Source organism: Deinococcus humi (assembly GCF_014201875.1).
Lineage (GTDB): Bacteria > Deinococcota > Deinococci > Deinococcales > Deinococcaceae > Deinococcus > Deinococcus humi.
This window is the reverse complement of record NZ_JACHFL010000004.1, coordinates 57,672-115,342: the sequence shown is the minus strand read 5'-3', so window position 1 is coordinate 115,342 and position 57,671 is coordinate 57,672. Positions and strand designations below refer to the sequence as shown.

The following is a 57,671-nucleotide window of genomic DNA, read 5'->3' as shown; positions in this document are numbered from 1 at the left end:
AACCAGCTGCCAGGCATGCCGAGCCACTTCCTCGGCATACACGCGCTGTCGGCCCATGATGTTCATGACTGAAACTTCGGTCAGGAGTTCGCTGGTGTCACGCTCCAGGACCGCGTTGGACCACACGCCGATCAGGGCGATGGTGGCAAGCGCCCCCCACGCCACACGGCGCAGATTTGGCATACCAGCGGAGACCATACCGCATACTAGGCGGGCAAGTCTCACAAAACGCAGACAGCCGCCCTGTCCCGCGCCTCCCTTTGTAGATGAAGATGCCATTTTTCTGTTGTTGTCAAAACACTCTCAAGCGCGAGATGGTACATCATCTCTCATTGTGCTCATCTGAATATCGGCCTTCCCCAGTACTTTGAAGGTCACCATGCCATGACCAGCTTGGTTGCCTGCGGCAAGTGTCCACGGCATAGCGCAGAATGCTGCAAGACCAGGCGCTGTACCTTGAGACAAAATGATCATTTCTCTCTCCTTTCGCTGGATTGGGGTGGGCGTAGGGCCAGGGGCGGTCTGGCCTCCGCGCAGCCTATGACCGAGGCCCTCGCAACCGGATACGCCACATGGTTATACGTCACCGGGCTCGCGGCCCTGGGCACCGCCCGCTTCGTCTGGCGACGCCGGGGTGCGCCAGGCGCCGGCCCCCTCGCCTTGCTGCTGCTGGCCCTCGCGCAGTGGACCCCGACCTACGCGCTGCACTGGGACAGCCCTTCGCCCCGACTGCAACAGTTCTGGTTGGACGCCACTTTCTTCGGCGTGGTGAGTGCGCCGGTGTGCGTGTGGCTGCTCACCCGCGCCTTTACCCAACCGAACCGGCCCATGCATGCCGGGGCCTGGGCCGCTCTGCTCGCGGTACCCGCCGCGACCTGGGGTCTACTGCTGAGCGGCGATCCAGGCGGGGTCCTGTTCGGGCAGCTGGGAACGTTGGAGGCCCATACCAGGCTTCAGGGCGGCCCCGGGTTCCCGGTGGTGGTGGTACATGGTTACGGCTTGATGCTGCTCAGTGCGCTGCGGCTGGCGCTGTTCTTCCGGAGCGCACCGGACCTGTACCGCCGTCAGGCCGGGGTGCTGCTGGCGGGCCTGGGGCTGCCCTGGATCGTGAACCTGGTCAGCGTCATGGGCCTGAGGCCCTTTCCTGAACTGGACCTAACCCCCATGCTCTTTCTGAGCACCGCACTGGTGTTCCTGTGGGGCCTGCTGGGATTCCAGCTGTTCGATCTCGTGCCGGTCGCGAGGCATCAATTGATTGAGCAGATGGGGGAGGGCGTGGTAGTACTCGACCGGGCGGGTCGGCTGGTGGATCTCAACCCGGTGGCAAGGCAACTCGCCGACCCAGCGCTGCCTACCCCGCTTGGCCACTCAGCCGAACGGGTGTTTGCCCAGTGGGGTGTGGCAGCGTCGTCCCTGGGCGCCTTGACCCGAGGCCGGGAGGCGGCGTCTGCTGAATTGACGCTGGGCGAACGGCATCTGGAAGTGCGGATCACCCCCCTGCGTGACTCCCGGAAACAGGTTCAGGGGCGCATCGTGGTATGGCGAGACGTCACGGCTCAACGCGAGGCCGAGGCCAAACTGCGGCGCGCCCACGAGCAGCTTCAACTGCGGATGGCCGAGATTGAGCGCTTGCAGCACGCACTGCGCGAGCAGAGCATCCGTGACCCTCTGACTGGCCTGCACAACCGCCGGTACCTGCAAGAAGCCCTGCTGACCGCCCAGGACAGTCCGTTCAGCGTCGTGCTGTTCGACCTTGATCACTTCAAAGCCATCAACGACATGGCAGGGCATGCTGGGGGCGATGCTGTCCTGCGCCGGGTGGCCGCCTGTCTCCAGGCCTCACGGCATCCCGGCGAGACGATCTGCCGCTACGGCGGAGAGGAGTTCATCGTTGTATTGCCTGGTCTGGACAGCGATGCTGCCGCCTGCCGGGCAGAACAGTGGCGCAAGGAGATCGGGGCGCAGCAGGTGACGCATGGGGCCTATCACCTGCGCGTGTCCATATCGCTGGGGGTTGCCAGTTTTCCACAGCACGGCCCTGACCTCGACAGCGTGCTTCTGGCCGCCGATCAGGCGCTCTACCAGGCCAAGACCCAGGGGCGTGACCGCTGGGTCTTGGCCGCGCCCGTGGTTTGAACGAGACGCCCAGCACCGAGTCACCCTACCCCGGCAACTTGCCACGATTGTGTGGCCTGAACTGGCGTCACGGCAGGCTGAGGAGAGGGATAGCCTGAGGTTCAGGCCACCCCTGCTACGACGGTCAGCTACGTCTGGAACGCTTGATTTTGGTGGGATTTTCTGTTTACGGCAGTGACGCTGATGGGGAATGATGGTGATTCGTGCCCTGGACGTGGAAGCTCAGGCATTCTTGAACGCGTTTTCGTCGCTCGGTTGTCGAACACGGTGCCGTGGAGATCGGCGTTCCTGCAGGGTGATGTTGTTGCATTGGGCTATTGAGATCAACTGCTGATGGTTGACCTCTTCCAGACTTGCGATCTCGTGAACCGCCGCTCCGTCGCTGCGCAGCCCCTCGGTCTGCATCACCTCCGGGACCACGTCTTCCCCAAGCAGCCTCATTAGGAAGGTCTTCGCTGCCTCGGTATCGCGATGCCGTTGGAGGAGACGATCAGGGACGCATCCGTGCTCGTCCACGGCCCTTCAGAGCTAGTGGCGAACCCCATCAACGCTCGTCCAGAATTCATCCAGAGACTACCGGGCATCCTGGCATTCCCTCCCGATGGCGTAGGGCTTCAGCGAAGAGGGGGCCGAACGTGATCCAACATTGTCGGAGGGTCTCGTGGCTGACATTGTGGGCCATGCTGATGCAGCACTTGTTGGAGATCACGGGAGTTCAGCGGACATCGGTGGTGCAGCTTTTTGGCGTGCTGGATAAACGTCATGGGCTAACGGTGTCGGTAGGGCCTGGCATCCGTCACGGCGGGTCAGGCTACCCCAATCACGTTACGGCAACACAACCCCATGCACACCTCATCCTGGTAGCACCAGTGCCCCGGGATTTCTCCATGATGACGAAGCTCTTCAGTCAGCAGCGGCACCGCGTGGGAGAGTCGACGGCCGAACTGTGGGGAAGCTGATCGGAGAGCGTTGGCGGGAGGACTGCGGTCAATTGCGGGGGTCCGCCCCTATGGTCCCATTGCCAGGACCGCTGCGGGAGCGAGTCAGCCCCCGTCCAGACTCTCCGTGAAATTGTCCGCAGTCCTTCGCGCCGCCCAGCCTTGAATCACCCGCTCCACCTGATATTCCAGAGAATCACGGCAATCAATGTTAAGGTCGTAGGCGCTGAAGGTATGAACCGTCTGCGCGTCGCGGCGGGCCTCACCGATCTTCCGATCTCCACGGGCCGCCTCCCGCCGCTCAAGTTCTTCGACTGGGCAGTGCAGACCTACCCAATAAACGTCATATGGAACCAGCAACTCGTGCAGACGATCACGTTGCATAGTTGTCTCGATGATGAGGTCCGCCACCAGATTGTTTCCAGCGCTCAACAGCGCAGGTATGCAGCGATAGTAGCCGTCGAAGACCTGCGGGCGAATCCGGTTCCAGTTGCGGACTCGGCCCTCAAGTGTCCGCGGCAGGACATCAGCGTCGAACATAAAGAAATCAAGCGAGAAGTGCAGAAACGGTCCTGCGGCAGTGTCTGGCAACGCATCCCGCAGGGCGCGGCAGAGGGTGGTCTTTCCAGCGCTGGATGCACCATTGATCAGAATGAGCTGGCCAGGCGGGGGTGTCATGGCCCCAGTTTCTCAGATGCATCAACGAACGTCCCGGGAAATTATCGCAGGATGTGGGAAGAGGTCACGCGGTGCAGAGCGGTAAGAAGCACCTTGGTTGCCGGTTTCCTTCGCAATGATTAGAGACGTTGTCCAGCACCTCAGCGACACCCGAACCGCACGTGCATTCAGCGCAGGGGTCATATAGTTTGATTGGACATTGAATGTGATCTGGAATCTTCCCCTGGCTGATGACGATGGAAAGCGACTGGATGGGACGGGCGACCTTTCATGAGGTAAGGCCCTTTGGTTCGGAGCCAACTGGCCTATCAGCGGAATTTGAAAACTTCCTGGCCTTATCAAGCAAAATCAATAACTTGCTTATCTTCGGTTCCCCTGCGATCAAGCCGTAGGGGAGTTGCCAGTAAGCCGTCCTTGCGCCGTCTGTCTGTAACCCGTGGCCTGGGTCAGGGTGCCGGCGCGGCCCAGTCCGGTGGGCGGCATGTTCACGTACACGGTCTCGTATGCCCCTGCCGCCACCTGATACGTCTCGTGCCAGATGCCCACCGCACCATCTGCCGCCCGTGCACCCTGATTGAAAGCGCGCCAGGCCGGCAGGTGCGCCTGTTCCCTGGACGTCGCGTATTGGTGCAGATGCTCCATGCTGCGCCAGTACTGAATCTGTGTCAGTCCATAGAACTGAGAGCCAAGCAGGCCCAGTTCGGGGCGGGTCTGCAACTCCCGCAGCATCCTGGGCATCGCCTGAGCGACGGGCAGCCAGGCCTGGATTTTCCAGGGTTGATTCACCCGCATGCCAATGATGAAGACCACAAAGTCCCCCTCGATTTCTGCGGTCAGTCGCCGTAGTGCACTCGCCATGGATCCCCCTTTCACCATCTAATTTGAACGGTCCAGTATGGATGGTCTGAAACAATCGTACACTGCCCCTATGCCTGATGCAAGCCTGGGACCTTCCGCCTATATCGTGCTGGGCCTCCTCGCCCAGTGCGGGCCTCTGACCTCCTACGATCTCAAACGCCAGGTGGACGGTTCCGTCGGCTATTTCTGGAGCTTCCCCCGATCCCAGCTGTACGCCGAGCCGCAGCGTCTGGCGGCCCTGGGCCTGCTGGCCGAGCAGCAGGAAGACGGTGGAAGGCGCAGGCGCACGTATAGCCTCAATCATGCGGGGCGAGCGGCCCTCACCGCGTGGCTGCAACAGCCTGCAGGCGAAGTGGAACTGAGAGATCCGGGTCTGCTCAAACTGTTTTTCGTGTCGCAGGGGCCGCCGGGGACCCGTCAGGCCCTGGCCACCGAGCAACTCGCCGTGCATCGGGCCCGGCTTGAGGTGTATGAACACCTGACCACGCAGCTTAAAGGTGAGGCGGCCGCTGACCTCCGGACCGAACCTCTGGGAATGGGAGTGCTGTACGAACGCGCAAGCCTGGCTTTCTGGACCACAGTGTTGGAGGATGCTGGAACGGACTGACGCGAACCGCGTCATATGCGTGGGGTAATACGGACACGGTTCGGCCTGACACGGGGCAGCAGACCTTGCTTGTTTACTTGGATCCAGTGACCTTGGATCCCTTTGAGGTTCCGAAAGAGGAGGGGCCGCGTCCAGCTAGTGGCGTGACTCCACCACATCCGGCATTTTGAGGGGGATGGCATCCAGGACCGGGCTCTTGCGAAGTCTCAGGGCCAGTAGCGGGTCAGGGTAAAGGCGCTGTTGCTGTCACCGGCCAGCACGATGCGCGTCGCGGGAATCCGGTCATCGGGTTGTAGCAGCGCGGCGCGGGCAGTGGACCGCTTGCCGGTGGCACCCCTGGTGATGCTAGTCCCGCCGACCCCGAACTCCGGATCAACTTGACCGCTCCGGGTCAACCGGGTCACAGCGAAGTTGTCGTTGGAGCTGTTGCCCTCGTAGACCCAGCTGCCAACAACAACTTTCCCGTCGGTCTGCAAGGCGACAGCTGTCGCCACGTTCCAGTTGCTTGGGTTCAGTTTCAGCACGGTCCTGCCGGCGCTGCCGAACGTAGGGTCAGGTGCGCCGTCCGCGGTCAGGCGCACCACCGCCGTGTTCATCTGGTCGTGCCCGCCGACCACCAGGCGGTTCTGATCGTCCACCACGACTGACGTGGCCCCACTGTTGTTTCCGGGGAAGACCTTGTGCACCCTGCCAGCTGTGCCAAAGGTGCTGTCCAGCGCCCCGCCCACGGTGTACCGGGCGAGTTGGAAGGTGTCGCCGCCCGCCGCGACGATCCTGTCTCCCTGCAGCGCCAGCGCGGCGATCTTGTCTGAACCGCCGGAGGGACTGATGGACGTCGTGACCCGGCCGCCGTCGCCGAAGCCAGTGTCCAACGCGCCGCTCGGCAGATAGCGGGCCAGCGCGAAGTCCACGCCGCTGGTCGCGCTGGAGAAACTGGCCTGACCACCCACCACAATGTGACCGTCCGGCTGAATCAGCACCGCGTTCGCGCGGGCGTTGTCGCTGCCCGTGAAGGCGGTAGTGAGCTTGCCAGCCGTGCCAAAGCCGGCATCGAGTGTGCCGTTGGCGTTCAGACGAAGCAGGCCAAAGCGCTCCTCTTCGCCGGATTCAGTTGTGCCGCCGGCCACGACAATCTTGCCGTCCGGCTGGACAGCGACGGCGCGGGCAATATCGCGCCCCTGGGCAAAGTCGACGATGACCTTGCCGCCACTCCCGAATGAGGGGTCGAGCGCACCGTCGTGGGTAAACCGGGCAATGCCGAAATTTTCGAAATGGGGACCGTAGGTGCTGCCCACCACGATCAGTTTCCCGTCGGGTTGCAACGCAGCGGCGTAGCCGTAGTCCGCTGCCTCACCCAACGGATGTCTGGCGATTCCGCCCGTTCCAAAGGTGGTGTCCAGGCTGCCTGCCGTGCCGCGCACGGTCACGGTCACCGTCCTAGAGACCGCTGCCGACCCGACTGCTGCGCCGCTCAGGAGAACGGCGGTGGGCAGCGAGTGGGCGGCGTTCGCGGCGGCGCTCACGGTCACCGTAGCGCTGTCGTGTCCCTCGGGGATGGTCACGCTGCCGCCCGAGACTCCGGCGGGGAGGCCGGACAGGCCGACATTCACTGCGCCAGTAAAGCCCGACTTGCGGACGACGTTGACCGTCAAACTGGCACTCTTGCCCGTGATGACCGGGAGCTTGTCGTCGGAGAGCGTGAGGTCAAAGGTGCCGGCGGACTGGGTCTGGTTAACGGTGACTTCTGCGGCGCTGCTCGTGACGTCGTTTGCACTGGCGATAATCTGCGTGCTGCCCGCGGCAAGTCCCTTCACCACTCCACCGGCCACCGAGGCCACAGTCACATTGCTTGACTTCCAGGCGAAGTCGGTGTTCGGCACGCTTTCTCCCTGCGCGTCCCTGGCAATGGCTGTCAGGGTCGTGTCCTGACCGACCGTGAGGCTGGCCGATGCCGCACTGAGTTCAATGGTTTTGACAACGGCGGTTGGGGCCGGCCCCCCGGTGGTGCAGGCGGACAGGGCGGCGGTGAGCAGGAGGGCATTCAGACAGGGCAGTTTTTTCATGGGTGGACTCTCCTCGCCAGTTGGGCGAGGCCACCTTAGGGATCCCAGTGTGATTGACACGTGACATGGCGATGGGTGACGTTCCACACTGGGAATGCGCCGTTCGCCCAGGTACCCTGCGAGCGCCAACGACCACTGTGTCGAGACACCGTCTCCCGGATGCCCAGCTTCTGTTCTTAAACTCCACACGGAGCGTCGCCTGTGATGGCCTTGCCACTCACACAGGTTGGCACCCGCCCACCAGGACGTGGCTGCACGGGTTCGTGGTGCTGTCACAGCCGGGTCACACGCGTGGGCCTAACGTGCCGACGCGGTCAGTCAGAAATGGCCGCCTGTGACCTTGAGCCTGACCCCTGGAGGAAACATCATGAACAGTATTCGCGAGTCCGCGCTTCTGCTGACGGCCCTGCTGGGCTTGAGCTTGGCTATCACGGCCTGTGGGGATGCCGGCGCAAGCCCACCGCCGGGCAGGGAAGATCCGCCCCCGGCTCAGGCGGGCTACGTCACGGGGAAGGTGGTGGACGAACAGGGAAATCCTATCGTTCACGCCGAGGTGGTGGCCGACAACACCCTGTTTCACAACACCAACGTCATCGGTTACACGGACGCCTCGGGCACGTACAAGCTCGACATCCGTAAGCCTGTCGGCACCTGGCATGTGACGGCCACCATGAATCTCAAATACGAGGGACAGACCATTGCGGTCGATCTGGTGCCCGAGTCCGATGAGGTGTTGGCCAGCACCGTGGGTGGGGTCAGGAATTTCACCTTCAAGCCAGCGACAACGCAGTACGGCAGTCTGGGCCTGGTCAACATCCGCACAGGCATTGGCTTTTATGGTGATCCGGGTGAGATGACCGTGACGCTGAAATCTGTGGGGATGCTCGCTGACGGCTCCTCCAACAAGACCATCATCGCCAGGCCCTTGCCGTCCGGCGACGGCCACATCATCAAGAACGTGATGTATGGCACTTATCTCGTGACCGTCACTTATCAGGGACAGGATCTCTTTGTTCGCAAAGCGGTCAGCAGCGGCCCGGATGCCACGTACGGCAAAAGCTTCACTGGCGGCTTCTGGAAGGACTTCTATGCCCTCAAGCCCACGATGTTTCTGGAGGTGAGCGACGTGGAATGCCCGCCCATCTTGAGGCAATGTCAGGAGGACTGACCGTACGTCGGATGAGCGCGGAGATGGTGTTCGCCTGACCGGAGTGAACGACGTGGGCGTATGTGGCGGCCTGATGTCGGGGCCACCACTGCGCCACATCTGCCATGCTTTGATCATCCCAAGAGAAGAGACGAACGAGTAAGCCCTCTGCTGTTGGCTACGCCAATGGCGGGGTTTCATGTCCAATCCTTACAGGCGCTGCCTACACTGAGGGACCATGACGGGAGAAAGCCTCACCCCAGCCACAACAGGAACGGGCCAGACCTGGTTCCTGAAGCTGCTGGGGGGCGTGTATGTCCTGGACGGATCGGCCCACCGGCGCATCGAGCCGAGTCTGGCCGCCGTGCTAGCATATCTCGCGCTGCGGGGGCGCACCCACAAATACCGTCTGGCCGGGTGGCTGTGGCCGGACGCTGGTGAGATAGCGGCGCGGGCCAACATGCGCCAACTGCTGCGGCGGGTACGGCTGAGCCTGGGGCCGGATTTTATTCAGGGCACAGGTGAGATTGCACTCCATCCCCAGGTCAGGGTGGATCTGGTGGACTTTCAGCGACAGGTGCAGGCCGGAGCTTTGCACGACATCCTGACCCATCAGGGCGAGTTGCTCGAACACCTGACCTTCGACAACGCTCCGGATTTCGCCGAGTGGCTCGAAGGTGAGCGCGAGCGCCTGCTGCAACTGCGGCTGAGCGCGGCCCTGCGGGCGTCGGAAGCGTTGCGACAGGACGAAAAGAGCGCCGAGGCCCTGCTGTATGCCCAGCACGCCTTGAGTCTGGAGCCCCTGAGCGAGGAGGCCGCCCGGCAGGTCATGATGCTGTACCACGGGCGCGGAGATCGCAGCGCGGCCCTGCAGGCCTATGAGCGCTTCCGTCAGATGTTGAGAGACCGGCTCGGCGTGGAGCCGTCGCCCGAAACGCAGGCGCTGGGCGAGCGGATTCGCCTGGACGCGCTGCCGCGCCTTGCGCCGCGTACCGTCCCAGATCCACTGCCGCTGCCTGCACTGGTGGGCCGTGACCACGAACTGGGCGTGCTGGCGCAGGCGTGGGAGAGGGGACAGATGATCTTCGTCAGCGGTGAGGCAGGGATGGGTAAGACCCTGCTGACCATGACCTTTGCCGCCGGGCGCGGACGCGCGCTGCGGTTTGAGGCCCTGCCCGGCGACCGGCAGGTGCCCTACGTCACTGCTGCCCGGATGGTCCGCCGCCTGCTGGAACACTGGCCCACGGGCCGGGAGCCAGGGGGCCTGCCCGAATGGGTGGCGGGGGAAGTGGCTCGCCTGGTGCCGGACGTGTTCGGGCAGGTGGGTACGCCGCTGACCTCGGCGGCAGACCGGCTGCGCTTCTTCGACGCCCTGATAGAGCTCAACCGTCTGGCCTGCGCCGACATTGATGTGTGTGTGCTGGACGACGCCCACTTTGCCGACGAGGCCACAAGCGAGTTCGCCGAGTATTTTCTTGCGCACCTCGCCTCGCTCCCGCAGGCGCCTTTCCCGGTGTGGATAGACGTCTACCGCGACGACGAACTGCCCGAAGCGGCCCGCCGAACTGTGCAGACGTTGACCGACGCGGGCCTGGCGATCAACCTTCAGCTCACACCCCTGTCGGTGGAGGGCGTGGGCGAACTGCTGGGCATCCTGAATCTTCCAGAAGGCCTCCAGCAGCAGGCGGCCCGTTACCGTGCCTACACCGGCGGCAATCCGCTGTTCATTCTGGAGACCGTGCGCGATCTGAGCGAGGGCACTGGACTAGATGACCTCGCTCGCTTGCCGACCAAGGTGGCGGGGCTCATCGCCCGGCGGCTTTCGCGGCTGAGTCCAGCGGCGTTACAGATGGCGCGGGCGGCAGCCACCCTAGGCGGCGAATTTACCCTGGATCAGCTGGGCGAGGTGCTGGATCTCGGACCGCTCGCGGCGGTGCAGGGCTGGGACGAACTGGGCCACGCCGGAATCGTGCGCGGCGAGTCGCTGGCCCATGACCTGATGCGGGTGGCGATTCGCGCCGGAACGCCAGCGGCCACCCAGATCCTGCTGCACCGGAGTTCGGCCCGGGCCCTTGAACGGGCCCCCGGGCCCAGCAGCGCTCATGCCCAGCGCATTGCCCAGCACTACCAGGGGGGACGCCAGCCTCTGCAAGCGGCGGCGTGGTACCTGAAGGCCGCGCAGGGGCTGGTGGAGCTGATGCAGTACGGCCCGGCCCTGAAGCTGCGCGAACAGGCGGCGGCGCTGTACGAGGAGGCGCTGGAGTTTGATCTGGCCCTGGATGTACGGCTGGGCACCCTGAGCGCACCGTGGGCCGAGGAGCAGCCGGCAGCGCTGAGATCAGTCGTGGACGGGCTGCTTCGCCTCGCGTCAGACGATGTTCAGCGGGCGGCGGCCCGGCTGGGTCAGGCCACCCTGCGTCTGGCTGAATCCAACCTGCAACCGGTTTCTCTGGTGACTCCGGACAGGGCCGCCACTTCCCACCAGATCCGGCTGGAGGCCCTGGACCTGGCGCGAGAGGGTCAGGCGCTGCTGACCCGTGAAAGTGGGCTGCTCCACGACCGCCTGCAGGCGCTGCTGTTGCGCATTGAGGTAAAGGCGCTGGTTTCCGTTCATGATCAGGCGGGTCTAGAGGAGCGGCTGGGGGCTGCCGCAGCGCTACTGACCCACCTCCCGCAGTCGCAGGCGGCGATCCTGTTGCTGTATACGGTGGGAGAGGGCCTGATGCGGCAGGCGCAGCCCGAGGGCGCGCTGGACACCGTGCGGCGTGGTGTCGCCGTGGCCACGGCACTGGGAGACCGGTACGCGGCGCTGGAAGGTCAGTTGCGCGTGGCCACTCTGCTCGAGGACCAGGGGAGGCGGTTGGAGGCCGCCGCGTTGCGGCGGCAACTGGAATCACCGGACAGGGAGCCACAGCTCAGCCGCCTCCATTACTTCAACCAGTTGCGCCTGGCCGCCAATCTGGTGCAGCGCCATGCTTACGGAGAGGCCCTGACCCTACTGGAGCGGGTGGCACGGGCTGCCGACGGGCAATCGCCGGCTGGCGAAGCATTGCCAAGAGGGGTGCTGTGGCGGGCCCAGGTGGACCTGCTGTGGCTGCTGGGGGCGGTTACGGAGTGTCAGACGGCGGCGGAGTGCGCACTGGCCCACCCCATGCCGGGCGACGATGCTGCGGGCGTGCCGTGGATCCGGCTGGCCCAGATTCACGCCTTGCTGGGGCAGGATCAACAGGCGGAGCGAGCGCTGGCCCACGCCGACGCCTTCTTGAGTGCCGCTCCCCATTTGACGTACTCGCGGGGGCTGTGGCATCTGGCCCACGCTGAATTTCGCGCTTACACGCGCAGGGACCGCCGCGACTCACTGGAGACTGTGCTGACCGTGGCTCGGCAACACGGCCACCCGGAACTGCTGACCCACGCCTTGGCCCTGCGGGCGCAGTGGCACGCGGGGGAACAGGACTGGCCTGCCGCCCGGCGCGATGCCGAGGACGCCCTTGCACGCATGACCACCGCCGCGCCGCGCGACGATCACGCGCTGCCGTGGCGGGTCCTTCTGGAACTGCCAGGCGTTGATCCTGCCAAGCATCTGGCCGTCGCAAGCGCGGCCCGTGATTGGATCGGCAGCATTCTTGGACATCCATTGCCGCGGCCCTACCGAGATTCGTTCCTGGCTCGGCCCACCCAGCGGGCCCTCCTGGCGGTCGGGAGCGGCCTCGGCCAGTCACTCACAGGCAAAGAAGACTAAGGGTGATCGTTTCTGTTCTGCGCAACCTTCAAGGATCGAGGTCCGCCAGGCGGCTGCCGCTCACCGCGTTCGCTCCTCCACGCTGCGAAACCTGTGGCTGCGGTCCCCTCACACCTGTGAGGCGACGTATGCGGTGGGCTGGCTCGTCCCGGAGGTAGATCAGGAGATCGGTGGCGATCCTACTGTCCTGCAGGTGATGGGGTTGCTCGGCGCCCATTTCCTAAACGCGCTTGCCACAACAGACCGTGGATGGGGGTGGCGCTCAGCGCGTCGCCTTCGCCCACCGGGGGCACTGCAGACCGGGGCGGACCCAGCTTCCTGCCCAAAACTCGTCCACATGGTGATGGTCTTTGTTGTGCATCCGGAGCGAGGTCGGTTGTCGATTCTCGAAGCGCATCACGTAGGCTACGTGATGGTGCAGGGTGCGGCCCGGCCATGCGGCAGTCACCGTACACTGGGCCACCGCGTAACGTTTCTTGCCAGCACTTCAATCACGTCCACCTGCGCGAAAAAGCTCGGGATAAACGACAGCCCCTGCCTGTCGCCTGTCATCGGATTGCGCCCCGATCCATGCAAAACCGCGCTGGGCGCAATCAGTGCCTGAAGCGTCGGCAGATCCCTACTGTCAGAGGCCGTGAGCAGTCGGATGGCGACGGTCTGGGCACTGGCGGTCTGGATCCTGGGCTGACTCTTTGAGGTCCGAGGCTGCTGCACCTGCTGTGACTGACGTTTGATCGACCCCAGCACGCGAGGTTTCGGCCCGCGTCACAGCCCAGTCACGCCCGGAGCGGCAGTCTCGGACTTCCAGAGGATCGCCGGGCTCACCCACGCCCCAAAGACACGGCGGTCCAGCTCTGGAAGGAGAGTGATGTCCGAACCTGCCTTTGCCCTGCTGCTGCTCGTTCATGTCGCCAGCGCCCTGGCCCTCGTGTGTGTGGAGGCCGCCACGCTCCAGGGCATGTCGGCCCTGCGCTCTGCCCAGGACAGCCTCACCGCGCGGCACCTGCTCAGCTCGCTCCAACGCCTGACGGTTTTGTCGCGCACTGCGCCCCTGACCCTGATCGGCTCGGGGCTGTCGCTGGCATGGTTGGCCGGGGCCTTTGCTGCGCCGTGGCTGATCCTCTCCATGCTGGGTACCGCCCTGCTCGCCGCGCTGGTGCATGTCGTGGAACTGCCTCGGCTTCAGCGTTTCGGGCAAGCGCTCCAGCAGCATGGCGGTGCAGGGGCGCTGCACGGCTTGCAACGGGACTCGGCGCTGCGCTGGAGCGCCCGCATCCGCTTTGCCACGCTGATCTGGGTCTTTTTCCTAATGCTCGCCAAGCCCGCCCTGTCGGTTGCCGCGCTGCTGGGCCTTGTGGTTTGTGTTGTCTTGCTGCTGCCCCTCGCGCTGCGGCGTCCGGAAAATACGGCGCTGGCATAAGGCTCAGACACAGCGCACCAGCGCTCTGAATGCAACTGGCCGGGAGCGCCCCCGGTGAGAATAAGGCTGAGTCCCCTCAAGGCTTACTTTTTAGGAGCAAGCGCCTTATCGACGTGAGACTGCGGACCCCTATGAACGACCTTTGGGACGTCATCCCCACACAGGACCCGAGTCTGGATGGTCATCGCAGCTTAAGGGTTTCGATGGCGCTGAAGGAGCATGACAAGCACAAAGGCGTGCTCCAAGGCAGCCCGCCACCAATGCTTGACGCCGTCAACGCTCGTTCAGACCCCATTCAGAGATCAGCTGGAACAAGTGTGCACGACGTTCTTCCGCGAAGAGGAGATCTGAAGTTTGAACTCCACCCGCAGCGGGTCACGTGGCCGCCCTCAATGCTGCGCTGGTGGAGCCGTTCGTGCACACGGGAGCCGAGAGCAGATCCCTGAGAGAGCCAGAGAGTGTGCCGGATGCAGGTATAAAACGGTGGCGGGAGGGCTTCAGATTGGTCACGACGCGGTGGGGAAGACCAGTTCAGTTGAGGCAATCCACCCTCCCAGAGTCCCTCCCCAAACTGTCCGATTCGTTGTTGGCACTCTCCAGAACTCATGGCTGGATCCCACACGCCACCTTACGCTGGTACTCGAGGTTTCCTGAGCAAGATGCTCCTGACTTGCTTGTCGGGAGCTTCGGTTCCTTTGGTGTTGCCCAGTCCAGCCGGATGACCGTCTGTCGATCATCGGCTCATCATCGGCTTCCCTCTACGCTCAGGCGCATGGAGTTGGCCGCTGAGGCCGCTTCCCACCTGGAGGTCCACCATGAAGCTCAAGCTATCCCGCATCACGCTAATCTTCGCAACCCTCGCCAGCGCCTCTCTGACCGCCTGTGGCGCTCCCCCTCCGGTCAGCCCACCGACACAAAACCAGAATCCCAAGCCGTCCCCAGAGCCGAACCCGAATCCCGGCACCGCCCGGCCATTCCACATGATGGGTGTAGTCAAGAACTCCCAGGGCAAACCGCTGGCGAACGTGCAGGTGGGGGCCGACAATACCGTGATCGACGGTTCCGAGGTCTGGACCGTGACAGATGGGCAAGGGCACTATGATCTTGATTTTTCCAACTTCCCCATTCTCAATTCATGGACGGCAACCGCCAATTTTCCCGTCAATTACCATGGGCAACCCTACACCTTCTATCCCGAGGTTGACACCACTGCTCCTTTTCTAGGCCAGGATGGCGCTGTACGGAACTTTACGCTGAAACTGACGGGTCCTTCTTCTGGTGGCGGATATCACGGTGCCCTTTTATACGCCAATTACGGGCTTTCGGAAGCAGGGGAAATGCCAGAGTTTAATGATGTGGAATATCAGCTTATGCCGGATGGCCCACTCATCGACGGAACAACGGGCGATTCATTCACCTTAAAGTGGGCGCAATTGCCCTTCGAGGTGCCACAGGGGCGTTACACGATCACGGCACGCTCACTCTCGGGCAAAGGTCCTCTGTGGCTTAAGACGCGTGGTGGATCTTATGGTCCTAGCGCCACGCTGAACATGGAATATACAGCGGGTACAGGAATGACGCTCAGTGTGGATATTGTCCATCCACACCAATAAATCTCACCTCCATTACTATACGGTGTCTGCCGATCTCTAGAGACTGCCAGGAGCTGATCTGAAGTTTCAGTGTTGAGCCTGGTGTAAAGCAGGGTCAGTAGGTGATGCGACGAGATTCCCCGAGCGATGTCGATGACACGCTTCCCTGTTCATGCGGCCGCTTCATCCTCCTTCCCGAGGATGCCAGGTACCGGACAATCCCATCTGGGAACTCCTCCAAAACCTGCTACGCCCACGGTGAGGCGGCGTGGTTTTGGACTGGTCCTGATCCTGCCGGTATTCGAGGTGTTCCTCATTACCGCACGGTCGTCAGGGAGATGCTGGTAAACATGTTGGGCGCCGTCACCGTGGTGCCCGGAGCGTCCGCGCCGTAGATGCCGAACAGATCTCCGGCATTCACCTGTCCATCGCCGTTTACGTCTTTCCAGGCGGAGAGCTGGTATTTCGCACTCTCCTGAAGATCGTCCAGGCGGTACGCCGCGCTCATGCCTGGTGTGGTGACCGTCGTTGTTCGCCTCGTCGCCTGGTCGCACTGATCGCCCTTCATCACGCATACCGCGACCACAGTACCCTTCAGGTCCGCGTTCGCACGCACCTCACCGGACACGTACAGAGCGTCGCTCGCGCTCGTCGTGGGTTTCTCCCCCAGTCTTACGGTGAACTCCAGCACGTCACCCACGGTGTTCGAGCGCCGGAAGTCGCTCGTCATGGAGAGTTCATAGTTGCTGGGGTTGCGAGCCCCGATCAGCACGGTCTGTGGGGCGCTGTTCTCGGGCATGTACCGTGCCGAGACCTTGTAGCGGCCTATTGGAATGTCCCGCAGTTGCGAGCCCACGAGGAAGCCCTTGATCACCTTTCCAGGGCTGCCGTCAATGATCGGCCCGACCGGGGTCAACGTGACCTCTACGCGGCCCAGGTCGAAGCCGGGCGCATTCACTGCGCCGAACATCCACAGCGTTCCGCCGTAATATCCGCCGTCGGGCTTTTTTCCAGTGAGCTTCCAGGTGAAGTCGCGGATGGCTCCTGACCGTGTGGCGAACTCGGATCGGTCAGCGGGCACGAGCTGGAACTGGTAGACCGTCCCATGGTATTCGCGGCTCAGCCGGGCACCACCGCGCCAGGTACCGATCTCGTTTCTCGGAAGCGTGATGGTGTACCGCCCCTGCCGATTGGTCGTCCCGAGCGCGTTCATGTTGTAGTACAGCGTGTTCTCCGCGTAGACGTCCACGCCAGAGACAGGCTGCCCGGCGGAATTTCGAACGGTTCCGGTCATTATGTAGGGAGTGGGTTTGGTGGTGTCTGCCTGAGTCACGCCTCCGGCAAGGAGCGAGGCGAGGAGGAGTCCTGCTTTTACGCCGTTCAATTTCTTTGTGCTCATGGGCATTTCTCCTTTGGCCGCGCTATCGGCAAGAGGCTCTGTGGCCAGGATGAGGGGTTTGACTGGTTTGCCGCGACGTCCCGGGTAAGGGGCCGTCGGCGCGCGGCCCGCACTTCTCGGAGGGGATGACGCACCGGCAACGCTCCAGCGTCAGTTCAGCCGGACGGTTCTCAAGAAGGCGTCGAGCCGGGTCAGCCGGGGATTGTTTTGTAGAGCGTTCAACAACTGCGCCGTGCGCATCAGGGACGCTTTCCACTCGGCGCCCGCGTCCTTTCCCGCCAGCAGGGCGTCCATAACGCGCCGATTGGCCCCGGCGTAGGCATCGACAGGCAATTCGCGCAGCGCGACCGAGTACTGGAACGAGAGGTAGTACTTTCCATCGTTGGAGAGGCCCTGAAAGGTGTAGAAGACGTTCCGCCGCCCCAGGGGTGCGACCTCGCCGGGGCTGATGAAACCGGCCAGGAAGCGCACCCCCCGCACTCCCGGAAAGTCGAGATATTGAACCGCGGCGTGGAGGACCTGGCCCTCGTACAACCGTGGCAGGAAGGGCATCTGGTCAAGAGGGGTGAGGGGGCCGCGCCGCGTTTTAAGCAGGGCACGAAGCATCTCGATCTGGTCACGGACGCCGTCCTGCCCCCGCGGATCCCGGGCGAGAAGGTCCGCGACGGGATACACGTCCAGTCCGCCCACCGGGGGGTTAGCCGTCCCAAACAACGCCTCCAGGTGGTGGGGTGGAAAGAACCGTGTAAAGCCCGTGTTCTCACGCTTTTGCGCTTCCACGGCCTTGATGCTGCTCCCGAGGCCGAGGAGCCGCGCGTCAAAGGCCAGATGCGGCAGGGCCGGCGACGTGGCGAGGGCACCACTCAGGGTCAGGACGAGGGAGAGTGCGGCGATCCGTCTGAAAGTTCGCATGGGAGGGTCCTCCTTGTGGTGGAACGTGCCCGGAACCACCCGGGCAGCGTGAATGGCGCGGACTGCATGGAACCCTGGCAATTCACCTGCACTCGCCGCTCTCTTCTCTTCATGCCGGGCACGCAGGGTGTAGATCCTTGGTCGCTCCGCCCAGTGCCGAGTTCGTTCTTTGGAAGTGCAATGCGGTGGTGTCCCTGCGCGTCCGTCATGCCAGGCTGGCTCACGTTGTACTGGAGCGTGTTCTCGGCGTAGACCTCCGCGTCCGCGACGGGCTGACCATTCTCGCTTTTCACGATGCCCGTCATCGTGTATGGCTCCACCTGACCAGGGTTGCCCGGTCCGGTGTCGCCAGCGGGGGCTCGACCGGAGTGGAACCCACGCCAGTGCCCCCGCACGAACTGCGAACCGTGAGCAGCAGCGCCACGCCCACCACCTTCATGTTTCGCATCTTCAGCCCTCTCTTTGCGGCGAGCACCTCTTTGGGCCTGCCGGTTTGAAGTCAGGGCACCATAGAGGGAGCTGGATGTCATTCGGGTGTCACCCTGCCGAGCCGCCGCTCAGGCCGCGGTTTTCCAGGTTCCTTGCGTCAGTGTGACCTGGTCAGTTTCCGTGCCAAGCTGTCTTTCTTGTCCTCTTTTCCGCTTGACCCCATCACACAGGGGTTGCGGGGCTGCCATCCCTCTGCCATCTGCCCTTTCGTACCTTGCCATCCGAAAGGAAGGTATGAATATGCAGAAACGAGAAATGGTCGGATTTTTGATGCTCACAGGTGCGCTGGCAAGTTGTGGAGATGGCGGTGCGGCGCCGGGACAGATCCCCGCCAACCCCACGACTTTTACCGCGGCCGCCAAGGGCAGTACCCAGGTACAGCTCGACTGGAGCGGCGTGGAGGCGGGAGCACACGTGGTGCTGGAGCGCAAGTTCAACAACGGGGCCTACGCCACGCTGAAGGACAACCTGACCACGACGAGCTGGCTGGATGAGAACCTGACCCCCAACACCACGTACACCTACCGCCTTAAGGCCACGAACGCGGTCGGGTCGAGCAGCGGACTGGAAAAGAGTGCCACCACCGCCGATTCCGGCAACCCCGACTTCACCCTGGACGCCACGCCCAATACGCTCAGCATCGGGCCGGGCCAGAGTTCGGCGACCACTGTCAGTGTCACTCGCCCGCAGAACCCGGACGGGACCGTGGCGCTCACGCTGGAGGGGGAGGTGGTCGGGACGGGCCCCGACAAGATCGCGGGCACGTTTAGCGAAGGGAATAACACGCTGTCCCTGACGGTCGGTTCAAACGTTCCGGTCGGCTTATACGATCTGACGGTCAGGGGCACGAATGGCAGCGTCACCAAGGCCGCGAACGTGCGCGTCGTGGTGGAGAAGTGGCTGCTGGTGGACGATGACCGCAGCGGCAACAACTGGCCCACCAGCAATCCTGCCCCTGACTCAGACGGCGACAAGTTCATGCGCGCCGCGATGGCCGGCAAGGTCTTTGACGTGGCAGTCGTGCCCTACAGTGCCAGTGGGCAGGCGAAGGACGAACCCGACGGCCCCAGCACCGAAACTATGAAGAAGTACAGCGGCGTGATGTGGTACACCGGAAACACCATTGTTAACCCCGTGACATCCGGCGACGTGGCGAACCTCCAGGGCTACCTGAACACCGCGAACCGCAAGGTCGTGCTCTTCTCGCCTGGGTTTGTCCGGACCTCCGCCACAAACGGCTCGACCATGGCAGAACCCGGTGAGGCAGTTCAGACGTTCTTCAAGGCGTACGCAGGGGTAGATAAGCTGGCGTACGCGGGGCTCATCAACGGGAGCTACACCGTCACCGGCCAGGCGAACACGGTCATGCAGGGCCTGAGCCTCACCCTGAAACAGGGTGCCAACCGGGCCGACCTGGCGCCGGGGCAGGGCACGCAGACCTTGCTGAGCGCCGGGAGCGCCGTGGTGGCGACGGTCAGGTCAGGCGTGGGCACGGCGACCTCTTCGAGGCTGACTCTGCTCGGCCTGCCCACCAGTAATCTGACCCAGGACGACACGACGGCCCTGCTCGGGAAACTGATGCGGTAACGGTAAAGAACGAAAAGCCCGATGCGCCGAAGCGTCGGGCTTTCTCTCATTGCCTGTTGTTCGGGTGGGGTCACCCATGTCGTGCGAAGACGCCGTCCGCTTGATGGACGCGGGGTTTGCCGAAAAAGAGCTTCTGGGGGCGAAACTCAATTGGTCGGGGTGGCTCTTTGCTGACTGTCAGGGAGCAGCGGAGGGTTATGCAGGCAAGCGACTCAAATTCCAGGCCGCTCGCTGTAAGGCTTCTGACCACGTTTTCTTCAGAACGCTGTTGGTTTGCATTGGTTGCGCCTCCTCCGGGGTCAGTGGGGGAGGAGAGGAGCGACCGAGCGGAAAGCAGATTTGATGCAAAGCCACACGGTGATCAGGAACCGTGCGGCGTAGCCTTATTCAATGGCCCCGGAAGATCTCTAAAGAACAGTCAACCCTGCCCTAGTGCGAACATCGCCACCGACACTGCGCCGAGCACCAACCACGCGCCGATCATGATGGTCAGGGTAGTCAGGGCGTAGCGGCGGCCCTTGTGGGTTGAAACCGAATCCTCGGTGATGCCGCCCCCGGCGTTCACGTTGTAGGCTGACAACTCCTCGTGGGTGTCGATCACGTTCTGCTGCTTATCATGCCAGTGTTTGATGACTTCCAGTGACGCCTGGATACTGGGACGGATGTTCACGGCCAGCGCGATGCCCAGTGCCGCGAAGATCAGCGGTGCCACCAGGCGGAACCACGTGCCCCAGTCAGGGTTGCTGTTGTTCATGGCCGAGCCGTAGGTGATCAGCAAAAACGACTGTGCGGTTAGAAAGGCGCTGATGCGGTTGTTGAGCTGCGCGGCCTCAAATTGCACTTCGCTCCGAAAGAACTGGAGTCGGCTGAAGGCTTCGCTGGACTGGAGTTCGCTCATGGCAGATGCGAAGGTTAACATGACAGTCCACCGCACTGGCGCCAGTCTTATTGATCAGGACGTGGTTTTTTATCCTTCCCTTCAGGAGATTGTTGGGTTCATTTCGCATTCTTGTGAGGTCACATTTCGCCAGGCCTTCGCTCCCGGTGCAGGGTTTGCCCACCGGCCACGGTACTCAGGATGAGTAGAGGCGTGCCGTAAACCCTGTGGGACGAGAACAGCCGTCAAGGATAGGGAATTATTTGCCCACACAGAACGTCACTTTGCGGCGGCTGAATTCCTGATGCTCCGCCCACCCAACCGGTCTTGCGGACGACCAGGTTCAGTGAAGGGAATGGGCGGACGGGGGACGGACCGCAATCCTCCGCACCGCGTTCAGGTCTCCTACGTCCTCGAACGCCTCCGCAGCGCTCCGGTTACACTTCTCAGCCTCTTGGAGGCGCAGGGCCGCCTCCGCTGTCTGGGCAGCGCGCTTAAACCAGATAGCCGCCTCGCGGGTCTGAGCCCTTTCCCATCAGTGCTCGGCCACCTGCTGCGGAGACCGTCTCGGGCGTCCCCTGCCACATCGCCTCGTACAGCAGGTTATGGCTGAAGCGCTCGCCCGCCATGATCTGCGCGGCCTCTAAATCCTCCCAGGCGCTCGCGGTCGCCGCCCAGCTCCGCTTGGAAGTGGTGTCCGTGACCCTGAAGTCTGCCAAGCGGAACTGGGCAAGCAATGTCCAAGGCCTGCGTCGCATGCAACGTAGGCCCCAGAGTTTTCAATCTACCGCCAGGGGAGACGATTCCCTGCGATGACACCGCTGTTCATTCCAAAGCGGAGCGCAGCCAATGGATAGGGTCTCGCTTAGGCCAGGGCCGCCCGAACGCTTTCGGCCAGCGTGGTGGTTGGCCGACTGATCAGGCGGCTCAGATCGTGGCGGTCAGTGTACAGTTCGCCCTGTGCGAGGTGCGCGTCAGAATCGGCAAGGACGTCGGCCAGAGCAGCGGGCAGGCCCACTCCCCGCAACATTTCAGCGTAGGCCTGCTGCGGCATATCCTGATAGCTCACCGGGCGTCCTGTTTGGGCCTGCACCTCGGCCGCCAGCTCGGCGAGCGTGAAGGCCTGATCGCCGCCCAGCTCGTAGACCGCGTTCTCGTGGCCGGGCTGACTGAGGACCGTGGCCGCCGCTGCCGCATAGTCAGCCCGGGCCGCAGCGCTGACCCGGCCTTCTCCCGCACTCCCCGCGATGACCCCGAGTTGCGCGGCCTGGGCAGGGGTGTAATTCTCCAGATACCAGCCGTTCCGTAGAAAGACGAAGGGCAGGCCGGAGGCGCGAATCAGCTCCTCGGTGGCCTTGTGATCGCCCGCCAGAATCATCGCGGAGGTATCGGCCCGCAGCAGACTGGTATACGCCAGCAGCTTCACCCCTGCCCGTGCGGCGGCGTCCACCACATTGCGGTGCTGGCCCACGCGATCGTTGAAATCGCTGGACGAAATCAGAAGCAGGTGGCTTACGCCCTTCAGCGCCGCGTCCAGCGTCTGCGGCTGTGTGTAGTCGGCCTGCCGCACCTGCACGCCCTGGGCGGTCAGAGCTTCGGCCTTGGCAGGGTCGCGCACCAACGCCACGATCTCCTGGGGGGGCACCCCATGCTCCAGCATGGCCGAGATGGTGAGTTGACCGAGATGGCCGGTGGCTCCGGTGACGGCGATCAGACGGTTGGACATGGTGACTCCTGGGGTCCAGTACGCTGGACCAGCGACGAGAGGGCGAAACTGTACAGGGGGTGGTGTAATAAAAAAATCTACAGCTCAGGCCAAAAAAATCGAACTGACTCAGCTCACCTGAGCTATGGCTGTCGTGACGTCCGAGAGCCGGACCAGGGCCAAACGCGCCTCCATGGCTGCCTGAGCCTGTTCAAAGACCGCGTCCAGCACGCCCTGAATGCGTGCTCCTACCGGGCAGGCCGGGTTGGCTTTCTGATGCAGCTTCAGGACTGAATCCGGCGCTCCGACGGCCCGGTAGATGTCCAGCAGCGTGATTTGCGACGCTGACCGGGTCAATCTGGCTCCGGGCACTCCCCGCTGGGTGTCGAGCAGGCCCGCCCGCCTGAGGTGCCCCACCACATTCCTCACCACCACCGGATTGACGCCGACGCTTGCGGCCATCTCCTCGGAACTCATCGGCTCAGGAAAGGCGTTCAGGAGGGCCAGGACATGCACGGCAATAGAATAGTCACTGTTCATATCCTGATCCTCCTTCAGCATCCTGTTCCGACTTGTTATTATTTTACTTACAAGTAGGTCTATGTCAATAGGCACAGCCCTCACCTCATCGGATTGAGCCTCAGGTGGCCAGGGTTACGCGCTGCTCTGACCTGAAATCTCCTCTGAGCAGCGCCTGTCCCATACCTGTTGCCTGCCAGGGCTGGAGGTTCATGCCGAGGAACGCTCTCCTGAAGAAGGAATGTGCCCAGGAGAAAGCCGCCCATCTGCCTGCGACCGCCTGACACCTGTGGCTGATCCTGGGAGAATCATCGCCACCGAAATGACTTGAGGCGCGAGGACTGCCGGCCTGAGGCGGGTTAGGCGGGTCACATGGCTCTCGCCGGTCAGGAGCCCTGGTCCGTCGCCGTGCTGCTGTCCCCAGCGGCCCCGACGGGCCGCACCCGCACCCGCGTGTTGTGGAAGGTGCTGCCCCCGCCCAGGTCGGTGAGGGTCTGGGCGGTCAGGGTATTGATGCTCTGGCCGTCCGGCGCCGACAGGCCCCACCATGTCCCCTCCACGACCACCACGCCTGGCTGCGTTGCCCCGGTCACCCGCACGCGGCGCTGCACCTGGCCCACCTCAGATTCCAGCGCGGCGTAGGCCCCATCGCTCAGCCCGGCCGCCTGCGCGTCGTCAGGATGGATCAGGAGCTGGGGCTCGCCGCCCTCGGCGCGGTTGAGGTTGGGCAGGTTGCCGTAGGTGCTGTTCAGGAAGTGATGCGCTGGCGGGGTGAGCAGCCGCAGGGGATAGACGTCATTCAGCGCGGCCTGCGCCTCGCGGTGAACCGGCGCGGGCGCAAGCTGCACCCGGCCACTGGGGGTCTCCGCCCCGTGGGCATACGGCAAGAAGGGCGTGGGCAGATTCAGGCGCACGCTGCCCTCGGCTCTCACCCTCTCGGGGGTCACACCGGTTAGATACGGGTGGCCGCTGTCCAGTACGGCCTCCAGCAGGTCATCTACACTCCAGTACACGCTCGGCTCGGTCACGCCCAGGCGGCGGGCCAGCTGCTGAAAGACCCAGGAGTTGGGCCTCGCCTCGCCGGGGGCCTCCAATTCTGCCGGGTTGTAGCCCAGCCAGTGGTGGCCGTAACTCGTGTACACGTCGGCGTGTTCGGCAAACGTCGTGGCGGGCAGCACGTAATCGGCCAGCCGGGCCGTCTCGGTCATGGCCTGTTCCAGCACCACCACCAGCAGGTCGGCGCGCTGCAGGCCGGCGCGCACGCTGCCCGAATCTGGGGCAACCACCGCCGGGTTGCAGTTGTAGATCAACGTGGCGCCCAGCCCGGCCGCGGGCTTCAGGGCGTCCGAGAAGGCATTCATGTTGATGTGCGGTGTCTCCTTGCGGATCAGGTGGGCCGCGCCCAGCTGCGTGCGGTTGAGCTTGAACGCCCCGCTGCTGCTCAGGACGCAGCCGCCGCCTGGCACGCGCCAGTCGCCGGTCAGCGCGGAGATCAGGGTGACGGCGCGCAGGTTGGTTCCGCCGTATTCGTGGCGGGTCATGCCGTAGCCGACCCGAATGTAGGTGGGCCGGGTGGTCCCGATGGCGCGTGCGAGGTCCTGCACATCCTGCACGCTCAGACCGGTGGTGGCGGCCGTGCGCTGCGGCGTCCACCCAAGGGCAGCTTCACGCAGCTCCTCGATGCCCTCGGTCGCCTCGGCGATGTATGCATCGTCGGTCCAGCCGTGGGCGAACAGCTCGTGCATCACGCCCAGCGCCAACGCGGCGTCGCTGCCAGGACGGATCTTGAGGTGCGTGTCGGCGTAGGCGGCACTGCGATTGCGGTACGGATCGATGCAGATGATCCTGGCCCCGGCCTTGCGGGCCGCCGTGAGCTCGGGCGTCAGGTGGCTGTGGGTGCTCAAGCTGTTGATCCCCCACAACACGATCAGCCGGGCGCGGCGCACGTCTGCCGGATCAACCGCGTAGCGCGCGCCGTAGCCCATGGCCCAGGCCTCGGTGCCGGCGGTGGCGCAGATCGTTTCGTCCAGTTCCGGGGTGCCCAGGGCGCGGAACAGCGCGTGCACGTGCGCACCCTCCATCAGGCCCATGGTCCCGGCGTAATTGTAGCGCAGGATGCTCTGCGGGCCGCGGGTGTCCAGCAACGTCCTCAAGCGGGCGGCGATGTCGTCGAGCGCCGCGTCCCAGCTCACGCGCTCGAACACCGGCTCGGCATCAGTCTTCGGATTCACGCGCCGCAGCGGGTACAGGGGCCGGTCCGGATGGTTGGCCCGCGCGGGGTAATGCACCGTCTTGGCACAGGCAAAGCCGCGGGTGTAGGGGTGTCCGGCGTCTCCCGTGACCTTCAGCATGCGTTCCTGTCCGTCCTCACCCCGCCCGAGCGTGACCCGCAGGCGGCAGGCATCGGGGCAATCCAGCGGGCAGGTGAGCAGCACGTCGCGCGTGGGAACAGAGGCGGTCATGCCGGAAGTCTACGCGGCGCGGCTGCAAGCTGGGAGGGCGAGGGTTTATCCTCGGGGCGAAACGGTGGGTCGTCGAACGATCCTTCGTGTGGTCGTGAAGATTCCGTCGGCTGGGACAGGATCTGGAACGGCCGCCATTGACGCTGGGCAGATTCCATGTCCTGGCAGCGTGCATCTCTGCAACAACCTCAAGCCGCTTTTTACAGATTTGGTGCAAATCAACGAGTGCCTGAAACAACACGGTAGCGTCCCCGCGTTACGTCCGCCGTCACCCAGCTCTGTGCGGACACCTGTGTCTGAGCTTCAGGCCTGTCCTTGGCACCTTTTCAGGTTCTCAAGCTGTTTCAGGTCTGACCCAGCACCTCAAGTTCTGTCAGGTTGATCACCTGTGCCGGCCCCCCACTATCAGGGATCAAGACCGTTTTGATTTCGAACGCACCGAGCTCAGTCTCAAAACTACAGGTCAGAAGGGGCAGGTCCACCTGGGCGCGGATGGGACGGCCCTGGGTCTCCACCAGACGGAGCACGTAACCGTGATTGTTCTCGGCGCGTTTGAAGACCGTGATCTGCGCGTTGGCCGGCTCGACCTGCATGAAGGACGCGGCAGGGGCGAACGGACCATCATGGTAGGTCTCTGGAATCACCAGTGGCCGCTCGGTGAACACAGCCGCTTCGCGGGGTGTCCCAGCGTCTCTCCAGGTGCCGGCGTGCGGATAGAGCCAGTACGTGAACTGCTGCTCACCCTGATCCATGAAACGGTAGTCGCCGCCCTCGGAAGGGACGTAGGGGTCGTGATGGGCAATGACTGGAGAGCGCAGGACCGTCAGCCCGATGTCGGCGTCCAGCGCGTGGTAACTGTATTTGGCGTCATTGATCAAACTCAACCCGCGGATGACGCCGCTGGGCCGGTGGACCCCGCTCAGATCGATCCAGCGTTGCCCGGGTTGTTCATCGCCGGTGGTGGGACGGGTGGTGACGCCGTAGGGCGCTTCGAAGGTCGCTTCTGGGAAGTGAAGGTGTGTGGGAAAATTCAGCTTCAGCACCCGGTGCTGTTCGTGCCAGTCCACCCGGACGCGCACCTCGATGTGTGGCTGGGCGGCGTACAGGATGTAGTCCTGCGTGAGGGTACTGCGCCCGAAGCGGCTGACGGTGCGGATGGTGCTTCGGACCGGACCGTGCTCCAAGACGGCGCTTGTCGCGTCTGCGAACCGGCCGACAACAGCGTCGTAGCGCAGCAGCGCGTGACTCCAGGTGTCAGATGGATCGTCCATGACAGTCCCGAACGCAGCCGTGTCGCTGAAGACCTCCGCTCCGCTGCGTTTGTCGAGCAGACGCGCGATGCCGCCGGTCTGGGGATCGATCTCCAGCCGGAACGCGGCATTCTCCAGATGTAGGTCGCTCGCGTCGACCTGCAAGGTTTCAGGCCCGGCTTCGGGCCGGACCGTGTAGGTGCGGTACCCGAAGGGCGGCAATTCGGCCATCCACGTCAGGCGCTTACGCCAGCCGGTGACCGTCGCTTCCGAGCGCACGCGCTGTGCTGGCACCGGCTGGCCGCTGTCATCAGTCACCGTGAACTCTTCGGGGACACCGCCCGTTTCGTGTTCGATGGGAACGCGCGTCGCCCAGGGGTGCGGGTTAAAGACCACGTACGGTTTGCTCCCCTCCACGCGCGGCACCGTCACGCGCCAGCTGATTCGCTGCAGGGCCGCATTCGTGAGGTGCTGGGCGGTCGCCAGCGCCTCACCGTACTCATTGCGGGCGTCCTCGTAGGCACTCTCAATCGAGGTGCCTGCCAGAATGTCGTGAAACTGATTGAACAACACCCGTTTCCAGGCGCGCTCCAGATCGGCGTGGGGGTACGGGAGGCCGGTCAGGGCTGTGGACAGTGCGGCGATCTTCTCGGCGCGCACCAACGCGAGCTCAGCCGCGCGGTTCCAGCGTTTGACGCCTGAGTGCGCGGCGTAGCAGCCGACCGCGTGATGCTGCAGCTCGTTGATCCACACCGGCACGCTAGCGTCCTGCACGGCATCGAAATACTGCGACGGAGCGCTCAGGCGCAACTCTGGAAGGTCGGCCGCCCCATTCAGGCGCGCGATGGACGCGAGGTTCTCGGTGGTGGGGCCACCCCCGTGATTTCCGACGCCATAAAAACACATCAGCTCGGAGACGCTGCCGCTGAGCTCGGTGGTGCATTTGCGAATGTGCGCTTCAAGGTCTTTGCCCCAGGTACAATACTCGTAGGGAATCCGGAAGGTCAGGACCCGGGAGCCGTCAGGCCCCTCCCACCAGAACAGTCGGGCGGGCAGTGCCTGTTCGTGCGGTCCGGGCCGCATAAAGGTGTATCGCGTCAGTCCACTTTTGAGCAGGATCTGCGGCAGCGTTCCAGCGTGCCCAAACGAGTCAGGATTGTAACCGGTGTCGGCAGTCCGTCCGAACTGTGCGTGAAAGAAACGCTGTCCATACAGTCCCTGGCGCACAAAGCCTTCGCCACTCGGGAGATTGCAGTCGGCCTGGACCCACCAGCCGCCGACCAGGGCCCAACGTCCCTCCGCGACTCGCGTCCGGATCTCCTCGAACATTTCCGGCTCGTTGTCGGCGATCCAGGCGTGATGGGCCGCCGATGACGCCGTGAAGACAAACCCTGGATGTTCCGCGAGATGGTCGAGCGCAGAGCGGTAGGTGGCCTTGATCTCCTGGTACCCTTCCTGCCAGTTCCACAGCCACACCGGGTCTATATGGGCGTTGCCGATCATGTGAAAGACAGCGGCCTTCGGCGTGATCGTCATGCCTGAGCGTCCTCGACAAAAGCGTCATCGATGGTCTCACACAGCACGTGAATCAGCAGAATGTGGATTTCCTGGATCTGCGCGGTGTGCTCGCTTGGTGCCCGCAGACTCACGTCGGCGCACTGTGCCGCCGGGCCACCGCCCTCTCCGGTCAGGGCGACGGTAAAGGCTCCGCGCCTGCGGGCGGCTTCCAGCGCACGAATGACGTTGGCACTGCGCCCACTGGTGGTGATGCCCACCAGCACATCACCGGGTTGGGCGAGGGCCTGAACCTGCCGGGCAAACACCTCCTCGAACGCGTAGTCGTTGCCGATGCAGGTCAGCGCACTTGAGTCTGTGGTCAGGGCGATGGCCGGCAGGGGGCGGCGTTCCCGGCGGTAGCGTCCGGTCAGTTCCGCGGCAAAGTGTTGCGCGTCGGCCGCGCTGCCGCCATTGCCGCAGATCAGGAGTTTGTTGCCGCGCTGTAGCGCGTCCACGCAGGCCTGCGCCGTCAGGCGGACTTCCGGGGCGAGTCCAGCCAGGCGGTCGAGGGCCTGGCGGTGCCGGTCGATGTAGCTGTGAAGATGCTCGGTGGCCAGGGTCATAACGAAACCTCCATCGGCTCCCGCAGTGCGACGGCTGCCGCACCCAGGATGCCAACGTTCTCTGCGAACGCTGCGGGGCAGATATCCACGCTGTCGGCGAGCGCCGGCATGCTGCGCCGCGCCACCCGTTCGCGGAGAGGGGGAAAGAGCAGATCTGCGAAATTGCTGATGCCGCCGCCAATCACCACGCGCTCGGGATCAAAGGCGTGCACGATGCTGGCCACCCCCGCCGCCAGCATGTCCAGTGTTTCGTCCCACAGCGCGTGAGCGACCGGGTCGCCGGCCTGCAGGGCTGCCAGGACGGTCTGGGCCTGAATGTCTTCCAGACTGGGGACCAGGCGGGCCAGCAGCGATTCCGGATGGTGGGCCGCAAGTTCACGGGCGCGCCGGGCGATATTGGTGCCAGAGGCGTAGCCTTCGAGACAGCCGCGGCCTCCACAGTTGCAGGGCCGCCCGTCGTAGCGCACCTGGATGTGCCCGAGTTCACCCGCGTTGCCGTGCTTGCCGCGGTAGAGTTCACCGTCCAGGATCAGGCCCCCGCCGATGCCGGTCGAAATGGTCAGGTAGACCATGTGCCGGGTGCCCTGGCCGGCACCAAAGTGGTACTCGGCCAGGGCCGCAGCATTGGCGTCGTTCTCCAGGGACACTGGGAGCCCCAGGCCAGCCTGAATCCGGCGCACGAGGGGATACTCGATCCAGCCAGGCAGGTTCGGGGGATTCTGGATCAGTCCTCGCCGGGTATCCAGGGGACCACCGCACCCGATCCCGACCCGACTGACCGACGCGCGGCTGCGCTGCAGCAGGGTCCGGCTCAGGTCAAGCAGCCGTTCAACGATCCTGTCCGGGCCTTGCTCGACAAAGGTCGGCGTGCGGACCGTGTCCAGCAGTTCGCCGGTCGCGGTGACAATCCCGGCGGCGAGTTTGGTCCCACCAATGTCAATTGCCAGGACATGGCGTGGGTTGGCCTCCAGCGGAAGCGTGGTCATGGGGGGCTCCTCTGCAGTCAGGTGAAGATGGGTTGGGGCGCTGGCCTTGCCCATGAGCATATACCAAAAGCTTCAATTTTTTTATATATTTAAGCAACTCACCCGTGTACTGACGTCCCTGGCCGAGACAGAGCAAAGAAGGCCGCCGCTCCGCAGTTGCCGATGAGCCTGTCGTCACTGCATCCCTATCAGCCGTCCCCCTTCAGGAGGTTCACATGGCCCGCATGAGCCAGGTCCGGCGGAAAGAAGCGCTCACCGGTTATCTGTTTATCGCCCCCTGGTTTCTCGGTTTCCTACTGTTTGTGGCAGGCCCGATGCTGTGGTCGCTGTACGCCAGCTTTACCAACTACGACATCACTTCCAAAGCGACCTGGGTCGGCTGGGACAACTATCGACGGCTGTTTTTCGATGACGACCTGTTCTGGACGTCGCTGTACAACACCGGTTTCTATGTCCTGTTTGCCGTGCCGCTCAGTGTGTTCACCGGCGTCCTGATCGCGGTGCTGCTGAACCAGAAGATTCCCGGACAACGCATTTTCCGTACCATCTTCTTTCTTCCCAAAGTGTTGACGGGTGTGGCGGTGCTCCTGCTGTGGCTGTGGGTCTTCAATCCTGATTTCGGTCCCATCAACGTCTTTCTCAGGGCCATCGGCGTGGACAACCCTCCGCTGTGGTTCGCCGACCCCACCTGGGCCAAACCCGCCCTGGTCATCATGAGCATGTGGGGTGCAGCGGGCGGCTACATCATCTACCTGGCCGGTCTCCAGGGGATTCCCCGGCACCTGTATGAAGCGGCCATGCTCGACGGTGCTTCGCCGGTCAAGCAGTTCTGGGCCATCACCGTACCCATGATGTCGCCTACCATTTTCTTCAAACTGGTGACCGGCATTTCTGCCGCCTTTCAGTTCTGGGAGACCTCACTGATCGTTTCAGAGGGGGGTAAGGGTGGACCGTCGTACTCAACGTTGTTCTACGGCCTGTACATGTGGCAAAAAGCTTTCGGCGAGTACCAGATGGGCTACGCCAGCGCGATGGCCTGGGTGCTCCTGATCATTACCCTGATGCTGACGGGCTTGCAGTTCTGGGTCTCGCGCCGCTGGGTGTACTACGAGGGAGAGGCTCGCTGATGACTGTCCAACAGAATCTGCCCAGCTCGGCTGCTCCGGTCGCCAAGCGGCCCCGGTTTAACGGTCCGATCGCGAAGAATCTCTTCTGGAAACTGATGGCGTTCGCCCTGCTGTGTGCCATCAGCGCGGCGGTCCTGTTCCCGGCGCTATGGATGCTTTCCACTGCCCTGAAGGCCGACACCCAGGTCTACGCCAACCCACCCATCTGGATCCCCGATCCACTGCGCTTCGATAACTTCAGTAAAGCCTGGTCGCTGGCGCCATTTACCCGCTACGCCATCAACACGGCCCTGTATGCCGTGGCCGTGGTGGTCGGCACGGTGCTGTCCTCTTCGCTGGCCGCCTACGGCTTCGCGAAGCTGCGTTTTCCAGGCCGTGACCTGATGTTCGGCATTCTGCTGGCCACCATGATGATTCCAGGGATGGTGACCTTGATCCCCCAGTACATCCTGTTCTCCAGACTGCACTGGGTGGGGACGTACCTGCCGCTGATCGTGCCCAGCTTCTTTGCGGGGGCCTTTTTCACCTTCTTGCTGCGTCAGTTCTTCATGGGGATTCCCAACGAGTATTCTGAGGCCGCGCGGGTGGACGGCGCCAGTGATTTCTGGATCTGGAGCCGGGTGGTCATGCCGTTGTCCAAGCCAGCCCTGGCGACGGTCGCGATCTTTACTTTCGAAGGCGCCTGGGACAGCTACGTGGGCCCACTGCTGTACCTCAACGACGAGAGGCTTTACACCCTGCAGGTCGGGCTGCAGTTCTTCCGCACCGCCACGGCCGTGCAGTGGCAGTACCTGATGGCGGCGGCCCTGCTGGTGATGCTGCCAGTCATTATCCTGTTCTTTACCTTCCAGCGCTACTTCGTGGAAGGCGCTTCCGTGAGCGGCGGCGTGAAAGGATAAGACGGCACCTTGACAGGGCGCGCTGGCCAAGATTTGGCCAGCGCGCCCTGGTCACTGCTGATCGTGCCCGAACGTGTTGAATTCCTGCTGCGGGCAATCAAGGCGCCCGCAATTCAGGGCCATCGATGTGCAGTCCGGTCACCGGTGTGTCGGGCAGCGTCTGTCCCGGGTCACGCAGAATGTGGTGGATGGCTATGGCCACTGCCCCCAGTGCCGACGCGTCGGCGGCCAGCAGGCTCTCCACGACACGGACGTCCTGGGAGAGGTAGCCAAAAGACCGTCCCTTGACGTTGCGGGCCAGCGTCGCCGTGAGGTCAGGCCAGGACCGCACCAGCTGACCGCCCAGCACGATGACTGCAGGGTCGTAGTGGTTCACCGCATTGACCAGGGCCGCCAGCAGATACAGATACACGCGGTCTTTGATGTTCTGTGCCACCGTGTCCCCGGCGAGGGCCAGCCGGTGAAGATCTCCTGGTTCGGCGATGTCCAGCCCGAGCCGGCGCGCCTCTTGCATGATGGCCGGGATGCTGACCAGCGTCTCGAGGCAGCCGCGATTGCCGCACTCGCACAGCGGTCCGTCGACGTGAATGGTGGTGTGGCCGATCTCGCCAGCCAGCTCGTGCGCGCCGCGGTAGACCCGGTCGCCGACGATCAGGCCGGCGCCCACACCAGAGCGCAGTGAGATGTACAGCAGCGTCTCCTCATGGCGCCCGGCACCGTACCAGCGTTCCCCGTAAGCCGCCGCTTTGGCATCGTCATCCAGCCAGCAGGGGACGCCGAACCGTTCGCTCAGGGCGTCGGCCAGGGAGACATTGCGCCACTTGCCAAAATTTGGAGGCTCAATCACGATGCCCAGGGTGCTGTTGACGGGGCCGGGGATGCCCACGCCGATGCCCAGCAGGGGCAGCAGGGGATCAATCAGTTCTGCGATGACGTCGCCAATGGCCGTCAGCCCTTTCTTAACAGAAGCTGTGGGCCGGAATGGCCGCTCCAGGTGGGCCAGCGCTTGACCGCTGAAGTCCGAGCGGATCGCGTGGATCCGGGTGCGTGAGACCTCGATGCCGATCAACTGGCCACGCTGCCGGTTGAACGAGAGCAGGGTAGGCCGCCGGCCCACCTGACGCTCGTTCGAGGGCACTTCCACCAGCAGGTCAAAGGCTGTGAGTTCGTTCACCATGTGCGTGATGCTGGCCGCCGTGAGTCCAGTTGCGTCTGCCAGGGCGCTGCGGGAAATCGGCTGCAACTTCTGCAGGGCCTCCACCACCACGCTGAGGTTGTCGGCCCGCACTTCAGGCAGGTTGCGCCCCTGCCGGATACTCCTGGACCTGCCCTGATTCATCGTGTTCCCGGTCCCGGACAGCGCCTGGCTATACCCATCTTGCGCCATTGTACCCTGGCCGCGCGGCCGGACATCGGGCCGGTTCGGCCGGCCCTGGGTCACCCTGCGCTTCACGCCTGGACCTCCGGCCCGCCGAGCCAGGCAGGCAGCCAGGGCCGCTGCGCCTGAAACAACTCCTTCGCCATGACGCGAATGTCGCTGAGATCGAGCTGACTCGCGGTGAGGGGATCCAGAGCGAAGGCCGCCTGCAGACCGGTCGGGTCGCGGTGGGTGACGGCATCCACCACGGCGGTCTGCAGGGCAATCCCAGTGAGATTCAGGCCCGCGCAGGCCCCGGGCAGCCGCCCGATCCGCGCCGGACTGATGCCGCTGGCGTCCGCCGTAGCCGGCACCTCCACGCACGCCTCACCCGGCAGATTGGAGATCCAACCGTCATTGCGGACATTCACGTAGATGTGGGCCGGATCGCCGCCCACCAGTGCAGCGATCAGCGGCATGGCCCACTCGCCAGACGGCCGCAGGTCACGGCTGAGCCGCTCGACACTGGCGGCGGTCAGGGCACTTTCCTGACCTGCGCTTGCCTGAGCGGTCCGCAGATAATCCCAGCGGCGTGGCAGGTAGGCCTTGACGCTCTCGGGCGAGCGCCGGAAATACGGCACGTACTCCGAGGCATGGTGACTCGATTCACTCGTGAAATAACCGAAGGTCTCCATCAGTTCTGCGCGGACCCGCTCCTGGCCTCCAGCGTAGGTGGCGCCTCCTTCGGTCCAGGGGGTCGTTCCACCACAGCCGGGAAGGAAACGCTCTCGCAGCGCACGGCGCAGGGCATCCTGCTGGTCCGTGCCGTTCGCCTCGAGCCTCACAAACCAGGCCTGGTGATTGATGCCGGCGGCCCGGTAGACCAGGGCTTCTGGGGTGACGTCCAGCAGCCGGGCGATCAACTCCGCTGTGCCTGGGATGCTGTGACACAGGCCCACCACCCGCACGCCAAGCTGCGTGAGGTAGAGGGTGTTCATGGCCATCGGGTTGGTGTAGTTGATGACCAGCGCGTCCGGACACAGCTCCATGACGTCCTGCGCCAGCACCTCGAATGAAGCGCTGCTGCGCACGAAGCGCATGATCCCACCGGGATTGAGGGTATCGCCGGCCACGCAGTCGACGCCATAACGGCGGGGAATCTCCAGGTCCGAGCGGAAGGCGTCCAGACCGCCGATCTGGTAAGTCAGCACCATGTGGGTGGCCCCGCGCAGCGCCGCACGGCGGTCCGCAGTGACCTCGAGCTCCAGGGTGCGCCCGTGGGCACGGGCCACGTCACGGATCGCCTGGGCCGTCCGCCCGGCGCGCAATACGTCAGGGTCGTAGAGGACCAGTGTGGCCGCCCGCAGGACCGGCTGCGTCAGCAAGTCGGCCGCGAGGGTCAGCGGGAAGGTCATGCCCCCCGCGCCGACGATCACGATGCGGCTCACGGGTTGCGCTGACCCCGCCAGCGCTTGGAGTACCACAGTGGGTTGGCGGGATCATAGGGCTCACCGCGGACCGCGCTGGACAGCCGTTGCACGTCGCCCTTGGGCATCCGGTCCATGCCGGCCAGCCCGTTCATTTCCTGATAGGTGTCGGTCAGCTGGGTATAGCAGTACCCGTGAATGCCTTTGCCCAGGATGGCGCGGTCCGCCGCTGTCAGCAGGCCCTCTACGCGCCCGGTAAAGGTCAGGGTGTCGCGCACGACCCCGTAGCCCCAGCCGTCCTCGCCCACCGGCACCCACGAGGTCCCCCCGAACTCACTGAGAATCACCGGGCGGTCCCCGGGAGCAAAACCGCCAAGACCCTGCTCCCGTCCGCCAGGCCACAGCCGCTCGATGTTCTCCTCGACGGCCGCCTTGCTGCCGTAGCGCAGCAGCAGCGTCTCCGGGTCCTGAATGTAGTCATGCAGGGTATACACGTCGCTAACCACCTGTTCCCACCCGTCACTGCCGCTGACCAGCCGGGTGCTGTCGAGCGTGCGTGTCAGGGCGTACAGCGCGCGCTGCGCGTCCTGTTGCGCCGGTTCACGTGGGATATCTGGCAGGCCCCAGGATTCGTTGAACGGGACCCACACCACGACGCTGGGATGGGAGGCGTAGAGCCGCAGCACTTCGAGCCAGGTGCGGGTCAGACGTTCGATGCTGGTGGGCGTAAAAGCGTAGGCACTGGGCAGGTCCACCCACAGCGCCAGGCCCAGCCGGTCACACCAGTACACGAAGCGGGGGTCTTCGATCTTCTGGTGTAGGCGCAGCCCGTTGAAGCCTAGGCGCCGGGCCAGCAGCACGTCCTCGCGGTAGCGCCGGTCGTCGCCCGTCATGCCGCTGTCTTCCCAGTAGCCCTGGTGCAGCGCCATGCGCAGGGGGTGGGGAATGCTGTTGAGCAGGAACCGCCGGCCGCGGGCTTCGACCGAACGCAGCGCGGCGTAGCCTTCGGTCTGATCGACGACCTCATCGTCGACACTCAGGGTCACGCGGGTGCCCAGCAGCTTGGGATGATCCGGGGTCCACAAGAACCCGTTGCGCGCGTCATCAACCCCTGGGTCTGGGAGACGCAGCGGTACGGTCATGTGCTGACCGGTGACCAGGGTGTCCGTGTCGGCCAGGACCTGCGGTCCATCAAACACCTCGATGCGAACGCGGGTGCCGGGCAGGGGGGCGTGGGCCAGCGTGGCCAGCGCGACCAGTTCAAAGCGCGCCAGGTCCGGAGTCCAGCGGAGCGATTCGATGTGCTGGCGGTGCACCTTCTCGGTCCATACACTGCGCCAGATGCCGCTGGTGGGCGGGTACCAGATGGCGTGGGGTTCGCGCCAGTCCTGCTTGCCGCGCGGCATGGCCATGTCGGAATGGTCGTCTACCGCCCGCAGGCTGATCTCGAACGGTCCCTGTCTGGCTGCGCGGCTGACGTCCACGGTAAAGGGCGTGTAGCCGCCCTCATGCCGCGCGGCAAACGTGCCGTTCACGTAGACCTCGGCCGACCAGTCCACGGCGCCAAAGTGCAGCAGCAGGCGCTCGTGCCGGGCAGGCACCTCGGCCGGTGAGGGGGAGACCCGGGTGCGGTACCACAGGGTGGTCACCGACAGATCCAGCGGAGCCTGAAGGCCGCTCGCCGAGGTCTGGGGCGCGTAGGGCACCTGGATGCGTCCGGTGTACGTCACATCCTCGGGATCCTCGGCGTCGCAGGCGGCGAAGTCCCACCAGCCGTCCAGGGACCGCCAGGCCCGGCGGAGGTGAGGACGCGGATGGGTGGCCGCCGCGTCCTCCATGGCCTCCTGGAGCGCAACAGCGCCTTCAGTCATCGGCCTCTTCCAGAAAGTTGACGCGCTGTGCTATGCCCGCCGCACTGATGCGCAGGCCCAGAACTTGATGAGGCCTGAGCTGCACCGGCAGGGCGTGGCCCCGGAAATGCACGACGCCCGTGGCGGCCTGTCCGGCCCACTCGTGCAGCCTGACGACGATGTCCTCGCCGTCTTCGGCCTGCTTGACCGCGCTCACCTGGACGGTCGGGAGCGCTTCGAGCTGCAGATCACTGCGCGTCTGCGGCCAGGGGCCGGGATGGACGTATTCACGTGTGAACACGGCCGGCTGGTTGAGTCTGACCGCCAATTCCGGCACGCGTGCCTCACGCCAGTCCCCGGCGTGAGGCACCAGCGCCCAGCGGCTGCGCTGCAGGCCCTGGTCGAGATGGGTATAGGCGACGGCAGGCTCAAGGGTGGCGGGGTCGTGGTGCGCGTAGACCGGGCTGCGCGCGAGGGTGAGGCGCAGCTCCCCACCCAGAACGCTGGCCGAATATTTGCTGTCGTTGAGCAGCGCCAGGCCAGCCGGATGTTCCACGCCCCGCCCGTCACGGGCCAGGCCGCTCACATCCAGCCATGCCTGCACCGGCTCCTCCTGGCCGTCGGCGGGCCGGATCATATGGCCGTAAGGCACTTCGTGGGTGGCCGTCACGCTGCTGAGTGCGGCTGGAAAGACCAGCTGGGCGGCGTGGTGCTTTTCGTGCCAGTCCAGGTTGAGCTGGCCGTGAAGATCTGGCGAGCCGGCGTAGAGCGTGAAATCCTGCACGGCCGTGGACAGGCGGAAGCGGGTGGTGGCCCGCACGGTGGCCCGCACCGGCCCCAGTTCCAGCACCTCGAGGCGGGCGTCCGCGAAAACGCCCACCAGCTGCCGGTAGGACCGCGCGCCGTGGCCCCAGGTATCGGTGTCGTCGCGGACCACCTGAAGCTGCGCCCCTGTGCCGGCCAGCAGGTCCAGGCCCCGGGCCTTGTCCACCAGGCGCCTGAGCCCGCCCGTGTCCGGATCGAAGTGCAGCGCCCAGAATTCATTTTCCAGCAGGGCCGGGGTGGCGCTCAGCTGCGGCGGGTGTACCTGGGCGGCGGGTTCGTCCAGGACACGGTACAGGCGGTACCCGCAGGGCGGAAGCTGCGCGCGCAGGACGAAGCGGGGCCGCCCCTGGCCGTTGACGCTCTCGGCGCGCAGACGCTGGTGAGGCACTTCCTGACCCCCGTCATCGATCACGCGCAGGTTGGGGGTGTGCCAGTCGTTCAGTTCGATTTCGACCGGCTCATCGCGTTCACGGCTATCCGGGTTGAACACCAGGACGGGCACCCCGTCGCCGTAATCCGTTACCCAGCTGGGGCCGTCCCAGCGGACGCTGCGGATCACTTCGTCCACGTCGCGGCCGTTCAGACGGGTGTCCACCTGATCAGCTACGGCCTGGGTGGCGGCGAACGTGACCCGGCTGGCGATGCTGAGCACCTCGCCCAGCTGTTGATGGGCGTCCTCGAACGCGCTTTGCAGCGAGCTACCTGCCAGAATGTCGTGGAACTGGTTGAACAGCAGCCCCTTCCAGGCGTGCGTCAGTGCCTCGCCCGGATAGACGTAACCGGCTGGGCCGGCCAGCACGGCGAGCTTCTCGGCGCGCATCAGGGCGTGCTCCGCCTGACGGTTGAGGCGTTTGACATCGCTGACCGCCGCGTAGCAGCCCCGGGCGTGATGCTGCAGCTCTCCGGTGTACTCGGGTGCGTCCTGGCCACGGACAGTTTCGAAGAAGCCACTCAGTGAGTTCAGGCGCAGGGTCGGCCAGTCGGGATCGGCGGCCAGTTCACGCAGATTGGCGATGGCCCTGCGGGTCGGGCCGCCCCCGTGGTTGCCGACGCCGAATAGCCCCAGCCAGTCCGTGAGGTGTGGGGGCCGCCAGACCAGGTTACGCTCCAGACTGGTGTGGATCTGGTTGGGACTGCTGTTGTAGCACTCCAGCCGGGCGCTCAGGATTCGGCTGCCGTCGGGGCCAGTCCAGGTAAAGAGATTGGCCGGCAGGTTAAGCTCATCGGCGCTGGGGCGCATGAAGACGAAGGCGTCGAGTCCGGACTGGCGGAGCAGCTGCGGAAGTGTGCCCGGGTGTCCAAAGGAGTCAGGCAAGAAGCCCACGCGCGCCCTGTGGCCCAGCAAGCGCTCGAAGGTGCGCTGGCCGATCAGGGCCTGGCGCGCCAGGGCTTCCCCGTGCGCCAAGTTCACGTCGGGTTCCACCCACCAGCCGCCGACCGGCTCCCACTGGCCGCGCTCGGCGGCGCTGCGGACCTCGGCGAGCAGCTGGGGGTGCGCCTCCATCCAGGCGTACTGGGCGGCGCTGGAATGCGCGAAGACCATGTCGGGATTTGCCTGCAGGCGATCCAGCGCGCTGCGAAACGTCGCCTTAACGGTCTCGTGGCCCTCGCGCCAGTCCCACAGCCATACGGGGTCAATGTGGGCGTGTCCGATCAGGTGGAAAGTCAGGGACTTGCTGCGGGAATGGGTCATGGGTCCTCCAAGCGTACAGGGTTATTTCAAAATTTTAAGGAATAGGGTAGGGTGTTCCCGAAGACTCCACAAGAGGTGACGATGCAGACGATGACTGACCCCAGGCAAGTGAGCGTCGAGCGCGGCGAACATGGCCTGCTGGTCCTGAGCCCGGCGTACCGGCTGACCCTGAACGATGACCGCCCCTTTGCCCGCCTGGAGACCCCCGGCGGTCAGGCCTTTACGGACCTGTTTCTGGCCCCCAGTCTTCACACCACGACTGGGCTCGACCGCACCGCCCGACTGCACCGCCCCACCATCAGTGAGGAGCCTGAGGCGGTCACCCTGACATTCCGCCTGGACGGCGGCATCTGGACCGACAAGCGCCTGGTCCTGCGCTGCGACGAAAGCGGCATCGACAGTTACGTTGAAGTAGCTGGTGACGGAGCGCTCGCCGACGTGCACCTGTTCGGCGGGCATTACAACGGCCAGCAGCGCTGGGGCAGCGGTTTTTTTCAAAGCGGCGCGCACTTCACGCGGGTGTTCAATCCCGAACCCTATCAGCGCGAACACCGCACCATCCCGGCGGCCCAGTCCACCGCGATCGATGTGATGGGCACCAGTCTCCCGGGCAAGGCCCACTGGTTTTTCACGCCCGCCCCACTGGTGTACGCCTTCCAGCAGGACACTGCCGAGCCGCACATGGCGCTCGGAGCCGACCAGGGCGGCGCCCCCGAATACCATGGGGATCAGGGTGAGCAGCGGCGTGTGTCGCCGGCGGACCGCTGGCTTTCGGCGTCCATCGTCGCCCCGGTCGAGGAGCTCAACTTCACCAGCTTCCATTACGACGGCCAGGAAACCGCCTTCGCGTTTCGCCTGTCCTACGAGGGTCAGACCCGAGTGCAGGGACCGTTCCGGACCCCAACCCTGCGCATGGCATTTGCCGCCGATCCCTACGACGCCATCGCCCAGAACAGTGCCCGCCATGATCAGCTCGGCTACGCGCGGCTCGACCAGGGGGAGGCCCCCGAGTGGTGGAACACCCCCATTCAGTGTGGCTGGGGTGCGCAGTGCCATCTGGCGGGCGAGCGCGGCGGACGCGCACCTGACCAGTGTACCCAGGAGAACTACGACGGCTTTCTGGCCACGCTCGAGGCCCATGACCTTCACCCGGGCATCCTGGTGCTGGACGACAAGTGGAGTGCCGCCTACGGCACCAGTGGGGTGGACCGCGTCAAGTGGCCTGACCTGGAAGGCTGGATTGCCCGGGCCCACCAACGTGGCCAGCGCGTGCTGCTGTGGTGGAAGGCCTGGGATCCCGAGGGGCTTCCGCTCGAGGCCTGCGTGCTCAATGACCTCGGCGAACCCGTCACCGCCGATCCCACCAGCCCTGTCTACGAGACCGTGCTGCGCAGCGCGGTGCGCCGGATGCTGCTGGAGTACGGTGCAGACGGCTTCAAGGTGGATTTCAGTGCCCGCACACCCAGCGGGCCCGGCCTGACGCGTCACGGAACAGCTTGGGGGATTCACCTGCTGCACCGCCTGCTGTGGATCTTGCGGGATGAAGCCAAGCGCTGCAAAAGCGACGCACTCGTGATGACCCACACGCCCAACCCAGTGTTTGCCAATGTCACGGACATGATCCGTCTCAACGACGTGAATATCGGCCAGGACGTGAACGACCAGATGACTCACCGGGCCAGGGTGACCCGCGCGGCGCTGCCCCACCACCCGGTGGACACCGACAACTGGCCGATGCCCAGCCTGGACGCCTGGCGTGCCTACACCCAGCTCCAACCGCAGCTCGGCATTCCCAGCCTGTACTTCGTCAGCCATGTGGACAGTGACCGTCAGGCCCTGACCCCCGACGATTACGCCCTGGTGCGCGGCATCTGGGCGCAGTGGCGCGCTGGGAGAGGCCAATGACCAGCGCCCCGCCTCCCCTCACGGTGCACATGTACCACCACACCCACTGGGACCGGGAGTGGTGGAGTACCCGCGAACGCTTCCGGTTTCGTCTGGTCCACACCATCGACGCGATTCTCGATGCGCTGGCCGCTGACCCGGAGCTGAGTTCATTTGTGCTCGACGGACAGACGCTGGTCCTCACCGACTACCTGCAGGTGCGTCCCGGACGGCGCGACGAACTGGCGCGCCTCATCCAGAGTGGCCGCCTGTTCGTGGGCCCCTGGCACATCCTGCCGGACGAATTCCTGGTCAGCGGCGAGGCCACCGTGCGTAACCTGTGGCTCGGCGAACGCACGGCCCGGGCCCTGGGGGTGGAGGTCAGCCGCGTCGGCTACTTGCCTGACCAGTTCGGACACATCGCGCAGATGCCCCAGCTGCTGGCCGGCTTCGAGATCGACAGCGCCATCGTCTGGCGCGGCTTCGGGGGGCCGCCGGTGGGAGGGCAGGCAGGCGAGGCCGAGGTGGGGCTGGACTCGTACCTATACCCGCGCGCCCGCGACGCACGCTTCCCGGCAGCGATGCAAAACGAATTCTGGTGGGAAGCGCCGGACGGAACCCGCATCCTGGGCGTGTTTTTGCCGCTGGAATACTACCGCAGCCACTACAAGGTCAATCCTGACGACCTGGCCTTTACCGAAGACCAGACCACCGGGCGGGCCCAGCGCACCAGCCGTTACCTGCGCAGCTACGCGGCGACCGATGTGGTGCTCGAGCCAATGGGCGGCGATCACCTGCCGGTGGACCCCAGGCTGCCGCAACTGCTCGACGGGATCAACCGGGCGCTGGGCCCCGAGGGCGTCCACTACCGCATCAGCTCTCTGGACGCCTTCGTGCGCGATGTGCGGGCGCAGCAGGAACGCATTCAGGTGGTCTGGCACGGCGAGGGCCGGGCCTTCGGGCGCAAGGCGCACCTGCTGCCTGGCGTGCTCAGCGCGCGCCTGTACCTCAAGCAGCGCAACACGCAGGCGCAGACGGCGCTCGAACGTTACGCCGAACCGCTCCAGGCGATTCACTGGCTGCTGGGCGAGCGCTACGAGCACGAGTATCTGTGGACCGCGTGGGAGCGCCTGATCGAGAACCACCCACACGACAGCATCTGCGGCTGTTCGATCGACCAGGTCCACCGCGAGATGATGGTGCGCTTCGACGAAGCCCAGCAGATGGCCGATCTGCTGGCCGAAGACGCCCACGGCTCTATCGCCGCCCGGGTCGACCCCGCTTTTGGGCAGGGAGGCAGCGTCGTAACGGTCTTCAATCCGCTCAACTGGACCCGCACCGATGAGGTCCGGGTGTTGATGAACGCTTTTCTTGAACTCAGCCCCGACACGTGGATGCTGCTCGACCATGACGGCCAGGAGTGCCCCTTCCAGGTCCGGACCGTGTTCAGCGAGGTGGAGAAGGCTGAACCGTTCGCGTGGCTGGGCGTAGCGCGGGGGCGGCCGCACGATGCCAACGAATTTACCGAAGTGAGTTTTGTGGCTCAGGACGTGGCCGGCCTGGGCTACCGCGCCTACGCCCTGCGCCGCCGTGAGGTGCCGGTCACGTCTGGCCGGGTCCGACGCTATCAGGTGCTGGGCGACGTGGCCCTGGACAAGGGGGCGCTGGCGGTCAGCGACCTAGCGGTTGGGCCTGGCGTTCTGGAAAACCAATACCTGCGCGTGACTGTCGATCCGAACAACGGCAGCCTGAATCTGCTCGACAAGGTCACGGGTGAGCAGTACAGCGGGTTGAACAGCTTTGATGACGGTGGGGACAACGGCGACACCTACAATTACGCCTGGCCACTGGGCGATCAGCGCTTCACCACCGACCGGGTGCAGACGCATCTGTCCTGGGTAGAGGTCGGTCCGGCCCGCGCCACGCTGCGGGTGACCTGGCCTTGGGCCCTGCCTCAGGGCCTGAGTGAGGACCGCCAGAGCCGCAGCACCACGCCGGTGCCGCTCCTGCTGCACAGCGACGTGACCCTGCTGTCCGGGGTCCGGCGGGTGGACATCCGCACCCATTTTGACAACACGGCGCGCGATCACCGCCTGCGGGCCCGTTTCCCGCTGGGCGCCCCGGTCACGCTGTCGAGCGCGGAGACGCAATACGGCGTTGTGGACCGCCCGGTGGCGTTGCCCGATGACCAGCGCGGCAGCAGCGAGCCGGCCGTCCATGAGCACCCACAAATGACGTTTGCCAGCCTGAGCCACGGTTCGCGCGGTCTGACGGTTTTAAACCGCGGCCTGCCGGAATTCAGCGCGTCCGCAGACGGGGTCCTGTCCCTGACCGTGCTGCGCGCGGTGGGCTGGCTTTCACGCGAGGATCTCCTGACCCGGGTGGGCGGCGCCGGACCCACCACCGCGACCCCGGAAGCGCAGATGCTGGGGCCGGTCACCGCCGAGTACAGCGTTTATCCGCACGCCGGAACCTGGGCGCAGGCCGACGCCTGGCGGGCGGCACACGATTTCAACGCGCCGCTGCACGCTGCCGTGCAGACCAGCCAGATTGTGCCGCTGCGCAACCGCCACCGTGACCCCCTGGGTACCCTGCCCCCCAGCGGACAGTTTGTGAATGTGGACGGCCGCGTGCTGGTCACGGCCATCAAACGCGCCGAGGACCGAGAAGCCCTGATCGTCCGCTTTGTCAACCAGACTCCCGAACCGCAGCCGGTCACCGTCACCCTCGCTGCCGGCATCATCAGCGCCCAGCACGTCAATCTGCGTGAACGCCCGCTGGACTCCCTGGATCTGAGCGGCGGCGCGGTTCACCTCACGGCCCGTCCCTGGGAAATCGTGACCCTCGCTCTGGATGTGCCCCGGGAGGCGCTATGAAAACCCTCGCCCTGATTCACACCACACCCGTGACCGTCACGACCATGAAAACCCTGGCGACTGAGCAGGCGCCGGGCGTGCGCGTCATTCACCTGCTCGACGACAGCCTGCTGCCCGACGTGATCCGCGCCGGACACCTGACTCCAGAAGTCACCGGCCGGCTGCGCAGCTATGCCGGCGCCGCCGTGAGTGCCGGCGCAGACGCCGTGATGTGCTGTTGCTCGTCGGTGGGCGACGCCGTCGACGCGCTGCGGGCCGAGCTGCCCGTGCCGTTCCTGCGGATCGACGGACCGATGGCCGAACAGGCCGTCCGCCTGGGGGAGAGGGTGGGGGTCATCGCCACCGTCGCGTCCACCCTGGAGCCCACGGCCCGCCTGATCGAACGTGCCGCCGAGCTGGCAGGCCGCCCCGTGGAAGTGGAGCGCGTCCTGGTGGACGGCGCCTATGACGCTCTCATGGGAGGCCAGCCCGAGCAGCATGACGCGCTGGTGACCGGCGCCCTACAGGGCCTGACCGGACGGGTGGACGTGGTGGTGCTGGCCCAGGCCAGCATGGCGCGCCTGATTCCCAGTCTTCCGCACACCCTGACCCCCATCCTGAGCAGTCCGGAGAGCGGCCTTGCGCACGCCTTGGAGGCGCTGCAATGAAACTGCCCCACGCCCTGACCCTGGCCGAGATGTTGCCAGAGGCCCAGCGTGACCGGTACGCGGTCGCGGCCTTCAGTGCCCGCTACCGGGCCTGCGTCCGCCCAGTCCTGCAGGCGGCGATCGACCTGCGCAGCCCGGTCATCATCGAAATCAGCCAGCGTGAACTCGGCTGGTTCGGCCTGACGCCACTCGACTTCAGGACCGCCGTGGAACAAGCCGCCCGCGATCTTGCCTCGAACGTGCCGCTGTGCTTGCATCTGGACCACAGCTGGGACGACCATGTGATCAAAGCCGCGATCGAGGCCGGTTTCAGCAGCGTGATGATCGACGCGAGTGCCCAGCCATTCGAAGACAATGTCCGCCAGACCCGCCAGATCGTGACGTATGCCCACGAGCGCGGCGTCAGCGTGGAAGCTGAACTTGGGAAGCTCACCACCACTGACCGGCTGGAAACCGAAGGCGACGAGGCCCTCTACACCGTTCCGGAAGAAGCGCTCGAATTCGTGGAGCGCACCGGGTGCGACGTCCTGGCCGTCTCCATCGGTACTGCGCACGGTGTCTACCCGGTCAAGAACCCCAAAATCGATTTTGACCGTCTCGCCGCGATCCGGCAACTGTTGCCCCAGACACTGCTGGTCTTGCACGGCGGCAGCGGTCTACCTGCCGAAACGGTCCACCGCGCCATCGAACTGCCGGGCGGCGGGATCAGCAAGATGAACATCGCCACCGACCTCGAGAATGCGCTGCTCCAGGCCATGGGTGGCCTGAAGCGCATGACCAGCGCCGAACTCGACGCCCAGGAGTCTGCCCTGCTCGCCCGGGGCCTGGAGGCGGTGAATGCTGAGGCGCGCGACAAGATCGAGCACTTCGTGCGTTCCGCCGGCCGCGCCGGAACGTTTAGGGCCCATGCCTGATGAAGTGGTGAGCCCACCAGACCACCTGCCCTGCGCCCTGACCGCTCAGGACCTGGGTGGCCGGTGGCAGCTGGCGGGGTCGGTCAGCGAGGCGTGGCGCTTTCACCGCTGGCATGCTGAACTCGCTCAGCCGGTGGGCGCGTTCGCCCGCACGGCCTGGATTGACGCCTGCGTTCCGGGGAGTGTGCACGACGACCTGCTGCGCGCCGGGTTGATCCGCGACCCCAACTTTGGTCTGGCCAGTCTGGACGCTGAGTGGGTCAGCGCCCGCCAGTGGGTGTACCGACGAACCTTCCGGATTGAGCTGGCCCCCGCCGCCCGGCTGCACCTGTGTTTTGAAGGCGTAGACTACAGCGCCGAGGTGTACCTGAACGGCGAATGCCTGGGGACGTTGGCGGGTACACACACGCCCGCGCGCTTCAATGTGAGCTGGCTGGACCGTGCCTCTGAACACCTGCTGGTGGTGGTCTTGCAGGAGCCTCCTGCCGAGGCCGGTCAGCTGGGCCGAACCAGTCGGACGAAGACCCTCAAGCCCCGCGCCGGGTACTGGTGGGATTTCGGGGCGCGCCTGGTGCACGTGGGGTTGTGGCGCGGCGTCAGTCTGCAGGCCGATGCGGGCGCCGCTGTGCTCGACGTCAACCCGCGCGTTGTCCTCAGCGATGACTTGCAGCGTGCCCGGGTGGAGGTGGATCTGGAGCATGACGGGGACCTGGCCCTTCCGGTGACGGCTGAACTGTTCCACCCGGACGGACGCCGGGAGCGGGTGACCGGTTCGGCATCGTCGCTGGCATTTTCCCTGGAGGGGCCTGACCTGTGGTGGCCGGCGGCCCTCGGGGCGCAGCCGCTGTATATGGTTCGCGCCTGGGTGACAGGCAGCACACCGGTGAAGCGGCGGTTCGGGGTGCGGCAGGTGGCCCTGGTGCACAACCAAGCGTCGCATCAGCGCGGCGCCCGCCCGTACACTCTGGCAATCAACCATCAGCCGCTGTATGTCCGTGGCTTCAACATGGTCCCCAGTGATCTGATTCCAGGCCGGGCCGGAGTCGCTGAACGTGAACGGACCCTGGTCAGGTACGCGCTCGCAGCCCATGCCAACCTGCTGCGCTACAACGGCGTCGGTCCGCTGGCGTCCCAGGCTGTTCTGGACGCGTGCGATGAATGTGGGTTGCTGGTGTGGCAGGAAATGCCGCTGACGTCCAGTGGGACCGACAATGTTCCTCCACGGAGTCCGGCTTTTCTGGAGAACCTCGAGCGCGACCTGCCGCCCCTGGTGCGGGCGCTGCGCCACCATCCCAGTGTCGTGCTGTTGAGCGCCGGTAACGAGCTGACCGACGCTCAGCGCCGGCCCGTAACCGATGCGGACCCGACGGTGGCGCGAATGGCAGCCCTCATCCGCCTGCACGACGGCACGCGGCCTTTCCTGCCGTCCTCACCCAGTGGCCCGGAGTACGACCTGAGCATGCCTATCGCCCAGGAACGGCCACACGACCTGCATGACGTGCATGGCCCGTGGCATTACCGGGGCGTGCAGGACAGTTACCTGCCGTATACCCATAACCGCGCGCTCGCCCACAGCGAGTTCGGCTGTCAGGCGGCCTCGCGCGAGTCCACCCTGCGCCGTTATCTGACCGACGGGCCGGTCTGGCCGATGGATGACCGCAACCCTCAAGTGGTGCACCACGGTGAATGGTGGCTGATGGCCCACCGCATTGAGGAGGTCTTTGGCCCGGTCGAGGACCTTGGTCATTACGTCCGGCTCACTCAGGCGGCCCAGGCGGACGTGCTGCGTCATGCCCTGGGCTGGAACCGCGCCCGGCGAGGGGAATGCAGCCTCGCTCTGGTGTGGCAGCTCAACGAGCCCTGGCCGAATGCCCACAACACCAGCGTCATCGATTACGACCTGAAGCCCAAGTTCGCGTATTACCGTTGCCGGGAGGCAAACGCGCCGGTGGCCCTGCATCTAGGCCTCCCGGCTCCCGTCGGGGATGGAAGCCTGTGTGCCTGTCCTCAGGTGCTGGCCGACACTGCCGGGAGTGGTCGACTGACCCTCTCGCTGTATAGCGTTACGGGCATGACCCTGCTCACGCTGAGCCGCCCCGTCTCCTGGCCCGCTCCTGGCCAGCCGGTCTCCCTGCCCCTCTCCGACACACCGGGCCTGCTCCGTGCGCAGCTGCACGGCGAGGACGGAACCTTGCTGGCCCGCACGGAGCAGTGGATCGCACGCGCCGGTGCCGCGCCCTTCGCGCCCATCGCCCGGCTGACCCAGACCACGCTGAGTGTCGAGCCGAGCCTGACCGGAGTGCTGATCCGGAATGTCGGCACGTATGTCGCGCCCTGGATCAGCGTCGAGGCCCCTGCTGGCGTCGGCGAACACCTGAGTGACAACGGCTTTGCGCTGCTTCCCGGGGAGGAGCTCGGGCTGCGCGTGTCGCTGGATCCGCCCGGCGGCCCGGCGAACCTGACAGTGCAGGCCATCAATACCGCTCCCGTCACGCTGGCATGGGGACCCGTGTGAGGTTCTTGCCGCGCGCTTACCGTGACGGTGGCCTGCTCACCTGGCGGCACCTGTCCACACTGGTAGGCCTCAACCTCATCTGGATCGTTCTGGCGTGGACGGTCATCCTGGCCGGTCCGGCCACCCTCGCGGCCTACGCCATGATTGCCACCTTGCGTGAGGACCGGCCTGCAGATCTTCGGCGCTACCCGGCGCTGCTGGTGCAGAATCTGCTGCCCGGCGTCCTGTGGCTGGTCTCGGTGGCCGTGTTCGCCTTTTTGGTCTACAGCAACCTCGTGTACTGGCGCCGGGTGCTGGAGCCTTTCGGGGACGCAGTCGTCTCCCTGCTGGCGGTGTACCTGACCTGGCTGTTCGTCGCGCTTCAACCCTACCTGCTCGAAGCGCTCAGCGTCGAGCGCCGGCCTTTCCTCCGGGCCTGGCGCCCGGCCTTCCTGGGGCTGGCGCGCTCACCCGTCTCGGCTCATCTGTATGTTCTGGTTCCCGTCGTGCTGGGTGTGGTCGGCTACCTGACGCGCACGTTCGGTCTGGTGGTCCTGGTCAGCCTTGGGCTGGTGTTCGCGGCCACGCAGGTGCGGCCACTGGTGGAGCAGGATGAACCGCCCGAGCCGTCCCTGGACCCGCCCGAAGAACCCTCGCCCGCCTGAAGGTCCGGCGCCCTTTTCCTGTGAGGAGATCAGCATGCCCAGCCCCGCAACCACGCACTGGCATTTCGCCCAGAACAACGGCCACAGGGTCGGCCTGCCGCACAACGGCACACGGCGGCGTCCTTCCGGTGTGTCTGCCTGCTCCCAGGACGATCACGGCTGCACCTGAGTCTCGCTGCCATCCCTGCCGCCGTTCCACCCAAATTCCAGCCAGCCTGAAACCAGAAAGAGGACGCCAGCCCATGACCACAGCCTCCATTGCTCAGCATGTTCGGGACGTCCAGTTGGCCCTGGGCAGCCTTGAACTTGAAAGGATCGAACGTTCGCTGGCCCCGCCGTTCGGCGCGTCGGTGGCCCTCCTCGGCTGTATATCCGGACCCCGGATAAAGAGTCCGGCTGCGCGTCCTGGCGAGTGGCCGGCAGTCCCGGCAAGCGCCCGTGTGCGTGGACTCAGCGAGAAGAACATGTCTGTGGAGCCGCCCGCATCCCGTCTGGTCCAGCCGTTCGTTGCCCGGACACTCGGCCCGGAGACCAACACCACCGGGGCGGTTCAGGCGGAGCGGCGGTCTGTGCTCACCCCTGCCGCTGCGCCTCAGATGGCCATGGAGCCCCACGCATGAACGAGATCCTGCCGGACGTGTATCGCCACACCAGTTCCGCGCACGTGTACGTCGTGTGCGACGCTGACAGCGCGGTGCTGATCAACATCGGCGACGGGTCCGTCCTGGACTGCCTGCCGACGCAGGTCCGGCACGTGCAGGCGGTGCTGCTGACGCACCACCACCGTGACGTGGCTGCGGGGGCCGCCCGCGCGGTGCGCGCCGGCATTCCGGTCTACATTCTCCAGGGCGAGGGCCAGAGCCTTCTGGACCCAGCGCTTTACCTGTCGATGGCGGACCGGCGCAACAACTATGACGCTCGTCCGTACCACTGGGTGGTGCCGGACGCGGCCGTGACCCAGCCGCTGCGCGAATACCGCACCTACCGGTTCGGACGTCTGCGCTTCACGGTATGGCCCACGCCAGGACCGACGCCCGCCGCCGCCACGTTCCTGCTCAACTGGCGCCGCCACACCCTGGCCTTCACCGGAGACCTGCTGTACGCGCCAGGTCAGGTCAGCCGCCTGGCCTCGACCCAGTGGACCTACCACGGTGGTGAGGGCCTCGCCGGCACCATCCTGTCGCTGCTGGATCTGGCGGAACTGCAGCCCACCCAGGTCCTCCCGGCACACGGTGAGCCGATGCCGTGCGCCGCGCTGCAGCTGACTGCTGCAGCCCTCTGGCCGCTGCTGCAACTGCGCCGCCACAACACCCGGCTGCTGGAGCTGCGCGGCGAGCCGTACGCCGAGCTGCGGCCGTGGCTGTTGATGAACCGCACCAGCCTCGCGTGCGCCTACGTGCTGCGGGCCCAGAACGGCCGGGCGCTGCTGATCGACTTTGGCTATGACTTCAGCTTCGGTCAGGCCAGCAGTACCGACCGCGCCTCGCGCCGGCCCTGGCTGTATACCCTGCCCACCCTGTTGCGGCGCTACGGAATCCAGGGAATCGACGCGGTGATCCCCACCCACTATCACGACGATCATGTGGCGGGGATTTCGCTGCTTCAGGAGAATTACGGCGCGCAGCTCTGGGCGCCAGAGAACCTCGTGGACGTGCTGGCCCGCCCAGGCGCCTACCGTCTGCCGTGCCTGTGGTTCGATTCGATAACCGCCCAGCGCACCCTGGCGCTCGGAGAGCCGTTCGAGTGGAACGAATTCCGCATCACACCCCACGAGCTCACGGGCCACGCCCGGTACGCCTGCGGCCTGCTGGTCGAAGCGTACGGCGAGGTGGTGCTGTTCGGAGGTGACCAGTACGCGGATGCCGACGGCCTGGGCCTGAATTACACCTACCCCAACCTGTTCCGCGAGACCGACTACACCCGGAGCGCCGAATTGTACGCGCGGCTGCAGCCGAACCTGATTCTGAGTGGTCACGCCCAGCCGGTCGTACCGGACGCGGCCTACTTCGAGAAACTGCGCGTACGGGGCGAGCAACTGCAGGCGCTGCATGCCCAGCTTCAACCCCACATCGCCCGGATGCTCCTGCGGGCGGAGCCCATCAACGGCGTGAGCGGCCAGCTGGTCGTCCTCACCATAGAGAACCCCACTGACACCCCCTTCACCGGAACGCTGCATGTCTCCGGCGCGGCCACAGCGCCTGCCTGCCTGTCCGTGGCAGCGCCAGCGGGTGGCTGCCAGACCGTCGACTTCCACCCGAGCGGCCCCTCAGGCGCGCGGATTCATTTTGAACTGCGCGGGCCGGCCGGTGAGCCGTGCCTGTTTGCTCACGCCACCATCCGGCACGCCACCTGCGGCGATCTTAATGGAGATCAATATGCATCCTGAACGGCGCGGTGTTCTCGAGGCCTTTTACGGCCGTCCCTGGTCGTGGAGTGAGCGGCACGACACGCTCGATTTCATGCGAGAGACTGGTTTCAACGCTTACCTCTACGCTCCCAAAAACGACCCTATCCACCGCAACCGCTGGCGGGAACCGTACGCGACCACTGAATGGGCGCAGTTCGCGCGCCTGTATGCCCATGCCCAAGAGGCCGGCGTGGAGCTCATTTTTGGGCTGAGTGCCCTGGCGTTTCAGTACACCGACGCCGCGCACCTCGCGGCGCTGCGCGGCAAACTGCGCGCGGCGCAGCGCTGCGGCATCCGTTCGTTCGCGCTGTTGCTCGACGACATTCCCAGTCACTTCGAAAACAGCCGTGACGCCACAGCGTTCCCCGATCTGGCGCGGGCGCAGGCGTGGCTCGCCAACGAACTTCTGGCAGACGTCGGCGAGGACGGTGAATTCTACTTCTGCCCGACCGAGTACCATGGCAGCGGCAACTCCGCGTATCTGTGGGCCCTGGGGGCCAGCGTGGACGCCCGCACGCAGATCCTGTGGACCGGGCCTGACGTGTGCAGCCCAGCCATCAGCGTCGCCGACCTGAGCAGGGTGACCGACGCGCTGCGCCGCAAACCCGTCTTGTGGGACAACTTCCCCGTCAACGACCTCGACATGCAGCACGACCCGCATGTCGCGCCGCTCAGAGGCCGCACGCCTGAGCTGATCGCCGCCACTGCGGGGTATTTCGCCGCCGCAGGGGCGCTGCCCGCGGCGAGCCGCGTCGCGCTGCGCACCACCGCCGCCTTCCTGCGCGGCCCGCACCGCTACGACCCGGACGCGGCCTTCACCGAGGCAGCACGCGCCAGCACCGCCACACCGCAGGAGGCTGAGGCCGTACTGTTTTTGGCCGATCTTGCGCGCCGCAGCCCGCTCGTCGGACCGGAGGGTGCGCTGCATCACGCGCTCTGGCCGGCCATCGACGCGTTCTGGGCCGCGCGTGGCGGGGCTCCGGCGGAAGCCGGCCCCGACGTGCCGCGGCGCCCCGCCACGCAACCCGTGACACCCAGCGAGGCGCCCTTGCGGCAGCTGGTGCGGGACATGGAAGTGCACGCCGAAACGCTCGCTCACTTGGTTGACCTTGCCCTGCGTGCCGATCTCGCGCCTTGGACCGCCAAACTCGCCGGCTGGGCACGCGTCGCGAAGTACGCGCTGGGCGCGCTCGATCACCCACACGACGCCCGCGCTCGCGAGTACGTTCTTGAGGAGATCGCCCTTGTCCGTGAAAACTTCCACTGGGTGGCCGGTGACACCTTCGACACCTTCGCGCGGCGCTGCGTGTGGGCCGCCGAGACGCTGGCGCAGGCCGGGGGCGCCGCCCAGGAGCGCGCATGACTGACCTCGCGGCCACCCTCGCCGACACTGGCCGTCCCCTCGCCGAGCGCGCCGTGATCGGGAACGGCAGCCCCATCGGCCTGCTCGGGTCGAGCACCGCGTACAAGCAGGTCTGGGCGCGCGACAGCATGATCTGCACGCTTGGGCTGATGCTGTGTGCCGGCCGAGAAGGTCAGGAGATCGCGCGCCGTTCGGTCCGCACGCTCGCGGCGTACCAGTCGCGGCTGGGCAATATTCCGCACAACGTCGGCTTCACCGGGATTCCCGACCCGGCCCTGATTGCGCACGGCGGCGCGCTCCACGTTGGAGAGGACGCCCCCACGGTCGTGGTGGACAGCGCGCACGCCGGCTGCATTGACAACAGCCTGTGGTTCATTCTCGGCAACTACTATCTGCACCGCAGCGACGGTGACACTGGACGGCTGCGCGACCTGTGGCCACACCTGCAACGCGCCTACACCTGGCTGGAGTACCAGGACAGCAACGAGTGCGGCCTGCTCGAGGTGCATGAGGCGATGGACTGGGCGGACCTGTTCGCCAACCGCTACAACAGCCTGTGGCCCAATGTGTTGTGGTTCGCCGCGCAGCGTGCCATGGCGCACATGAGCGGCGCCCTCGGTGAAAGCGACGAGGTCTACAGCGCGCGCGCCGAGGACATCCGCTTCAAGATCAACACGTTGCTATGGGTGGGTCCGGAGGTCGACAAGGACATGGCCTGGATTGAGCGCCATCGCAAGGAGTGGCTGTACCCGGTCCGCCTGACCACCCTCGTGCTACAGGAACGCCCCTACTTCCTGCCGTACATGGCGTTCCGAGACTACGAGGACCGCTTCGACACGTTCGGAAACCTTATCGCGATTCTGTTTGGGCTCGCCTCGGACGTGCAGGCCCACAAGATCCTCGATTACATCCATTCGGCTGGTGTCAACGAACCGTGGCCGGTCAAGGCCATCTACCCACCGGTGCAACCCGGGGACAAGGACTGGCGTGAGTACTACCGCCTGCGCAACCTCAATCTGCCCAACCACTATCACAACGGCGGCATCTGGCCCTTCATTGGCGGCTTCTATGTCGCTGCCCTGGTCAAGACTGGACGGCTGCGTGAGGCGGCCTGGCAACTTGACCGGCTCGCGCAGATGGACCAGCTATCGCGCACGCCAGGCCTGGAGTGGGATTTCAACGAGTGGCATCACGGCCTTACCGGGCGGCCCAGCGGTTTCCGCGGGCAGAGCTGGTCCGCAGCGATGTTCGTGTATGCGCACGAATGTGTGCGGCGCGGCGAGTGCCCGGTATTCAACGCCGGCGAGGGCTGGGCATGAGGGCCGGACTCCAGAGCCGCCTCGCGGCTGAGGCGCGGGACCTGTACGCGCGCGGGTTGACCACCTCCACCGGGGGGAACCTCAGTCACCGGTACGGCGAGGGCTTCCTGGTCAGCGGCACGAACACCGCCTTCGCGCGGCAATTGCCCGAGGATTTTGCGTTGTGCGACCTTCAAGGCTTGCCCGTGACCGGTCCCAGGCCGTCCAAAGAAGCCGCGTTCCACGCCGCCATCTACCGCGCGCGGCCAGATGTTCACGCCGTGCTGCACCTGCACGCCAGCGACTCGCTGGCGCTGTCGTGCCTTGCGGCGCCCACCGAGCACGGCAACGTCTTGCCAGTGCATTCCAGCTACGCGGTGACCCGCGTGGGCCGTGTGCCGCTGCTTCCATACCTTCCCCCCGGCGGCGTGGCGCTTGCTGAGGCGGTTGGCCGCGCCTGCCACGGCGTGGGCGCCCTGCTGCTGCAAAACCACGGCGTGATCACCCACGCACGCGACCTGATTGAGGCGCGCGACATCCTGGAGGAACTCGAGCAGAACGTCCGCGTATGGCTGGCCTCACACGGTCAGGCGCGCGTGCTCAGCGACGACGAGCTGATAGACGCAAATGGGCGTGCGGCGCACGGCGCCCCCATCGCGCCTGGCGAGCAGCGCCCCCGCCTGCTGGCGCACGTGCAGGGATGGGTATGAGTCCCCGCCTGGGCATCGTGGCGGACGACATCACCGGTGCCGGTGATATCGGCGGTCTGCTCGCCAAGCACGGCTACGCCGTCCGGATCCTTTCCCAGGGCGCCGACTGGGAAGCCCTCAGCGCCCGCTTCGTGCAGGAACGCACCGACGCCCTGATCATCGATACCGACTCGCGCTTTCTGCCGTCCCGGCAGGCCCAGGCCCGGGTCATTCGGGCGACGCGCGCCCTGCAGGCTGCCGGCTGCGGCGCGTACTGGAAGAAGACCTGCTCGGTGTTCCGGGGCAATGTCGGCGCGGAATTCGACGCGATGCTGCAGGTGCTCGGCCTGGAGTCCGGCGTCGCCATCGCCGCATTTCCCAAGAACGGCCGCTCGACGCTGCGCGGCGAACACTTTGTGCGCGGCGTCCCCCTCCCGGACACCGAATTCGGACAGGATCCGGTGCATCCGCGCCGCGAACGGAGCATCGTGCGTGATCTGCAAAGTCAGACCGGGCGCCACGTCATCAGCCTGCCTATCGAGACCGTGCGGGCCGGTCCGGACGCCGTGCGCGCCGCCCTCGTGCCGCCCCGCTCCGGTTACCTGCTTGCGGACGCCGAGACCCAGGACGATCTGAAGGTGCTTGCCAGGGCCCTTGCACATGAGCCGGTGTTTCTTGGGTCCAGCGGTCTCGCCGAGGAACTTCCGGGGGTCTGGCCGCCGGTGCCCCCCTTTGCGCCGCTGCATGGCGCGCGCTGGACCCATCCACACCGCGTGATCATGATCGCCGCCTCCGTCATGCCGCAGACCCGCGCACAGGTGGAGGGGTACATGGAGAGTGGCGGGACCGTCCACGAACTCGACGTGCCCCTGACCCTGACTGACCCGAGCGCCGCGGGCGCGCAACTCGCCGCTCAGGCGCGCCGCACCGTTGAAATGCGCGGCACGGTGCTGCTGCGTTCACCCAACACGCCCGAGGGGGTCCGTGCGGCGCATGCGCATGGGGCGTCACTCGGCCTCACGGCTGTGGGGGTCAGCCAGCGCGTCTCGACCACGCTCGCGCAGGCTGCGCGGGACGCAGCCCAGCACACGGGGACGGCCAAGCTCATCGCACTCGGCGGGGACACAGCGGCCGCGCTCACCCGTGCGCTCGGCGTCACGCATACGGTCGTCGTCGAAGAACTCTCTCCCGGACTGCCCAGCACCTATGCTCCCGATCAGGGCCTGCTGTTGGTTTTGAAAAGCGGCTCGTTCGGCCCGCCCGATTTTCTGGCGCGCGCGGTCTCGCACCTGCAGCAGGCAGGGAAGGCATGACCGGGGTGCTCGCGTGTGGCGGCGCCGTCATGGACTTTGTGAACGGCGGTCAGGACGGCTGGCAGGTCCGCGCCGGCGGCAGCGCCTGGAACGTCGCGCGCGTGCTGGCCTCCCTGGGTTTGCCCACGGCCTTCGTCGGCACACTCAGCACCGATCCTTTCGGGGACCGTCTGGCCCAGGAAGGCAGCGGGCAGGGCATCGATCTGCGCTTCACGCCGCGTGTCGATGCTCCCACAGCCGTGTCGGTGATTCACCGCAGCCACCCTGCCCAGTACGCCTTTTACGCTGAGAACGCCGCAGACTCACAGTTCAGCGGCTTGGCTACGGACGCCTGGTCAGGCGCGGGCGCCGCGTACTTTGGCGGCATTACCCTGGTGCGCGACCCGGCCCGCGCATCCTTCTTGCTCCTGGCGCGTGAAGCGCGCCGCCGCGGCCTGCTGACCGTCTATGACCCGAACTACCGCCCGCAGCTTGCAGATGCCTACCGCGCGGTCTACGCGGAATATGTCGCGCTGGCGAACCTGATCAAGGTGTCGGAAGACGACCTCACCGGCCTGATGCCCCACCTCACGCCCGCCGAAGGCCTGGCGCAGCTGCGCGCCCTGAATCCCGCCGCCACGGTTCTGCTGACCCTGGGTGAGCAGGGCGCGCGCCTGATCGGCCCCGACGCCGAGGTTGGGCACGCCGGTTACCCTGTTCACGTTGCCGATACCGTCGGCGCGGGCGACGCCAGCATTGGCGGTCTCCTGTACGCCACCTTGCGTGCCCCGCCGGTGCCCCCTCCAGAACGCCTGGCCTTCGCTCTGGCCTGTGCGGCGGCCGCCTGCACCCGCACCGGCGCGCACGCCCCGACCCTCACCGAGATTCTCACTGTTCAGAAGGAGTGCACATGACTGCGACCTCCCCCCGCGCCCTGATTGTTTCTGGTGGCTGGCCCGGCCACCAACCACACCAATTCGCCGAGGTCATCTGCGGCATGCTGGAAAGCGCCGGCCTGCAGGTCACCGTTGCCGACACGCTCGAGATCCTGGACGACGCTGACACACTGCGCGACTATGCTCTGATCGTGCCGAACTGGACCATGGGTCGCCTGAGCGGCGACCAGAGCAGACATCTGCGGGCCGCAGTGGAGGCCGGCACAGGTCTAGGCGGGTTTCACGGCGGGATGGGCGACGCGTTCCGTGAAGACACCGATTACCAGTTCATGGTGGGCGGGCAGTTCGTGGCCCACCCCGGCGGCATCCGCCGTTACCAGGTCGACCTGACAGCCACCAGTCACCCCATCACGCACGGCCTGAGCGGCTTCGAGATCGAAAGCGAGCAGTACTACATGCATGTCGATCCGTCCAACACGGTCCTGGCCACCACCACCTTCGGCGGTGAGCACGTGGCGTGGATTGAGGGGACGGTCATCCCGGCCGCCTGGGTCCGCCCGTACGGGAAGGGCCGGGTGTTCTATTCGTCGGTCGGCCATGACCCCCGGGAATTCGCGCACCCCACGGTTGCCGAACTGCACCGGCGGGGGCTGCTTTGGGCAGCCCGGAGACTGGGCTGATGCGGGTCGGCATCATCGGTGCCGGGGACATCAGCGGCATCTATCTGAAAAACGCCGCCGCCGTCACGCCATTCGAGGTGGTGGCCATCGCCGACCTGTCCGCCGAGCGGGCCCGCAGCCGGGCAGACGAGTACGGCGTGCGGCAGGTCCTGACGCCTGAAGAACTCCTGGCGCATCCGGACGTGGACGTGGTCTTGAACCTCACCGTCCCGGCCGCGCACGCCGAGGTCAGCCGCGCGGCCCTCGAGGCCGGTAAGCACGTGTACGGTGAGAAGCCGCTGGCCCTCAACAGGGAAGACGGTCTGGTGCTGGTGACGCTCGCTGAGGCGCGGGGCCTGTGGCTGGGCAGCGCTCCGGATACCTTCCTGGGGGGCGGCCTGCAGACTTGCCGACAGCTGATTGATCAGGGTGTGATCGGCCAGCCCCTGGCCGCAACGGCGTTCATGCTGAGCCACGGGGTCGAGGCGTGGCACGGCAATCCGGACTTCTTCTACCAGCCTGGGGCCGGCCCACTGTTTGACATGGGGCCGTATTACCTGACGGCCCTGATCAGCCTGCTCGGCCCGGTCCGCACGGTGACGGGACAGGCCGTCAGCGGCTTCCAGGAACGCGTGATCACGACTGCCAGGCGCTACGGCGAGCGCATTGCGGTGCAGACCCCCACCCATGTGACGGCCCTGCTCGGCTTTACCTCGGGGGCAGCCGCGACCCTGATCACCAGCTTCGACGTGTGGCACGCCCAGGTGCCGCGGATCGAGATTTACGGCAGTGAAGGCACGCTGAGCGTACCCGACCCCAATACCTTTGGTGGGCCGGTGCGGCTGCGGCTCGCCCAGGACAAGGAGTGGCGTGAGCTTGTCCCCGAAGGCCCCTACACGCAAAACAGCCGGGGTCTGGGCCT

The 57,671-nt window shown here is 65.4% G+C and carries 45 protein-coding genes and 1 pseudogene (2 of these 46 cut by a window edge); 25 read left to right on the top strand and 21 right to left on the bottom strand.

Features of this window, described 5'->3' with window-relative positions; all coding sequences use genetic code 11:
• Positions 1-183, bottom strand: partial view of a PAS domain S-box protein gene (locus HNQ08_RS09590; RefSeq protein ID WP_184130700.1) — the 5' portion only. The gene continues 1,518 nt to the left of window position 1, outside the view; 183 of the gene's 1,701 nt are visible here — the first part of the coding sequence; it begins with the start codon at positions 181-183; the stop codon falls past the left edge of the window.
• Positions 184-303: 120 nt separating this feature from the next.
• Positions 304-474 (bottom strand): hypothetical protein, encoded by a 171-nt coding sequence (locus HNQ08_RS09585; protein ID WP_184130697.1) that lies wholly within the window; start codon positions 472-474, stop codon positions 304-306.
• 66 nt (positions 475-540) lie between these two features.
• Between HNQ08_RS09585 and HNQ08_RS09580 the strand changes: the two genes are divergently transcribed.
• Positions 541-2,136, top strand: a complete 1,596-nt coding sequence (locus tag HNQ08_RS09580; protein WP_184130694.1) for a histidine kinase N-terminal 7TM domain-containing diguanylate cyclase — start codon at positions 541-543, stop codon at positions 2,134-2,136.
• A 222-nt stretch (positions 2,137-2,358) separates the two neighbouring features.
• Here the strand turns inward: HNQ08_RS09580 and HNQ08_RS09575 are convergent, their stop codons facing one another.
• The 3 genes from HNQ08_RS09575 to HNQ08_RS09565 all read right to left on the bottom strand — a co-directional run bounded on the left by HNQ08_RS09575 (position 2,359) and on the right by HNQ08_RS09565 (position 4,610).
• The gene (locus tag HNQ08_RS09575) at positions 2,359-2,652 is read right to left on the bottom strand and encodes a DDE-type integrase/transposase/recombinase (RefSeq protein WP_184130683.1); all 294 of its coding nucleotides are present in this window, start codon (positions 2,650-2,652) and stop codon (positions 2,359-2,361) included.
• Positions 2,653-3,179: 527 nt separating this feature from the next.
• Entirely contained in the window at positions 3,180-3,752 is a 573-nt protein-coding gene (locus tag HNQ08_RS09570; protein ID WP_184130681.1) for a chloramphenicol phosphotransferase CPT family protein, read from the bottom strand.
• A gap of 381 nt (positions 3,753-4,133) precedes the next feature.
• A complete protein-coding gene (locus tag HNQ08_RS09565; protein ID WP_184130679.1) occupies positions 4,134-4,610 on the bottom strand; it encodes a DUF4188 domain-containing protein in 477 nt (158 codons plus the stop codon).
• A 70-nt stretch (positions 4,611-4,680) separates the two neighbouring features.
• On the opposite strand from HNQ08_RS09565, the gene HNQ08_RS09560 reads away from it, so the two are divergent.
• Positions 4,681-5,217, top strand: coding sequence for a PadR family transcriptional regulator (locus HNQ08_RS09560; RefSeq protein WP_184130677.1), 537 nt, complete (start codon positions 4,681-4,683; stop codon positions 5,215-5,217).
• A gap of 206 nt (positions 5,218-5,423) precedes the next feature.
• Here the strand turns inward: HNQ08_RS09560 and HNQ08_RS09555 are convergent, their stop codons facing one another.
• Positions 5,424-7,280, bottom strand: a complete 1,857-nt coding sequence (locus HNQ08_RS09555) for a delta-60 repeat domain-containing protein (RefSeq protein WP_184130675.1) — start codon at positions 7,278-7,280, stop codon at positions 5,424-5,426.
• Positions 7,281-7,647: 367 nt separating this feature from the next.
• Here HNQ08_RS09555 and HNQ08_RS09550 point away from each other — a divergent pair, with 367 nt between their 5' ends.
• The 4 genes from HNQ08_RS09550 (at position 7,648) to HNQ08_RS09535 (ending at position 15,202) form a co-directional block, all read left to right on the top strand.
• Positions 7,648-8,448 (top strand): carboxypeptidase-like regulatory domain-containing protein, encoded by an 801-nt coding sequence (locus tag HNQ08_RS09550; RefSeq protein WP_184130672.1) that lies wholly within the window; start codon positions 7,648-7,650, stop codon positions 8,446-8,448.
• 217 nt (positions 8,449-8,665) lie between these two features.
• Positions 8,666-12,169: an ATP-binding protein gene (locus HNQ08_RS09545; RefSeq protein WP_184130669.1), complete on the top strand. Its 3,504-nt coding sequence runs from the start codon at positions 8,666-8,668 to the stop codon at positions 12,167-12,169.
• Between the two features lie 868 nt (positions 12,170-13,037).
• Entirely contained in the window at positions 13,038-13,589 is a 552-nt protein-coding gene (locus HNQ08_RS09540; protein ID WP_184130666.1) for a hypothetical protein, read from the top strand.
• Between the two features lie 815 nt (positions 13,590-14,404).
• Positions 14,405-15,202 carry a carboxypeptidase-like regulatory domain-containing protein gene (locus tag HNQ08_RS09535; RefSeq protein WP_229789859.1) on the top strand — a complete coding sequence of 266 codons (798 nt, stop codon included), beginning with the start codon at positions 14,405-14,407 and terminating at the stop codon, positions 15,200-15,202.
• A gap of 295 nt (positions 15,203-15,497) precedes the next feature.
• Here the strand turns inward: HNQ08_RS09535 and HNQ08_RS09530 are convergent, their stop codons facing one another.
• From HNQ08_RS09530 to HNQ08_RS09520, 3 genes are all read right to left on the bottom strand, one after another.
• Positions 15,498-16,580 carry a carboxypeptidase-like regulatory domain-containing protein gene (locus HNQ08_RS09530; protein WP_184130663.1) on the bottom strand — a complete coding sequence of 361 codons (1,083 nt, stop codon included), beginning with the start codon at positions 16,578-16,580 and terminating at the stop codon, positions 15,498-15,500.
• A gap of 150 nt (positions 16,581-16,730) precedes the next feature.
• Positions 16,731-17,492, bottom strand: coding sequence for a hypothetical protein (locus HNQ08_RS09525; protein ID WP_184130660.1), 762 nt, complete (start codon positions 17,490-17,492; stop codon positions 16,731-16,733).
• A gap of 301 nt (positions 17,493-17,793) precedes the next feature.
• Entirely contained in the window at positions 17,794-17,940 is a 147-nt protein-coding gene (locus HNQ08_RS09520) for a hypothetical protein (protein ID WP_184130657.1), read from the bottom strand.
• 281 nt (positions 17,941-18,221) lie between these two features.
• On the opposite strand from HNQ08_RS09520, the gene HNQ08_RS09515 reads away from it, so the two are divergent.
• Entirely contained in the window at positions 18,222-19,568 is a 1,347-nt protein-coding gene (locus tag HNQ08_RS09515) for a fibronectin type III domain-containing protein (RefSeq protein WP_184130654.1), read from the top strand.
• A 418-nt stretch (positions 19,569-19,986) separates the two neighbouring features.
• On the opposite strand, the gene HNQ08_RS09510 is transcribed toward HNQ08_RS09515, so the two are convergent.
• The 5 genes from HNQ08_RS09510 to HNQ08_RS09490 form a co-directional block, all read right to left on the bottom strand.
• The gene (locus HNQ08_RS09510; RefSeq protein WP_184130651.1) at positions 19,987-20,466 is read right to left on the bottom strand and encodes a hypothetical protein; all 480 of its coding nucleotides are present in this window, start codon (positions 20,464-20,466) and stop codon (positions 19,987-19,989) included.
• 473 nt (positions 20,467-20,939) lie between these two features.
• Positions 20,940-21,203, bottom strand: coding sequence for a hypothetical protein (locus HNQ08_RS09505; RefSeq protein WP_184130648.1), 264 nt, complete (start codon positions 21,201-21,203; stop codon positions 20,940-20,942).
• Between the two features lie 107 nt (positions 21,204-21,310).
• The gene (locus HNQ08_RS09500) at positions 21,311-22,171 is read right to left on the bottom strand and encodes an SDR family oxidoreductase (protein ID WP_229789861.1); all 861 of its coding nucleotides are present in this window, start codon (positions 22,169-22,171) and stop codon (positions 21,311-21,313) included.
• A gap of 108 nt (positions 22,172-22,279) precedes the next feature.
• On the bottom strand, positions 22,280-22,690 hold the full coding sequence (locus tag HNQ08_RS09495; RefSeq protein ID WP_184130645.1) for an Rrf2 family transcriptional regulator: 411 nt from the start codon (positions 22,688-22,690) through the stop codon (positions 22,280-22,282).
• Positions 22,691-23,055: 365 nt separating this feature from the next.
• Positions 23,056-25,131: a molybdopterin oxidoreductase family protein gene (locus HNQ08_RS09490; RefSeq protein ID WP_184130642.1), complete on the bottom strand. Its 2,076-nt coding sequence runs from the start codon at positions 25,129-25,131 to the stop codon at positions 23,056-23,058.
• A 38-nt stretch (positions 25,132-25,169) separates the two neighbouring features.
• Between HNQ08_RS09490 and HNQ08_RS28095 the strand changes: the two are divergent.
• Positions 25,170-25,364: pseudogene (locus HNQ08_RS28095) on the top strand (hypothetical protein); the annotation flags it as partial.
• 111 nt (positions 25,365-25,475) lie between these two features.
• Here HNQ08_RS28095 and HNQ08_RS09485 read toward each other — a convergent pair.
• From HNQ08_RS09485 to HNQ08_RS09475, 3 genes are read right to left on the bottom strand one after another with little or no spacing between them, the layout of a single operon-like run.
• On the bottom strand, positions 25,476-27,917 hold the full coding sequence (locus HNQ08_RS09485) for an alpha-mannosidase (RefSeq protein ID WP_184130639.1): 2,442 nt from the start codon (positions 27,915-27,917) through the stop codon (positions 25,476-25,478).
• Positions 27,914-28,501 (bottom strand): D-sedoheptulose 7-phosphate isomerase, encoded by a 588-nt coding sequence (gmhA, locus tag HNQ08_RS09480; protein ID WP_184130636.1) that lies wholly within the window; start codon positions 28,499-28,501, stop codon positions 27,914-27,916. The genes HNQ08_RS09485 and gmhA overlap by 4 nt, the downstream gene beginning before the upstream one ends.
• On the bottom strand, positions 28,498-29,487 hold the full coding sequence (locus HNQ08_RS09475) for an ROK family protein (RefSeq protein WP_184130634.1): 990 nt from the start codon (positions 29,485-29,487) through the stop codon (positions 28,498-28,500). Before HNQ08_RS09475 ends, gmhA begins: the two co-directional genes overlap by 4 nt.
• Positions 29,488-29,702: 215 nt before the next feature.
• On the opposite strand from HNQ08_RS09475, the gene HNQ08_RS09470 reads away from it, so the two are divergent.
• A complete protein-coding gene (locus tag HNQ08_RS09470) occupies positions 29,703-30,614 on the top strand; it encodes a carbohydrate ABC transporter permease (RefSeq protein WP_184130631.1) in 912 nt (303 codons plus the stop codon).
• A complete protein-coding gene (locus HNQ08_RS09465) occupies positions 30,614-31,513 on the top strand; it encodes a carbohydrate ABC transporter permease (protein WP_184130628.1) in 900 nt (299 codons plus the stop codon). Before HNQ08_RS09470 ends, HNQ08_RS09465 begins: the two co-directional genes overlap by 1 nt.
• Positions 31,514-31,610: 97 nt before the next feature.
• Here HNQ08_RS09465 and HNQ08_RS09460 read toward each other — a convergent pair whose 3' ends face one another.
• From HNQ08_RS09460 to HNQ08_RS09445, 4 genes are read right to left on the bottom strand one after another with little or no spacing between them, the layout of a single operon-like run.
• On the bottom strand, positions 31,611-32,966 hold the full coding sequence (locus tag HNQ08_RS09460) for an ROK family protein (RefSeq protein WP_184130625.1): 1,356 nt from the start codon (positions 32,964-32,966) through the stop codon (positions 31,611-31,613).
• Positions 32,963-34,318, bottom strand: coding sequence for a family 4 glycosyl hydrolase (locus HNQ08_RS09455; RefSeq protein ID WP_184130622.1), 1,356 nt, complete (start codon positions 34,316-34,318; stop codon positions 32,963-32,965). The genes HNQ08_RS09460 and HNQ08_RS09455 overlap by 4 nt, the downstream gene beginning before the upstream one ends.
• Positions 34,315-36,168: a glycoside hydrolase family 2 protein gene (locus HNQ08_RS09450; protein WP_221284114.1), complete on the bottom strand. Its 1,854-nt coding sequence runs from the start codon at positions 36,166-36,168 to the stop codon at positions 34,315-34,317. The genes HNQ08_RS09455 and HNQ08_RS09450 overlap by 4 nt, the downstream gene beginning before the upstream one ends.
• Complete coding sequence (locus tag HNQ08_RS09445) at positions 36,161-38,665, bottom strand: alpha-mannosidase (RefSeq protein WP_184130620.1); 2,505 nt, start codon at positions 38,663-38,665, stop codon at positions 36,161-36,163. The genes HNQ08_RS09450 and HNQ08_RS09445 overlap by 8 nt, the downstream gene beginning before the upstream one ends.
• Positions 38,666-38,755: 90 nt before the next feature.
• Between HNQ08_RS09445 and HNQ08_RS09440 the strand changes: the two genes are divergently transcribed.
• The 15 genes from HNQ08_RS09440 to HNQ08_RS09375 form a co-directional block, all read left to right on the top strand.
• Positions 38,756-40,570 carry an alpha-amylase family protein gene (locus HNQ08_RS09440; RefSeq protein WP_184130617.1) on the top strand — a complete coding sequence of 605 codons (1,815 nt, stop codon included), beginning with the start codon at positions 38,756-38,758 and terminating at the stop codon, positions 40,568-40,570.
• Positions 40,567-43,425: an alpha-mannosidase gene (locus tag HNQ08_RS09435; protein ID WP_184130614.1), complete on the top strand. Its 2,859-nt coding sequence runs from the start codon at positions 40,567-40,569 to the stop codon at positions 43,423-43,425. Before HNQ08_RS09440 ends, HNQ08_RS09435 begins: the two co-directional genes overlap by 4 nt.
• Entirely contained in the window at positions 43,422-44,072 is a 651-nt protein-coding gene (locus HNQ08_RS09430; RefSeq protein WP_184130611.1) for an aspartate/glutamate racemase family protein, read from the top strand. The genes HNQ08_RS09435 and HNQ08_RS09430 overlap by 4 nt, the downstream gene beginning before the upstream one ends.
• Positions 44,069-44,986 carry a class II fructose-bisphosphate aldolase gene (locus tag HNQ08_RS09425; protein ID WP_184130608.1) on the top strand — a complete coding sequence of 306 codons (918 nt, stop codon included), beginning with the start codon at positions 44,069-44,071 and terminating at the stop codon, positions 44,984-44,986. Before HNQ08_RS09430 ends, HNQ08_RS09425 begins: the two co-directional genes overlap by 4 nt.
• Positions 44,979-47,501 carry a glycoside hydrolase family 2 protein gene (locus HNQ08_RS09420; RefSeq protein WP_184130605.1) on the top strand — a complete coding sequence of 841 codons (2,523 nt, stop codon included), beginning with the start codon at positions 44,979-44,981 and terminating at the stop codon, positions 47,499-47,501. Before HNQ08_RS09425 ends, HNQ08_RS09420 begins: the two co-directional genes overlap by 8 nt.
• The gene (locus HNQ08_RS09415; protein ID WP_184130602.1) at positions 47,498-48,145 is read left to right on the top strand and encodes a YesL family protein; all 648 of its coding nucleotides are present in this window, start codon (positions 47,498-47,500) and stop codon (positions 48,143-48,145) included. The genes HNQ08_RS09420 and HNQ08_RS09415 overlap by 4 nt, the downstream gene beginning before the upstream one ends.
• A gap of 34 nt (positions 48,146-48,179) precedes the next feature.
• Complete coding sequence (locus tag HNQ08_RS27880) at positions 48,180-48,314, top strand: hypothetical protein (RefSeq protein ID WP_268240000.1); 135 nt, start codon at positions 48,180-48,182, stop codon at positions 48,312-48,314.
• A gap of 447 nt (positions 48,315-48,761) precedes the next feature.
• Positions 48,762-50,531 carry an MBL fold metallo-hydrolase gene (locus HNQ08_RS09410; RefSeq protein WP_184130599.1) on the top strand — a complete coding sequence of 590 codons (1,770 nt, stop codon included), beginning with the start codon at positions 48,762-48,764 and terminating at the stop codon, positions 50,529-50,531.
• On the top strand, positions 50,509-51,915 hold the full coding sequence (locus HNQ08_RS09405; RefSeq protein WP_189366201.1) for a beta-N-acetylglucosaminidase domain-containing protein: 1,407 nt from the start codon (positions 50,509-50,511) through the stop codon (positions 51,913-51,915). Before HNQ08_RS09410 ends, HNQ08_RS09405 begins: the two co-directional genes overlap by 23 nt.
• Positions 51,912-53,234, top strand: a complete 1,323-nt coding sequence (locus HNQ08_RS09400; protein ID WP_184130593.1) for an amylo-alpha-1,6-glucosidase — start codon at positions 51,912-51,914, stop codon at positions 53,232-53,234. Before HNQ08_RS09405 ends, HNQ08_RS09400 begins: the two co-directional genes overlap by 4 nt.
• Positions 53,231-53,923 (top strand): class II aldolase/adducin family protein, encoded by a 693-nt coding sequence (locus HNQ08_RS09395; RefSeq protein WP_184130590.1) that lies wholly within the window; start codon positions 53,231-53,233, stop codon positions 53,921-53,923. Before HNQ08_RS09400 ends, HNQ08_RS09395 begins: the two co-directional genes overlap by 4 nt.
• Entirely contained in the window at positions 53,914-55,215 is a 1,302-nt protein-coding gene (locus tag HNQ08_RS09390) for a four-carbon acid sugar kinase family protein (protein WP_184130587.1), read from the top strand. Before HNQ08_RS09395 ends, HNQ08_RS09390 begins: the two co-directional genes overlap by 10 nt.
• Positions 55,212-56,108 carry a carbohydrate kinase family protein gene (locus tag HNQ08_RS09385; RefSeq protein WP_184130584.1) on the top strand — a complete coding sequence of 299 codons (897 nt, stop codon included), beginning with the start codon at positions 55,212-55,214 and terminating at the stop codon, positions 56,106-56,108. Before HNQ08_RS09390 ends, HNQ08_RS09385 begins: the two co-directional genes overlap by 4 nt.
• Positions 56,105-56,770, top strand: coding sequence for a ThuA domain-containing protein (locus tag HNQ08_RS09380; protein WP_184130581.1), 666 nt, complete (start codon positions 56,105-56,107; stop codon positions 56,768-56,770). Before HNQ08_RS09385 ends, HNQ08_RS09380 begins: the two co-directional genes overlap by 4 nt.
• Positions 56,770-57,671, top strand: the 5' portion of a protein-coding gene (locus HNQ08_RS09375; RefSeq protein ID WP_184130578.1) for a Gfo/Idh/MocA family protein. Its footprint extends 187 nt past the window's final position; the window shows 902 of its 1,089 coding nt (coding positions 1-902); its start codon is at positions 56,770-56,772; the stop codon falls past the right edge of the window. The genes HNQ08_RS09380 and HNQ08_RS09375 overlap by 1 nt, the downstream gene beginning before the upstream one ends.

Bases quoted from the DNA above. Each gene is read 5' to 3' on its own strand.
- HNQ08_RS09585 (WP_184130697.1), bottom strand. From the start codon at position 474: ATGATCATTTTGTCTCAAGGTACAGCGCCTGGTCTTGCAGCATTCTGC.
- HNQ08_RS09580 (WP_184130694.1), top strand. From the start codon at position 541: ATGACCGAGGCCCTCGCAACCGGATACGCCACATGGTTATACGTCACC.
- HNQ08_RS09570 (WP_184130681.1), bottom strand. From the start codon at position 3,752: ATGACACCCCCGCCTGGCCAGCTCATTCTGATCAATGGTGCATCCAGC.
- HNQ08_RS09565 (WP_184130679.1), bottom strand. From the start codon at position 4,610: ATGGCGAGTGCACTACGGCGACTGACCGCAGAAATCGAGGGGGACTTT.
- HNQ08_RS09560 (WP_184130677.1), top strand. From the start codon at position 4,681: ATGCCTGATGCAAGCCTGGGACCTTCCGCCTATATCGTGCTGGGCCTC.
- HNQ08_RS09555 (WP_184130675.1), bottom strand. From the start codon at position 7,280: ATGAAAAAACTGCCCTGTCTGAATGCCCTCCTGCTCACCGCCGCCCTG.
- HNQ08_RS09550 (WP_184130672.1), top strand. From the start codon at position 7,648: ATGAACAGTATTCGCGAGTCCGCGCTTCTGCTGACGGCCCTGCTGGGC.
- HNQ08_RS09545 (WP_184130669.1), top strand. From the start codon at position 8,666: ATGACGGGAGAAAGCCTCACCCCAGCCACAACAGGAACGGGCCAGACC.
- HNQ08_RS09540 (WP_184130666.1), top strand. From the start codon at position 13,038: ATGTCCGAACCTGCCTTTGCCCTGCTGCTGCTCGTTCATGTCGCCAGC.
- HNQ08_RS09535 (WP_229789859.1), top strand. From the start codon at position 14,405: ATGAAGCTCAAGCTATCCCGCATCACGCTAATCTTCGCAACCCTCGCC.
- HNQ08_RS09530 (WP_184130663.1), bottom strand. From the start codon at position 16,580: ATGAGCACAAAGAAATTGAACGGCGTAAAAGCAGGACTCCTCCTCGCC.
- HNQ08_RS09525 (WP_184130660.1), bottom strand. From the start codon at position 17,492: ATGCGAACTTTCAGACGGATCGCCGCACTCTCCCTCGTCCTGACCCTG.
- HNQ08_RS09520 (WP_184130657.1), bottom strand. From the start codon at position 17,940: ATGCGAAACATGAAGGTGGTGGGCGTGGCGCTGCTGCTCACGGTTCGC.
- HNQ08_RS09515 (WP_184130654.1), top strand. From the start codon at position 18,222: ATGCAGAAACGAGAAATGGTCGGATTTTTGATGCTCACAGGTGCGCTG.
- HNQ08_RS09510 (WP_184130651.1), bottom strand. From the start codon at position 20,466: ATGAGCGAACTCCAGTCCAGCGAAGCCTTCAGCCGACTCCAGTTCTTT.
- HNQ08_RS09505 (WP_184130648.1), bottom strand. From the start codon at position 21,203: ATGCGACGCAGGCCTTGGACATTGCTTGCCCAGTTCCGCTTGGCAGAC.
- HNQ08_RS09500 (WP_229789861.1), bottom strand. From the start codon at position 22,171: ATGTCCAACCGTCTGATCGCCGTCACCGGAGCCACCGGCCATCTCGGT.
- HNQ08_RS09495 (WP_184130645.1), bottom strand. From the start codon at position 22,690: ATGAACAGTGACTATTCTATTGCCGTGCATGTCCTGGCCCTCCTGAAC.
- HNQ08_RS09490 (WP_184130642.1), bottom strand. From the start codon at position 25,131: ATGACCGCCTCTGTTCCCACGCGCGACGTGCTGCTCACCTGCCCGCTG.
- HNQ08_RS09485 (WP_184130639.1), bottom strand. From the start codon at position 27,917: ATGACGATCACGCCGAAGGCCGCTGTCTTTCACATGATCGGCAACGCC.
- gmhA (WP_184130636.1), bottom strand. From the start codon at position 28,501: ATGACCCTGGCCACCGAGCATCTTCACAGCTACATCGACCGGCACCGC.
- HNQ08_RS09475 (WP_184130634.1), bottom strand. From the start codon at position 29,487: ATGACCACGCTTCCGCTGGAGGCCAACCCACGCCATGTCCTGGCAATT.
- HNQ08_RS09470 (WP_184130631.1), top strand. From the start codon at position 29,703: ATGGCCCGCATGAGCCAGGTCCGGCGGAAAGAAGCGCTCACCGGTTAT.
- HNQ08_RS09465 (WP_184130628.1), top strand. From the start codon at position 30,614: ATGACTGTCCAACAGAATCTGCCCAGCTCGGCTGCTCCGGTCGCCAAG.
- HNQ08_RS09450 (WP_221284114.1), bottom strand. From the start codon at position 36,168: ATGACTGAAGGCGCTGTTGCGCTCCAGGAGGCCATGGAGGACGCGGCG.
- HNQ08_RS09445 (WP_184130620.1), bottom strand. From the start codon at position 38,665: ATGACCCATTCCCGCAGCAAGTCCCTGACTTTCCACCTGATCGGACAC.
- HNQ08_RS09440 (WP_184130617.1), top strand. From the start codon at position 38,756: ATGACTGACCCCAGGCAAGTGAGCGTCGAGCGCGGCGAACATGGCCTG.
- HNQ08_RS09435 (WP_184130614.1), top strand. From the start codon at position 40,567: ATGACCAGCGCCCCGCCTCCCCTCACGGTGCACATGTACCACCACACC.
- HNQ08_RS09430 (WP_184130611.1), top strand. From the start codon at position 43,422: ATGAAAACCCTCGCCCTGATTCACACCACACCCGTGACCGTCACGACC.
- HNQ08_RS09425 (WP_184130608.1), top strand. From the start codon at position 44,069: ATGAAACTGCCCCACGCCCTGACCCTGGCCGAGATGTTGCCAGAGGCC.
- HNQ08_RS09420 (WP_184130605.1), top strand. From the start codon at position 44,979: ATGCCTGATGAAGTGGTGAGCCCACCAGACCACCTGCCCTGCGCCCTG.
- HNQ08_RS27880 (WP_268240000.1), top strand. From the start codon at position 48,180: ATGCCCAGCCCCGCAACCACGCACTGGCATTTCGCCCAGAACAACGGC.
- HNQ08_RS09410 (WP_184130599.1), top strand. From the start codon at position 48,762: ATGAACGAGATCCTGCCGGACGTGTATCGCCACACCAGTTCCGCGCAC.
- HNQ08_RS09405 (WP_189366201.1), top strand. From the start codon at position 50,509: ATGGAGATCAATATGCATCCTGAACGGCGCGGTGTTCTCGAGGCCTTT.
- HNQ08_RS09400 (WP_184130593.1), top strand. From the start codon at position 51,912: ATGACTGACCTCGCGGCCACCCTCGCCGACACTGGCCGTCCCCTCGCC.
- HNQ08_RS09395 (WP_184130590.1), top strand. From the start codon at position 53,231: ATGAGGGCCGGACTCCAGAGCCGCCTCGCGGCTGAGGCGCGGGACCTG.
- HNQ08_RS09390 (WP_184130587.1), top strand. From the start codon at position 53,914: ATGGGTATGAGTCCCCGCCTGGGCATCGTGGCGGACGACATCACCGGT.
- HNQ08_RS09385 (WP_184130584.1), top strand. From the start codon at position 55,212: ATGACCGGGGTGCTCGCGTGTGGCGGCGCCGTCATGGACTTTGTGAAC.
- HNQ08_RS09380 (WP_184130581.1), top strand. From the start codon at position 56,105: ATGACTGCGACCTCCCCCCGCGCCCTGATTGTTTCTGGTGGCTGGCCC.